Below are 57671 nucleotides of genomic sequence, written 5' to 3'. Positions count from 1 at the left end.
AGCGGTGAGTCCGGCGGCGAACACGGTCTTGCCGATATCGGTGTCCGTTCCGGTAACGACGATCGTCATTTCAAAGCCTCTTCCATGACCTCAGCCAGAGCCTTAATATCCGCGAGCGTCGCGTTGAGCGTCAACGATATCCGCAACCGCGACCCCCCCTCGGGCACGGTCGGCGGCCGAATCCCGCGCACGTCGAACCCTGCCGCCTGGATCGCGCCCGCGACGCGCATCGTCCGCGCCGCATCGCCCAGCACGAGCGGCAGGATCTGCGACCCCGTCGCCGCGACGCCGTAAGGGGCAAGCACGCGTTCCGCCGTCGCGATCAACGCCCAGAGGTTTTCCCGCCGCGCTGGTTCGTCCGCGACAATCCGCAGAGCCTCGCCGACCGCCAGCGCCATCAGCGGCGACGGCGCGGTCGAGAAGATGAACCCGCGCCCGCGGTTGACGATGAACTCGCGCATCACCGCCGGTCCGCACAGCAAAGCTCCCTCGCACCCCAGCGCCTTGCCGCAGGTGCGCAGGGTGATGACGTTCTCGCGTCCGTCGAGCGCTTCGGCGAGCCCGCGGCCCTCGGCGCCGAACACGCCGGTCGCGTGCGCCTCGTCGATCAGGAGGACGGCGTCGTGCCGATCGGCGATCTTGGCGAGTGCCGCGAGCGGGGCCTGGTCGCCGTCCATGCTGTAGAGGCTCTCGACCGCGATCCACACGCGCCCCGTCCCGCCCGACTCGCGCCACGCGGCGATCGCATCCTCGAACGCATCGGCATCGTTATGCGTCGCGGCGACGAAGGTCGCTCGCGTGAGACGCATGCCTTCGTGCGCACTTGCGTGGATCAGCGCGTCGTGGACGATCAGGTCGCCGCGCTGGGGTAGGGTCGCGAACAGGATCGTGTTGGCGACGTAGCCGCTCGCGAAGAACAGCGCCGCCTCGGTCCCGAAGAACCGCGCGGCCTCCGCTTCCAGCGCCTCGTGCTGGGGTGCGTTCCCGCGCAGCAACCGCGACCCGCCCGATCCTACCGGCACGCCGCGCTGCAACGCGTCGGTCATCGCCGCGCGAAGCCGGTCCGATCCGGCAAGTCCGAGATAGTCGTTCGAAGCGAAATCGACGCCCGTACGCGGCCGGAGCGATCGGTACCGGTCAGCGGCCGTCAGTCTGGCGAGGTCTCGTTCCTGTTCGGCAAACATCATCGCGCGGCCCTACCGCCATCGCACCACGAAGACGATAGCGCGGTTTACCCAGCGTTCCACGTCTCGATGAACGTCTTCGCTCGTGCGCCGACGTCCGCTGCGGTTATGCCGGGTGCGAACAGGGCCGAGCCTAGGCCGAAGCCAACGGCGCCGGCTTTGCGCCAGTCCGCCATCAGTTCCGGCACGATCCCGCCGACCGGCAGCACGCGCGTGTCCTTGGGGAGGATCGCGCGCATCGCCTTCAACACCGCGGGGCTCGCGGCTTCGGCGGGGAATAGCTTCAAGGCCGCCGCGCCTGCGTCGAGCGCGGCGAATGCCTCGGTGGGCGTGGCGATGCCGGGGAGCGCGACATAGCCGCGCTCCGCCGCTGCGGCGATCACGCGGACGTTCGCGTTGGGGGCGATAATCAGCGTGCCGCCCGCCGCGCCAACCGCCGCGACGTCCTCGACACGCAACACCGTGCCTGCGCCGACGACCGCACGTCCCTCGAACCGACGCGCCAGCCGGGCGATGCTGTTGAGCGGATCGGGCGAGTTCATCGGCACTTCGAGGATCGTGAAGCCCGCCTCGACCAGCGCATCGCCGATCGCCTCGACCTCATCGGGCTTCACGCCCCGGAGGATCGCGATCAGCGGGCATTTCGCGAAGGCGTCGTCGAAAGCTTGGCGGTTGGTCATGCTGCAAAATCCTGGATGCGGGTGATGCCAGCAACGAACGCGGCCTGGCTGTCTACATGGTGCGAGGTGCCGCCGAGTGCATCGATCGCGCTGGCATACAGCGCGCCGAGGGTTGCGTCGGCGAGGATGTGGACGGTCGCGCCTGCCTCTATCCGCGCGGCAGTGTCCGCACCGATCAGCAGCCCGCTCGCGAACGAGGCGGCGTGCGCATCGTCGGCAAGTCCGAGTACACCGCGCGCGCGGATCGCGAACAGGCTGGCGGCGAGATCGCGTTTCGCGCCCTCCGCAACCCCTTCCAGAAACGCCGTACCCGGCTCGACCGGATGACCGAGCTGCCGCGAAAGGACGCCGTGCGCGCGAAGCAACGCAAACAGCTCGCCAGTCATCGAGGTGGTGAACCGCGTGATCGCCCCACGCTCGACGGTCGCCCATTTGCAATGCGTGCCGGGCTGGCAAAGGAGCGCATCGGCAGGCACCAATTCGGCCGCCACCGCGCCGAGGAGCTGGACCTCCTCGCCGCGCATGACGTCGGCGTGCAGCCCGTCGCGGTACGAGAGGCCGGGCACGATCGCGGTCCGGCCGTCGATCCGGTCGAGCGCTGCGGCGATCTCGGCAAGTCCCACGGGCGCTGCGACATAGGGCACGCTACGCCACCCGATGTTCGATCCGACCATCCCGGCGAGCAGCATCGGCAGGTCGCCCAGGCGCGCGCGAATACCCGCGACCTCGGCCTCGTAATCACCCGCCGCGACGTTGGCCGCGCCGCGGTCGTCGCGCTCGGTCGCAGCGACTTTTCCGTTCTCGATCCGGAACGCCCGTCGATTGGTCGTGCCCCAGTCGACTGCAATGAATGCCCGCATAGTGTCCCTCGACGTAGTTACAGGCGTCGTTTCGCGCGTACGGCGCCCGCTGCGTTGCCAATTGTACGATGAATACGCCGCGGCTTCCATCGGATATCGTTTCGGTTCGCGGCAAGACGCGTGACACCAGCACCGCGTTGCGCCAAAACCCCGCCAATGGCGATCGATACGACAGACGGCGACGTTCTTCCCACCACCACGATCGTGGGGCGAAACCTGACTCACGGGATGCTCGATACGCTCGGTCGGGCAATCGTGACCGGACGGTACGAACAACGGCCGTTCCCGACCGAGGCGGAGATCGCCAAGACCCACGGCGTCAGCCGCTCGGTGACACGCGAGGCGGTCAAGATGCTGACCGCCAAGGGACTGGTCAGTGCCAGGCCGCGTCAAGGGACGGTGGTGCAGCCCGCCAGCGCCTGGAACCTGTTCGACACCGACGTGTTGCGCTGGACGCTGGAGCGCAAGTTCTCGGTCGAGTTGCTACGCCATTTCAACCAGTTGCGGATCGCGATCGAGCCGGAAGCAGCGGCGCTGGCGGCGCGTTTCGCCGATGCTTCAGATGATAGCGCGATCCGCAACGGCCTAGCGCAGATGGAGGCGGGCGAGGACGGGACGGCCGATCCGCTCGAGGCCGATATCGCGTTTCACATGGCGATCCTGCGGGCGTCCAAGAACCCGTTCTACGCGCAGTTCCAGTCGGTGGTCTCGACCGCGTTGCGGACGTCGATCCGCTTCACCAACCGGATCAAGGGCCGTTCCGCCAACATTCCCGATCACGCCGCGGTGGCCGACGCGATCACCGCCCGCGACCCCGCCGCGGCACGGATCGCGATGGCACGGATCATCGGCGACGTGCTGACGCTGATAGGCGACGAGTAAGCCCCGCCCGCGCGATCGCGGACCGAGCGAACGCGCGCGAACCTGATACGATAACTGAGAGGATTTCTAATGGCGACCGAGGCAGTGTCCGCGAGGCCGATACGGCTGGCGATCATCGGCGTGGGCAAGATCGCGCGCGACCAGCACCTGCCGGCGATCGCCAACGATCCACGGTTCGAACTCGTTGCCGCCGTCAGTCGCAACGCGGTGGTCGACGGCGTGGCCAATTATCATGACATTGCCGAGTTACTCGTGGCTGGACACGATTTGGACGCTGTCTCGATCTGTACGCCGCCGGTCGGTCGCTCCGCGATCGCGATGGCCGCGCTCGATGCCGGGCTAGACGTGATGATGGAAAAGCCCCCCGCCGCGACGTTGTCCGAGGTCGCGCGGATCGAGGCGCATGCGGTTGCCGCGGGCCGGTCGCTGTTCACCACCTGGCATTCGCGCGAAGCGGCCGGCGTCGCGCCGGCGCATGCGTGGCTCGCCGATCGCACGGTAGAACGCGTCACGATCGCCTGGCGGGAAGATATCCGGCGCTGGCACCCCGGGCAGGACTGGATCTTGGAAGCCGGCGGGTTCGGCGTGTTCGATCCCGGTATCAACGCGCTGTCGATCGCGACCGAGATCCTCCCCGGCGACTGGGTGGTGCATCGTGCGGACCTGCATGTGCCGGACGGCCGGATGTCGCCGCTGGCTGCCGATATCGATCTCACCTGTGGCGACATCCCCGTGACGGCGGCGTTCGACTTCCTGCATGAAGGCCCGCAGCAATGGGACATCGTCGTCGAGACCGACGGCGGTACGCTCAAGCTGAGCATGGGCGGCGCGATTCTGGAAGTCGACGGCGAGGTGACCAAGGCGCCAGACGCGGAATATCCCGGGCTCTATGCCAAGTTCGCGGCGCTTGTCGGCTCGCGCTCGAGCGATGTGGACGTTACGCCGCTGCGGCTCGTGGCGGACGCGTTCCTGGTCGGACGACGGACGATCGTTCCTGCCTTCGAATGGTGATCGAATACCCTGATCGAGGATAGTATCGCCGGAACGCACGCTGCCTGCATCACGTTCATCCTCGAAAGAAGGATGCGTATCGGTGCTTCAGATCAGTCAAGACGTCGAGAATACGGATGTTGCGCCAGCGATAGCGGCGAAGTCTAGCGCGGTGGCGCCGCTGGCGGCGGCGATCGTCGAGCGTTTGTCTGACGGGAACCTCGTCTACGTCGCGGCGGACGATCAGCGTGCGACGGAGATCGCGACCATCGCGGCGGCGCTCGCGCCCGATGCGCTGGTCGTCCATGTGCCGTCGAGTGACGCTCTGCCGGGCGACGATGCGCCGGCATCGCCTGCCAATGTCGGACGTCGGGTTGCAGCGTTGCGGCGGCTGCGCGCGGGGGCCGAGAGTGAGGCGGCGCCGATCCTGGTTGTCACGACTGCCGAGGCGACGGCGGTCCGCTATCCGCCGCCGCCAATGTTCGACGTCGCGCCACCGCGGCTGCAGGTCGGCGATCCGATCGACATCGAGGCGTTTGCCGCGATCGCCGAGGAGGTCGGCTACCTGACCGACGATCGAATCGACGAACCCGGCGAGATCGCGGTACGCGGTGGCGTGATCGACGTGTTCCCCGCGGACCGCGAGACTCCGGTCCGGATCGAGTTCGCCGATGGCCACATTACCGGGCTTCGCGATTACGATCCGGTGTCTCAGCTCGGCCTGGGCGACGTCGACGTCGTCGAGATCGGCCGCGCGACCGAGCCCGTGGTCGAGAAGGGCGTGTCGATCCTCGCGCACCTACCGGATGCAGCGATCGCGTTCGACCGGGATGCGGAGAAGCGGCGCGATCGGTTCCTTGCCATCGCCGCGGATGGATTGCCCCGGCGTCGTGCCTCCGCCGATCTGGTCCTCGAAAAGGTCTGGGCAACCGAGATCGCGAAACGTGAAACGGCCGCGTTCGACGTCGGCGACGAAATGCCCCCACGGTTCATCGAACGGCGCGATCCGGCGCGTGCGTTCGCCCGGTTCGCGAAGGACGCGCTCGCGGATGGGCGTCTGCTGGTCGTGGGATCGCCGCGCGACCTGCGGTTCCTCCAGCCCAGGCTCGAGCGAGCGGCGAAGATCACCTTCACGTCGGTCGATCACTGGACGGACGTCGTTTCGGCGAAGCCCGGCACGGCGATGTTGCTGGTCGCCCCGGTCGATCGCGGGTTCGTCGCGAGTGGGACCGCGGTCGTTGCCGGCGCGGACCTGCTCGGCGGGCGGGCGCGTGGGGACGAGATCGCAGGCGGCAGCGCGGGCATGCTGCCGGGACTGACCAGCGAGCTGCGATGCGGCGACGTGATCGTCCACGAGGAGTTCGGGATCGGCGTCGTCCGCGGGCTCGAGATGCTGCCGGGGACCGATGGTGACGCGATCATCCTCGAATATGCCAAGGAAGGCCGCCGCCTGGTGCCGGTGCGCGAGGCCGACCGGATATGGCGGTACGGCGCGGAGATCGAGGCGGTCACGCTCGATTCGCTCGACGGCGCGTCGTGGCAGAAGCGGCGTGGCGCGATCGATGCCGCGATTGCCGAGAGCGCGCGGGATCTGGCCGCCATCGCTGCCGAGCGCGACGCACGGACGACCGATCCGATCGAGCCCGACCGCGCCCGCTACGAGAAATTCGCCGCGGGCTTCGCGTTCACCGAGACGCCTGATCAGGCAAAGGCGATTTCGACGACGCTGGCGGACCTTGCGAGCGGCAAGCCGATGGACCGACTGATCATCGGCGACGTCGGCTACGGCAAGACCGAGGTCGCGTTGCGAGCCGCTGCTGCCGTTGCGCTGGCCGGGCGCCAGGTTGCGATCGCCGCGCCGACGACGGTGCTGGTCCGCCAGCATATCGAGACGTTCTCGAAGCGGTTCGAGGGGACCGGCGTGGCCGTTGCCGGCCTGTCGCGGCTGTCGAGCACGGCGGAGAAGGCAAGGGTTCGGGCGGGGCTTGCGGACGGATCGATCGGCGTCGTGATCGGCACGGGGGCGATCGCCGGCAAGGGCGTCGCATACAAGAATCTCGCGCTCGTCGTGATCGATGAAGAGCAAAGGTTCGGCGCGGCCGACAAGGCCAAGATGCACGCGCTGGGGGCGGGGCATGTCCTGACGTTGAGCGCGACGCCGATCCCGCGGACGCTGCAATCCGCGATGATCGGGTTGCAGGGCTTGTCGGTCATCGCGACGCCGCCGGCACGTCGCCAGCCGATCCGCACGTCGGTGGCGCAGTTCGACGACGCGACGGTGCGCGCGGCGCTGCGTCGGGAGCGGGCGCGCGGCGGACAAAGCTTCGTCGTGGTGCCGCGGATCGACGACATGGCGCCGCTTGCCGCCAAGCTGGCCAAGCTCGTGCCCGAACTCGGGCTGGTACAGGCGCACGGGAAAATGCCGGCGGGGGACATCGATGAGGCGATGGTGGCGTTCGCGGCGGGCGATGGCGACGTGCTGCTCGCGACCAACATCATCGAGGCCGGGCTCGACGTGCCGCGCGCGAACACGATGATCGTGCATCACGCGGACCGGTTCGGGTTGTCGCAGCTGCATCAGTTGCGCGGACGCGTCGGCCGCAGTGGACGGCGGGGGCAGGTGATGCTGCTGACCGACGGCGAGGCGACGATCGCGGAGGCGACGCTGAAGCGGTTGCGCACGCTCCAGGCGTTCGACCGCCTGGGCGCGGGCTTTGCGATCAGCGCGCGCGACCTCGATCTGCGGGGGGCGGGCGATCTGGTCGGCGAGGCGCAGGCCGGTCACATGAAGCTGATCGGGATCGACCTCTACCAGCATCTGTTCGGTCGCGCGTTGCGGCTGGCGCGGATCGACCGCGAGGGCGGTGCGCCGATCGACGACTGGGTTCCCGAGCTTCACCTCGAACTGGGCGGCAGCCTTCCCGAAGCGTGGATCCCTGAGATCGAGGTGCGGATGTCGCTCTATGGCCGGCTTGCACGGCTGGAGGACATCTCGGCGCTCGACCTGTTCGAGGTGGAGCTGGACGACCGGTTCGGCAAGGCGCCCGAGGCGGCACTGCGACTGTTGCAGGTGGCGCGTATCCGGATGATGGCGCGTGAGGCGGGCGTACGACAGATCGACGCAGGTCCCGCTGCGATCGCGTTCACGCCGCACGACCGGACTGCGGCGAAACCGCTCGACGATCTGGTCGAGAAGAACGGGCGCTGGATCGCCGCCGAGGGCATTGCCGACCCGATCGCGCGGGCAGGGCGGATCGAGGAACTGCTGGACGCGCTGATCGGCTAGGCGCGTTCGGTTACTCTGCGGCGGCGGCGAGCGGGAGGGGCAAGGCCTCGTCAGTGAGTGCCGCCAAGATCGCGCGTACGAGGTCGACGACGCGGGCGAAGCCGGCGCCGGGCGCGTGGAGCTTGCGATCGAGGTACAGCGTGCGATCCAGTTCGAACTGAACCGCGTGAACGTTTGCGGCCGGACACGCATGGCGTTCGAGGATATGGCCGCCCGCATAAGGCGCGTTGATCGCGGTCGAGAAACCGCGCGCGACGCACTCGGCTTCGATTCGCGCGACGAAGCGTGGCTCGGCGGAATGGCCGAACCGGTCGCCGATCACGATTCGCGATCCACCCGGCCCGAGCGGCGGCATCGAATGCACGTCGAGCAACACCGCCACGCCGAACCGGTCGTGCGCCGCCTTCAACGCCGACGCGAGCGCCGCATGGTACGGGCGGTGATCGTTGGCGATCCGCGCGGTGACGTCGGCATCGGTGAACCGCCGCGCCCAGAGATCGCCCGCCCCCGATGCGCGGCGTGGGACAAGACCGAGCCCGCTGCGCAGCTTGGCGGATTGCTGGGCGAGCGGCAGCGACGGCGCACCCTCGTCGAGCAGCGGATCGCGTTCGTCCTCGCGCCGATTGAGATCGATCCAGGCGCGCGCGCGCGTCTGGACGATCGTCGTCTGGTCGCTCCGTGCGGCACGCGCCACCGCATCGACCAGCCGGTCCTCGAGCGGCAGCAGCCCGGCAAGCGGCACGCGCAACGCCGTCTTGAGCGCGAGCGGATAGTCCCGGCCTGCGTGCGGGACGGACACCACCACCGGGCTCACGGGCGGCATTGCGCCTAGGCGCTCGAAGGAAGAAGACTGCATCGCACCACGCTAGGGCCAGCACCCGGCATGGGCAATCGACCTGGATATGTTAACCATTTTCAGGGTAGGGCGGCCGCGGAATGTGCGTGTGAAAACGGGACTTTAGATCAATGTTACGAATTCTGCTGGCCGAGGACGATCAGGTCATGCGCGAGTATCTGACTCGGGCGCTCGAACGCTCGGGCTATGCGGTGACCGCAGTCGACCGGGGGACGGCGGCGATTCCGTTGCTCGAAACCGAGACGTTCGATTTGCTGCTGACCGATATTGTCATGCCCGAGATGGATGGCATCGAACTGGCGCAGAAGGCCGGCGAGATGTGCGCGGACCTGCGCGTGATGTTCATCACCGGCTTTGCGGCGGTCACGTTGAAGGCCGGGCGGGCGATGCCGCAGGCCCGCGTGCTGTCCAAGCCGTTCCACCTGCGCGACCTGGTCGCCGAGGTCGATCGGCTGTTCGAGATGGATAATGTGACGGGTATGCATTGAGGGCTTGCACGCCGCGAAGAGCGCGGCTAGTGGAGCCCTCCGGCGGGCGTGTAGCTCAGTGGTAGAGCACTGTGTTGACATCGCAGGGGTCGCAAGTTCAATCCTTGCCACGCCCACCATAGAAAGCCTTGGAATCCTTCGGGTTTCCAAGGCTTTTTACGTTTTAGAAGCCCTTTAAAACCGCACCTTGCGCGCTCCTGACACACTGGTGACACAGGAGGGTCCCTTGGCGACCATAAGTAAGAGATCGAAAGGCTGGTTCGTCCAGATTCGCCGCAAAGGCTACGAACCGGAATTTAAGACGCTGCCGACAAAGGACGCTGCGGAACGATGGGCGCGGGAGCGTGAGGCACTTATTGATCAAGGAGGGCGGCCTGTCAGCCGCAAGGACCTCCGTACAACAACCTTAGGGGACCTCATCCGCCGTTATGTGAAGGAGGTAACCCCTTCGAAGCTTAGCGCCGATACCGAGCGTCTAAGGCTCAACAAGATGCTTAAAGCCCCCCTTTGTAGCATCACTCTAGTAGACCTCTCTTCCGCTCCTGTAGCAGCGTATAGGGATAAGCGGGCGTTAGAAGTCAAAGCAGGAACGGTGGCGCGGGAGTTATCCCTGCTGCATAACGTCGTTGAGGTCGCCCGCAGAGATTGGTCGGTCGGTCTTACGTCGAATGTGGTGGCACAGGTCCGCCGCCTACCGGTAAAGAATGCGAGGGACCGTCGCCTTCATCCGGGCGAGCTTAAGCGGTTAATCGATGCCTTACGGTCGACCCGTAACAAGCTGATCAAGCCTGCGGTTCTACTGGCCATAGAAACCGCAATGCGACGTGGGGAGTTGCTCAACCTAACGTGGGATGCAGTCGACCTTCAAAGCCGTACTGCTCATATACCCCATACTAAAACCGGCTATGCCCGGACCATACCGCTAACCGATCAGGCGCTAGCTATTTTAGCAGAACTGCCACGTAGCGACGACAAGGTTCTCCCCCTCTCTGCTATGGCCCTCCGGTTGGCATGGAACCGGGTAAGGGAACGTGCTGGTATGCCGGACCTCCATTTTCATGATCTTAGGCATGAAGCGATAAGTAGGTTCGCTGAAATGGCCCTTACTACTGTGGAGCTATCAGTAATTAGTGGTCACCGTGATCCTAGAATGCTGTTCCGTTACGCGCATCTTAGACCCGCTGACTTAGCAAGGAAGCTTACCGGACGTTCTTGGGAAGCCGAGATCGGTTAGCAACGGTGTGAGGATCGCGATTGTGAAGTTGAATTCCTTTGTCTTGATCCTTTCCGACCAACCTAAAAGTAAGATTCCACCCGTGAATATCGGACTTACAACGTACTTCTTATTTAGAAAGCAATTAATTAAACCTAATTCGCGGTATTAATAAACACACTTTCTACTACCGCCTTAAATATAGACTATACAAAAATAAACATGCCGCACGATTTTATCTTGACGTGGGCGGCGGTCAGCGCCAGATGGCGCCGCACCGCCAACTTGAAGATTGAAAAGTACATCTTCCCCTATATAGAGATACAGAGGTATGTTTACTTTACATAGCCGAATTAGCCATTCTCAATAGCTAATATCAGGTATCTTATAATGCATGTATTTAACGATGAACATGGTAAGCTCTATAATAGGGCTTATCAACTAACCCTAAGAAGGTTGGAGTTGTATGGATCAATGCTATCCAACCCTATTAGGTTCTCAATCTCCTCTCTAATTCTTGCTTTGGATAGCGGATTGAGAGGGACCCTTCCTCCTGCCTATTACCTTAGCTCCCTTCCTCCCGGCACTGGAAAAACGGAAGCAATCTCTTCCTTCATCGCGGCATGGAAGAATGAAGGCTTCAGTCCCGATAGCAGTATTATTCTTTGCTTCCAGAGTAAGGAAGAAATACGATCCATGATCGGCAGGCTGGCCCTCGATGATTCAGATTTCGCATGTTATACACGCGATGACGACCTCAACGCCCTTGGTCGCGGTAAGGACGATGCCCGCAACGCTCGCATCCTATTCACCACTCAACAGATGATAATTAGCCGAACCAAGACATATAAGTTTGGTTCGGTCCAAGACCTATTTTACATAGACGGTCCTCGACCCCTTCGTATTTGGGACGAGAGCATGACTCTTGCCCAATCCGTTACCGTACGTTGGACCGCAATCGTAGGTCTATATGAAGCTATCCAGCATTCTTACAGAACTCTTGCCGACATTCTTTGCGGTTTGATCGAACAAGGGGAGACAATGGACGAAAGCGTCGTTCGGGTTCCTAGGGGCATAAAAGACGCCGCTAAAGAGCTTATCAATGCCGCCCGCCTTGACCCTCACCTTCTTGCCCCTGATCGGCGACGGACGCTTGACGGGCTGCTTGCACTAGAGGGGCGCTCGGCTTGGCGGGTTGCTGGCGACTATGGGGCACGCGCGCTTGTAGGGGCTACCAGGGCCCTACCAGATGACTTTGCTCCCGTTATCATAACGGACGCCTCTGGCGCGGTACGTGGCACCTACGAAGCTATGGAACGGGGTATTGGAGGGCTAGTTCGCCTGCCCTACTTCCCGAACGATTACAGCAAGGTTCGTATCCACCTATGGACAAGGGCAGCAGGCAGGAAGGCGTTGGGGGTGCCCGCGAACCGTGACAGGATATTCAGAACGATAGCCAAGCTGATCGCGACCAAGCCGGAGGAAGAATGGCTTGTAATCGGTCCAAAGACCGTAGGGTCGCTTAGTACCGAAGTGGAGCTAGCGCAGTACCTTCCAAACGGCGTGTCCGTATCCTTCCTGAATTGGGGGCGTCACCACGGAACGAACCGGTACCGAAACGTTAAGAACGTTGTAGTCGTAGGCACATATACATACCCGAAGGAAGCTTACACCGCATTGGAAATCGCCGCTTCGGGCGTGCCTATAGAAGATATGGACGCCTTCCGCTGGGAAGAAATGCGAGAAGCCGAGATCGCCCATAACATGTTGCAAGGAATGCTAAGAGGTAATGCTAGGAATAGCGATCATGGCGTAGCGCATGATTGTGACATTTACCTCATAGCGCCCGCATCGCCTGACATGGAAAGAGTGCTTTCGACTGTCTTTCCTGCTGCCGTTTTCGATGAATGGGGCGAGGTCAGAAGGGACGGACTTACCGGGCAGGCGGGCAGACTACTCGACGCCTTGAAGGCCCATTTCGCCGACCCTCTGGCGCCCAAGCTGCCAAAGCAGGCGGCACGGATCGCTGCTGAAATCGGTAATACGAAACAGGGTCTTGCCAACGTGCTCGCGCGCAGTGAAGTGAAGCGTGCTTTGGAAGAGGCAGGCATAGTTACCAAGACACGTCATTTCGAGCGTCGCTTGTGACGGCATCGCGAGTCAAGGCTGCACAGCGAATAGCTCGTTAGAAGGGGCAGCCGGCCGCCAGGCAACGTGCATTGACAACGATCTTACAATAGAGCGCACACATCCTCTATAGCATCATGATGTATAGTTCCCAAATGGCGCCCTGATCATTCTATCAACCGTTCGATCAGTTGATTTGCTTAAGAATGTTATACTTTGCTCCTTTCCAAATACATCCCTATAAATCGCCTTTCCATAAACCCAGAACCTTAAATTGCCCTGCCTAATTCCTGCACACTCTATATCTAATAACCTGATAGGTCTAGCGTGACTGGTTGAGTCGCCTGACCCTAGAACAGCTTTACTTCCCGCGAAAACATGATTGTCCAAGTTGAAAGTATCCGATGGCATATCGCTCGGTAAGACAATGGTTTGAATAAAGACCGACAGCTCGCTGGCTGGCGTCGACCCCTTATTAGAGAACTCCCACTGCAACTTGAAATCGTTGCCGTTCAACGGTTCAACAGCTTTGATAGAAACAGAAAGATAGGCACGAAGTTCGATGTAAGCCATGCGCTGTGACAGTTCGTTTGCATCGCTCGCCACTTTCAGCGCCGCTCCGTTGAGGCGTAGCGTGTGGATGAGGGCGATCAGTCCTGCTACGCTTACTACTGCTTGAACGCCCGAAAGCATGGTTGCCCAAAACGCCCATAATGCGGAGTTCTCCGTTGCTGCTAACGCCCGAGCCTCGCTTTCAGGCTTCCCACATGGCGCGGGGTTGCGGGTACGATATTCCGCAAAATACGGGATACCAGCTAAAGGCGTTGGGATAGGTCGACTGTACCCGTCTCGACAGCTTATTACCTTATACGCGGTCGGCGCTAATACCCAAGCCGTTAGCCCGCTTGTAGTGACGACCAGTCCTAATATTCCAGTAGCTATGTAACCGAGCTTTGCCGTCATGCATTGCAGTTACCTCAAAGGGTGTTGGACACGCTATCATTAGTTGCGACGAACCCATTGCACGGTAGGCGATCCTACGGGCGCCGCCGACGAAATTCAATTTGAAGCGGCAGCCGGGCCCCAGCCAGCGCGCACTGGGGCGGGAGGCAGGCAACCTACCTCTCCCACCCCTTGGCGTCGTACAGGTCTTAATCGGACCGATACGCTGCAAGCAACGGCCCTACATGTGCGAGGGTAAGCCTGCTAAGTGCCTGTGAGCTTACGGATAATCCGGGTATCAGCCTGTGAATGGACGGGTTTGGCGAATGGACCAAGTCTCTAGGACTTCGGCCTGTTCAATATGCCGTTACGGCACCACCGAGGCCTCATCACCCCTACCCGATTGTGCTGCCTTCATATCGCCTCTCAAAGAGGCTGAGCTGCCCCCTTCTGAGCGGTCCATCGACTATGAGAGTCTGGATCAAGGAAGGGACGACGAATGCCTGCGAAAAAGCACAAGCCGGAAGAGATCATCGGGAAGCTGCGTGAAGTTGAAATCGTCCTGGGCCAGGGCGGGACGACCGCCGAGGCGTGTCGGCGGATCGCGGTCAGCGAGCAAACCTATTACCGCTGGCGCAAGGAATATGGTGGGCTGAAGACGGATCAGGCTCGTCGGATGAAGGATCTGGAGAAGGAGAACCTGCGGCTGCGGCGTGCGATCTCCGACCTGACACTGGACAAGCTGATCCTGCAGGAGGCGGCACGGGGAAACTTCTAAGCCCCGCGCGGCGCCGACGCTGCATTGACCAAGTGAAAGAGGTGCTGGACGTATCCGAGCGACGGGTGTGTCGCGTGCTCGGGCAGCATCGGTCGACGCAGCGCAAGGTGCCGTGTGGGGCAGATGACGAACAGGCGCTGACTGAGGACATCGTTGCGCTGGCCGGGCAGTATGGACGCTACGGTTACCGCCGGGTGACCGCACTGCTGCATGCCGCGGGGTGGTCGGTGAATCATAAGCGTGTCGAACGCATCTGGCGGCGTGAGGGGCTGAAGGTACCACAGAAGCAACCCAAGCGTGGCCGGCTGTGGTTAAACGACGGCTCGTGCATCCGGCTGCGGCCGGAGTATCCGGGGCATGTCTGGGCGTACGACTTTGTCGAAGCGCGAACGCACGACGGGCGCAAGTTCCGGATCCTCACGATCATCGACGAGGCCAGCAGGGAGTGCCTGGCGCTGACCGTCGCACGTCAGTTGAAACACGAAGACGTGCTGGCGGCGCTTGCCGAGCTGTTCATCGCGCGAGGTCCGCCAGCGCATATCAGGTCGGACAATGGCAGCGAGTTCATCGCTACCGCGGTCCAGAAATGGCTCGGCCAAGTCGGCGTGAAGACGCTGTACATCGCGCCGGGCTCGCCATGGGAAAACGGCTATAACGAGAGCTTCAACGGTTCGCTTCGCGACGAGCTACTCAACGGCGAGATCTTCTACAGCCTCGCCGAGGCAAGGGTGCTGATCGAGGCGTGGCGGCGTCACTATAACACCGTCCGACCACACAGCAGCCTGGGCTATCGACCTCCGGCGCCAGCAGCAGCGACCCCGCCATTGCCGGCCTCCGGCTCCGCTTCGCTCCACCTACGCCCGGCAATGGCGGCGGAGGCGACGATGCACTAACTATCTACCCGGACCACCCGGTGGGGGCTGCTCAAGGCAAGAAGCCTTTGTCTAAGGTCGAATGTTATAGTTTTTCTATGAGTCACACAATCGACAGTCTGACGGTCGGGAAGGAACTTGATACAGTAGTTCGATTTGTCATCTTCCCCCGTTGCCTTCATAACAGAAGCTATCAAATTTAAGCTCCCTGCACTCCAAAACGACGCATTATCACTCAATGTTCTTCTAAGTTGATAAGACTGCTTAAGTCTCTCTTTCGTCGTATTTCGTAGTACGTTGTGTAGGCTGCGATGCAGCTCCAGGGGTATGTCGCTACGTGTTAATTCTTGGGCAGAAGAGCGTATAGCTAGTCCGCTGCTAATGAAGTCAGATATCGCCGCATCAATTAGTCTATATTGCTGTAGTTGCTCCGTATACTCTGCAACTTGAAAAGGCGTTAAACGCTGCTCATTCATCATGACTATTTGCCGATAGGAAAGAAAGGCGCTTAGCGCGGCAGCTAGCCCGCCAATCATCGAAGCTATAGCGACGACAAGCTCCAACGAGCCACGGGTGGCTTTCACAGGCCTCTGCCGTGCCAAGGCTCGCGCTCGGGCAGCAGCAAGGACGCGGACGTTTGGAGGGCCATTCATCGGGTAACTAGTAAGAGTGCCAAACTCCACTCACAAGACAAGGTGCCTGGTTCCTTTCAAGGAAGGCGAGGGAGCCGATCGCCGGGCATGTACAAGAAGAAAAGTATGACGGGCGCTCACCACGAATGCAGCGCTACGTAGACCTCATCGCGCGATGGGGTGCGGAGGGCATCAGGGAGAGCAGTACCTCTTCACCGTTGCCTTGGAGAGGCCAAACTGCACGGCAGTGGCAGCGATGCTGGCACCATTTGCCTTACGCCAAGCGACAACCGCTACGCGATCACCCGCAACAGGGCGACCAAGGCTAACCTTCCCTCTGTGGGTTCGCCCCGTTACAGCTAAGGCGGCCTTTGCCGCCGTTCTACCGGCGTCACAGCGCTCTTTTATCCGTTGCCGCTCCATATCTGCGATCTGTGCAAGAACCGCTACGACAAGCTCCCCTACGCCTCTGCCGATCGGACCAAGCCCGCGGACGTCCACCGTCACACCCTTATCTAGAAGGTGACGGATAGTGCGTTGGATATCGAGCGCATCGCGACCAAGCCTGTCGATCGCATAAATAGCAACGCAATCGCGCTCACGGACGTAGGACAGGAGGGCCGCGAAGCCGGGACGATCCGCAGCGAGAACCGCGCCCGATACTCCCTCATCAACGAATTCCTTATCAGAAGCGCCAAGGGCCTGTCGTTGGGCTTCAACGCTCTGGTCGTCCGAAGAACAGCGCAGGTAGGAAATCCGGGTCATGATGTGCTCCGAGTCGCTCATAAGATATGCGTCTTTATGAGCTAGTAGGCTCATAGAGTCGAGTCTATCTTATGAGCCAGCAAGATAGCGGAATAAGACCATGGCTCAAAGCGTACACCTTAAGAGCTACAAAGCTGGGGTAGGAAGTACCGTTAGGACTTCTAGGTACTAAGCATTGCGAAATTCTGGACACCCTTTAGTAACGGGCCTCCCAACGGACGTGAAGCGGCAGCACTCCGGCTAGCCGCGCGAACTACGAAAGGAATTATACGAAGGATGAATAATGACTACATATACCTACACTCGAAAAGATGCGATCGATGCTAAGTGTCGAGACTGTAATTACGATGAATACTCGGCTGGAACATTCAAGGAGCAGACCGCAGCGTGCGTCTGCGCGAACTGCCCCCTCCACAGCTTCCGTCCGATGCCAAGACAATGTCGTGTCGGCGGCCTTCCTGACCCCGTCGCTATCGCTGTCATACGAGCGAAGCTTGAAAGGATAGATCGTGAGCAATCACGCCGCTAACCTCTAGACACCCAATCTCCAGTTTGATCGCAAAATCCCGTCAAACGACGCGCCAGAGACGCGAAAGGGCCGGTTCCGCAGGAATGGGCCCCGTCGCGCCGACCGAGCATGGAGCGTTCTAAATGACATAGTTCGGGCGATTGGCCCCGGTCGCCCTCGCATAGTCAGGTGGACGATCGTCCGGCTCGGTGTGCGCTGCCGTCAACCTCCCCCAAGCGTTCAGAAGGCTGCCGATCGGATGAGCTTGGGAGATCGGTGCTAGGCGAGATATACCCTACGAGCGTCACCGAGAATACGGAGCAAGAGATGCCGATAGAGCTAACAGAAGCTACGAACGTGCAGACCGGTAGTCAGGCGGCTAGCGAAGCTGGCGCTCCCACTCCAACGCAAGCCGCGCTCGGGCAGGTACTTGAAGAATTCGACGTGCAACCAGTCCTGTTTATAGGAGCGGGCCTAGCGAGGCGCTATCTAGGCGCGCCTGACTGGGAAGGCGCGCTAAGGCACGCACTTGAAGCTATGGCGGGTGACGCTCCTGCTTACTCGTACTTCGTGCAGAAGTACGGGGATGATATGGTATCAATCGGAACAGCAATTGGTGACCTGCTGTTCGAATGGGCGTGGACGAAAGGAAAAGGGCATTTCGACGCCGCCTTATACGAAGTCGAAGACCGATACTGAGCAGCCCCCACCGGGTGGTCCGGGTAGATAGTTAGTGCATCGTCGCCTCCGCCGCCATTGCCGGGCGTAGGTGGAGCGAAGCGGAGCCGGAGGCCGGCAATGGCGGGGTCGCTGCTGCTGGCGCCGGAGGTCGATAGCCCAGGCTGCTGTGTGGTCGGACGGTGTTATAGTGACGCCGCCACGCCTCGATCAGCACCCTTGCCTCGGCGAGGCTGTAGAAGATCTCGCCGTTGAGTAGCTCGTCGCGAAGCGAACCGTTGAAGCTCTCGTTATAGCCGTTTTCCCATGGCGAGCCCGGCGCGATGTACAGCGTCTTCACGCCGACTTGGCCGAGCCATTTCTGGACCGCGGTAGCGATGAACTCGCTGCCATTGTCCGACCTGATATGCGCTGGCGGACCTCGCGCGATGAACAGCTCGGCAAGCGCCGCCAGCACGTCTTCGTGTTTCAACTGACGTGCGACGGTCAGCGCCAGGCACTCCCTGCTGGCCTCGTCGATGATCGTGAGGATCCGGAACTTGCGCCCGTCGTGCGTTCGCGCTTCGACAAAGTCGTACGCCCAGACATGCCCCGGATACTCCGGCCGCAGCCGGATGCACGAGCCGTCGTTTAACCACAGCCGGCCACGCTTGGGTTGCTTCTGTGGTACCTTCAGCCCCTCACGCCGCCAGATGCGTTCGACACGCTTATGATTCACCGACCACCCCGCGGCATGCAGCAGTGCGGTCACCCGGCGGTAACCGTAGCGTCCATACTGCCCGGCCAGCGCAACGATGTCCTCAGTCAGCGCCTGTTCGTCATCTGCCCCACACGGCACCTTGCGCTGCGTCGACCGATGCTGCCCGAGCACGCGACACACCCGTCGCTCGGATACGTCCAGCACCTCTTTCACTTGGTCAATGCAGCGTCGGCGCCGCGCGGGGCTTAGAAGTTTCCCCGTGCCGCCTCCTGCAGGATCAGCTTGTCCAGTGTCAGGTCGGAGATCGCACGCCGCAGCCGCAGGTTCTCCTTCTCCAGATCCTTCATCCGACGAGCCTGATCCGTCTTCAGCCCACCATATTCCTTGCGCCAGCGGTAATAGGTTTGCTCGCTGACCGCGATCCGCCGACACGCCTCGGCGGTCGTCCCGCCCTGGCCCAGGACGATTTCAACTTCACGCAGCTTCCCGATGATCTCTTCCGGCTTGTGCTTTTTCGCAGGCATTCGTCGTCCCTTCCTTGATCCAGACTCTCATAGTCGATGGACCGCTCAGAAGGGGGCAGCTCAATACATATTCCTTAAGATTATCGTCGCTTCTCATATAAGCAGCCTCGGCCTGCCGGAAGCCGATACCATGACTCCTGACATGCAGGAAGAGATAGAAGCGCTTCGCTCTATCAGGCCACACGCGATCATAACAACTAATTATGACAACATGTTAGAGGATGTATTCAAGGGTTACGAACCGATCGTCGGAAAAGGTGTACTGCGTTATGACCTGAACTCGTTCGGTGAGATATTCCATATACACGGTATAGCAGGTGACGCTTCTAGTTTGATACTTACCGAACCAGACTATAAGAATTGGGAGCAGCAAAGCCGGTACTTCGCCGCAAAGCTGCTGACTTACTTCGTCGAGCACCCGGTATTCATCTTTGGCTACGGCTTGGGCGATCCTAACGTTCGAAGCCTATTGCAAGACATTGGGCGAATTACAGCAGACGATGACGGGTTGATTAGCAACGTTATTCAAATTGTCTGGCACGCGGAGAAGAAGTCTTATTCGGAGCAATCCGAGTTTGTGATCGACGATGATAGCTCTGGCAAGCAGTACAGGCTTCGCATCTTCAATGTAACATCGATGAAGGATGTGTTCGATGTACTTTCAGCTAGGCATGAGCTAAAGCAAGTAAATCCGGCAATGCTTAGAGCTTTATCTGCGAGACTAATGAAGCTAACCCGACGTGACATACCCGGCGGCACCATCGAGGTAGATTACGCGACTCTAGAGAAGGTGGCAAGTGATGATAGCTACCTTCCTGCAATGCTCGGACTAACCTTTGCCGACTCTGATAACAAAACTCATCCTTTTACCATCAGTCAAGTAGCAGACGAGATGAAGCTAAAAGGATGGAACGATGTCGACAAGATAATAAAGAAGATTAAGCTCGAAACAGGTATCAACCTACGCTCTTCGGATAACCGCTACCATGAGAGGATAAAAACCGGCAAGAACGAAGCATCTGCGGTCCGTAAATGGTCACATGAGGCGCTGGACCTTTTCAAGTCAGTCCTTGAAGGTAAAGCGTACAAGGTAACCGAGTAGAAGGGCATAATCGCGAAAGCTGTAGGACCATGTGCTAACGCAGCCAAGCAAGCGAAGCTCGAAAGCATCGACCGCAAATAACCTTACAGTTGACCTACTGCCGCCCGCGTGTCGTTTGACCGTAAAACTTGGCTAAACGACACGCCATAGACGCGCTAAGGGCCTGCATGGTTGTACGGGGTCAACGGATGCCTATAGAGCGTTTGGCGCGTGAAATGCTGCATTCTGGCGTCGCGCAAGTGGGCGGCACGAGAAGCCGATTTATTGGTTTAAAGTTCTCCCCGCCGCGCTAGCTCTTCTAGGATTACTGGGACAGCGTCATCAAGGGCGTTGCCAAATTGATCAAATTGGTCTTCTAGCTGGCCATCCGTAAGAAGGGCGCGTTCACTTACTCGCCACGCTCGTACCTGCCGCTCGGGATGGCCGGGTGCGATGCGCGGTACACACGCGACGATAGCGTCTGATCCTTCAAAGCCTTCCTGCGTAAGGATGGATCGATGAATCAAAGTGGCGAGTAACTGCCGTTGATAGTCCGAGAACGGAAAGGATGCCCATCCTATTACGAAAACTGGCGTTAGTTTCCCGTCCTCTAAAAAGATGAACGTCGGCTTCACAGGGACTACCATGCCGCGTCCGATCGGATACCGAGCTTCCAAGCCGTGAAATACCTGGATGCCCTTGATATTAGAGGCATCCAGCCAAGGAAGAAGCGCCTCAATGATCTCTTTGCCAAGCCGACTAACGTAAGGGTTAGGTATCAGAGCGACTGCCCGTTCGACGTCCGCCTTGGACATCCCGTACGTCACATAGTCAGCGATCACCCCGTATATCTTTGTCAGAGCGTGGCGTGGCTTACCCAAAACAAACCGTGTGATCCGTCGCGAGGTTTCGTCACGGCGACGATCATTTAGCCGTACCCAGTTAGGGAGGGACGGAGGTCTACGGACTTGCGCGATACGCTGTTCAGCGGACTTCATCGACCTTACCTCGCGTTGGAACGACTCGAAAGTATTTGATCAGGAGTGATTTCCATACCTGGATTCGCATGGCCTTGATACCACCACACACGATGCCACGCTCCGCCTTCGATATGCGATCGATGCCTAAGGCTTGCGGCGCTTAAAGGCATCAGCGGTGCAAGAACTGTCTTAAGCACCGATGCATCGGCGGGACTTATGCTTACAGTCGACGTTTCGACTTGCATCGTCGCCGGCGAGAAGAAACTTGCTCGACTTCGAATTGGTCTGTCACCATTATCTTTGAAAGCTTGGTAAACTTCTCGGAATACTGGACCGTGTTCCCACGCCTCTATCTTGGCGTTCGTGATCAAGACGCCAGATCGGGCAAGGCTTTCTTCGTACGCGAAGTAAAGAAGCTTATTGAGAGCCATGTTAGTGATCGGCAGACCTAGCTCATCAGCATAGTCCAATATCCAATTGGCGAGTCCCCGCACGCTGTAACCGCGTTGATCGGACTTTGCGGACGGTGGAACGCTCATGCCAACCTTATGCAACGTGAACAAAGCGCAAACAAGCGCTCGATCATCGGCACGGGACGGCGCTGGCAATCTGGACCCTCCGTCCTAAACAGGGCCTGTTTTAGACAGCTACAGCGCCCAAATGCTCCGGCAACGTCATTTTGCCCTGCGGCGTAAGCGATTGCTGCTGTATGGTCCTTCTAACACCCGAGTTGGGGGGGGGGCTTCCGTTTTTGTGACACAACAGCAACACATTGAACGCTTGCCCGGCACAATCGAAGTGCGATAAACGTGATCTAGGAACGCATTAAGTTGCGGTCTTAAAAGGCTTTTTATGTGGCGATGTGGTGCTCGCACTGTGTTGACATCGCAGGGGTCGCAAGTTCAATCCTTGCCACGCCCACCATTGAAAACCCCGCTAGTCCCATGGACTAGCGGGGTTTTTATTTGCCTAGAGTGCAAGCGGGGTCCCCGGAGGCACCCTCGCCTCAGGCGGGTATCTGGTCGATCGTAGCGGTGTTTTCGGCCTTGATGCCGTTCTCGCCGTGCCGCAGCTTCGACAGCGCCTGATAGACCTGTAGGCGCGCACGCATCACCGAGCCGAGCGGGCGATGCGCCGCGAGTGCGTGCGCGGGGCGGAACGTCATCACATCGTCGAAATACCGGACGCGGGCGGCGCTATAGGCTCCCTGTCGCGGGATGCGGATCGTTCCGACCGTCAGGTAACGGCTGTCCTCCTCGGGCCAGTCGACCGACGTATCCTCGATCGGCTGCGTCTCGGCGTTCGCCCAGAGCTGCACGCGCAGTTCGAAGACCGCATCATGTTCGCCGAAATAGCCGACGGCGGCGTGACGGAAACCGTCCTCATCCTGCTTTGCGTCGAGTTCCCAGTCCTTCAGCGCGGCCTGTTCGGGCGAGGCGGGGAAGGCACCGAGCTTCGCGACGTAATCGCCGTAACGGATCGGGCATTGGCTGAAATACGGTTCGGCGAGCGGATGGCTGAACGGGTGGCCGAAAAAGTCCGCCTTGGGGCTCTCGGTGCCGACCGCGTGCAGCGCCTTGTTCACGTTGCGCGCGAGGCTCGACACCGCGCTCTTGAAGCCCTCCGGCAAGGGCACTGCCACACCGATCTTCTTGGCGTCGCTCAGGAACCCCTGCGCAGTGCCGGACGGAAACGTCGTGCCCGTCGCGAACACGAAATCCTGCGTGTCGGCATCGTGGCCCGACAATTTTTCGCCCGGTACGTCGAAGACTTTGATCGCCATGCCGCGGTGCGTCGAGACGCGGTCGCCGAGCGTCTCGCCGGGTCCCTGCGCGAAGCGGATCGCGACGGGGTGCGTGCCGGGCGTCGCGAACACGCCCTGCGCGAGTTCGGGAGGCAGGCCGGGCGCGATCGTCAGTTCGCCGATCACGCACGCCGAACTCTTCGCGTGGCTCGCGCGGACCGCATGGCCCTCGCGTTTCTCGACGGTTTCGGTCTGCTGCGACATGCCCTGGATGATGCCGTCGATCGATTCCTGCTCGTCGGGCTGGGTCGTCTCGATGTCGTCGCTGTAGCGGAGATAGGTCATGTCGGGCCTCACTTTCCGGGTGCGAACGAGAACAGCTCGGTCTTGAGCGACGCGGGCGCACCGGGCTTGAACCAGTTGGTGTCCTGGATGTGGCTTGCGGTGACGTAGATGCGGCCGTCCGGACCTTCCGAGAACGTGTCGGGCCAGCGCAGGCGGGCGTCGGTCAGCACCGGCTCGACATGATCGCCGACCAGCCGAGTGATGCCGTTGTTGACCGGCGACGTCAGGTAGAGCGTCCCCGCCTTGCTCATCCACAGGCCGTCAGCGACGTGGGTCTGCGCGACCGTCTTCACGCCCGCGGCCCGCGTTGCCTCGCTGACGCCTTCGCGCAGCAGGGCTGTGTCGATCGAGTAGAGCGTCTTGCCGGTGAGCGCCTGGTAATAGAGCGTCTTGCCGTCGTTCGAGATCGCGATGCCGTCCGCGGCGAACGCCGGCTGGCGACCGTCGGGACGGACGAGCGGCTTGCCGTCGGTCATCACCTTCACGGTCTTGTCGATCTGCGTCGAGCCGTGGCCGTCGAGCGCGCGGAAGCCCTTGCCGGTTTCGAGATCGATGACGATGATCGCGCCGCGCGTCCCGGAATCGGTGATGTAGCCGGTCTTGCCGTCGGGCGAGAAGCGGATGTCATTGAGGTAGGTGCCCTGCAACGCGACGTCGAGCGGCACCTTGATGACCTTGGTCACGCGGTTGGTGGCGAGGTCGACCTTCACTAGCTTGGGCGCGCCCTCGAGGATCTTCTCGTTACCGGGCGCGCCGGGATCGAGCACCCAGAGGTTGCCGTGGCCGTCGGGTACGATCGACTGCACGCAGACGAAGTAGTCGCCGACCGGCATCTCGTTCGACTTCGCGTTGCGCCAGCTGTTCCACTTGGCGTCCGGATAGGCCTTGAGCGAGCCGTCCTTCATCACTTCGGCGACCGAGATCGGCGCGTCGTCGGTCCAGCGGGGGAAGTTGACGAAGCGACGGCCGTCGGCGGTGACGGCGACGCCGGTCGCTTGGTGATCGAACTGCGCGACCTGGGTAAGCGGACGGCCGCTGATCTGCGATGCGGTCTGCGCGCTGGCGACGCCGATCGCCGCGGCGGCGACGACGGCGATCGCGGCAGCGCCGGCGAGGAAGGGCTTGGTCTTGGACATAATAAGGCTCCGGTCGGTGGTGTCGGACAGGTCGGCAGGATTGCCGGTGAAAAGCTGGATGAGATGGCGCGCGACCGCGTCGGGGGCTTCGCGCTGGATGAAATGGCCGACGCCATTGAGCGTCACGAACGCGAACGGCCCGGTGAACTTGGCCGGTACCGTGGTGCTCGCCGATGGCGGGTTCACGCCGTCGACCGCGCCCTGGAAATACATCGTCGGCAGCGAGAGCGTCTTGGTCGCCTTCACCTTGTCCTCGAGCCACTGGCTGCGCGGATCGGGCTCGGCCTCGTTCCAGCGCGCGCGGTAGCTGTGCAGCGTGACGTCGGCCCAGTCGGGGTTCTCGAACGAGCGTGCGACGCGCGCGAAGGTCGCCTCGTCGAACCAGCCGGGGGGCGACCAGTTGACCCAGTGGATGTGCGCGAAGCCCTTGTGGTCGTCGCGCACGGCCTGCGCACCGCGCGCGGTCGCCATGAACCAGTGATACCATTGACGCTGCGCCTGCTCGAATGGCGGCGTCGGCATGCCACCGAGCCGGGGCGGGGTCGCGAGCATCGCCATCCGCTCGACGCGGTCCGGCCAGCCGACCGCGAGCGCCTCCGCGGTGTTCGAGCCCCAATCGTGCCCGGCGACCATGAATCTCTCGATCCCGAGCCCGTCCATCAGCGCGATCATGTCCATCGCCAGGATTGCGCTGTTGCCGGTGCGCGGTGCATCGCGCACGAACCGCGTTTCGCCGAAGCCGCGCAAGGTCGGCACGATGGTCCGCAACCCGGCCGCGTTGAGCGTGGGGACGACGTCGTCCCAGGTCGATGCGTCGTCGGGCCAGCCGTGGATCAGCAGGACCGGCTGACCGTCGCGCGGCCCGGTATCGGCATAGGTGATTGCGAGATCGTCGGTGGTCTGGATCGGCATGATGGTCCTCGTCGGATCGGGGCGTCGGGCTCGTGGTGGAAGCTCATGGTGGAGCGGGCCGACGCGAAAGGGTCCTGGTATCGAAACAGTCTCGGGAGGCTGCTGTTCCGGCTGCTAAGCCAATGATTCGCAAAGGTGATCGGGCGGCGCGACGTGGTGGGCCGATTTGAGATCCGCGCGTTGTGGACGGCAGAACTTCAGGAGCGAAATGATGGATTCACGACGTATGGCCGGTGCGGTCGCAGGTGGCCTGGTGGCCGGGCTGGGCATTACTGCGCTGCTGATGGCGGGCGAGCGCAAGAGCGGCGAACCATCCGAGATCGTCACGCTCGAACGCAAGACCGCGGAGAAGCTGGGCATCGACATGCCGGCCGCTGATGCCTTGCCGTCGTCGCGCGAGCAGGCGGTCACGCAGGGCGGTCACCTGTTGCTGTCCGCGGCGGCGGGTGCGGTATATGCCGCGACCGTCGACGAGGAGGCGTCGGTCGTTGGATCGGGCCTGGTGTTCGGCGCGGCGTTCTATGCGGCGATGCACTGGATCACGGGGCCGTTGCTCGGCGTGAAGCCGCCGGAGTGGCAGGCCGATGCGAAGACGATCGGCATGCACAGCGTGAACCATGCGGTGTTCGGGCTGATCACGGCGTTGGGCGCGAAGCTCGCGACCCGGCGCTGAAATCGAGTATTAGAAAACCGTGACGGTGTGCGCCCGTGCGGCACACCGTCACGCGTCACCGTCAGCCTGCCGCGTCGACCTGCGGCAGGTAGGCGGCATACCCGTTGGCCTCCATCTCGGCGCGCGGGACGAACCGCAGCGACGCCGAGTTGATGCAGTAGCGCAGGCCGCCCTTGTCCTGCGGGCCATCCTCGAACACGTGGCCGAGATGGCTGTCGGCACCCGCCGAACGGATCTCTGTGCGGACCATGCCGTGGCTGCGATCGTGGAGCTCAGCGACGTGCTCGGGCGTGATTGGCTTGGTGAAGCTCGGCCAGCCGCAATGCGAATCGAACTTGTCGGCGGACGCGAAAAGCGGCTCGCCCGAGACGATATCGACGTACAGACCGGGTTCGCGCGTGTTGAGATACTCGCCGGTGCCGGGCCGCTCGGTGCCGCTCTGCTGCGTGACGTGGAACTGCTCGGGAGTGAGCTTGGCGATCGCCTCGTCGGTTTTCTTGTAGTCGGTCATGGTGATCCTCTCGCGCTCAGGAGAGCGCCGGTTGGCCGTTCGAGGCGGACAGGCCGCCGTCGACCGGCAGGTTGACCCCGGTTATATAGTGCGCGTCGGCGCTAGCCAAAAACGCGATGGCGCCGGCGATGTCTTCGGGCTGTGCGCCGCGTGCCATCGGGATGCGCTCCTCGAACTTCGCGATCAGGTCGGGCTGGTCCTTCATGCCCGCGGTCAGCGCGGTGTAGGTCAGCGACGGGTTGACCGCATTGACGCGGACGCCGTGCTTCGCCTCGTCCATCGCGAGCGCGCGGGTAAAGTTGGTCACCGCACCCTTGGCGGCGCAGTAGAAGCTGTGGTTCCAGTCGCCGCCGAGGCCCGATACGGACGAGACGTTGACGATGCAGCCCTTGTTCGCGCGCAACGTGGCGATCGCGGCACGGCTCATGTGGACGACGCCGTAGAGGTCGGTTTCGATGACCTTGGTGAATTCGGAGAGGTCGCCTTCGTCGAGCTTGCCGAGATGGTCCACGCCGGCGTCGTTGACGAGCACGTCGATGCGGCCGAACTTGTCGACCGCGCGCGCCACCAGCGCCTCGCAGGCGGCCATGTCGGAAACGTCGGTTTCGAACGTTTCGACGGTCGTGCCATCGAGGCTGGCGGCGACCTTCGCGAGGCCGTCCGTGTCCTTGTCGCCTAGTACGAGCGTCGCACCTTCCGCGGCGAAACGACGCGCGGCGCCTTCGCCGATGCCGGAGGCGGCGCCGGTGATCACTATGATCTTGTCATCGAATCTCATCGATCGGTGTCCTGAAGCGTTGGGAGATACCGCGATGAACGACCGACATGCGTCCGGGTTTCCGTGCTGAATCAAAGGGATCGCCCGTCGGTTCAAACGGCGGACCCCGGTTGAGCTTGCGCGCGTTGATGCGGTCGAACCTGCTTTTCCGGAGATCACCATGCTCGCATCCTTCCTGATGGGCCTCGTCGGTGGCCAGCGCGCGATGACGCCGCTCGCCGCGGTCGCCATCGCCGCCGCTCGCGACGAACTGCCCGCCGACAATGGTGCGCCGAAGCTGCTGTCGCATCCCGTCGTCGCGGCGGGTGCGCTGGCACTCGCGATCGGCGAGATGGCGGGTGACAAGCAGAAGAGCGCGCCCGACCGGATCGTCGCGATCGGGCTGGCCGCGCGGTTCGTCACGTCGGCGATCGCGGGGGCTTCGCTCGTCCCGCGGCGGCAGCGGTGGATCGGCGCCGCGGTGGGTGGACTGACCGCGGTCGCAGCGTCCTATCCCGGCTGGCGCGCGCGGATGGCGGCAATGTCGCGATACGGCCAGACGCCGACGGGGTTCGTCGAGGATGCAGCGGTTCTGGCGGGTGCGGCGGCGATTGCGCGCAACGCGGCAAAGCTAGGCGCGGCCTGACGTCGGACGTGTATTCCGGGCGGGCGGAAAAGCTGCCATGCGGCGGCGATGATCCGTATCTCACTCTCTACGCTCGCCTTAGTGCTAATTTCGTCCGGGAGCGCGGTCGCGCAGACGACCGTCGCGCCTGCCGACCAGCCGGCTGATATCGTCGTCACCGGGCGCGGGCTTGCCGATGCGCCCGGCGATCGTGTGTACGACATCGTCACGATCGATCGCGACCGGATTCAGGCGAATGCGAGCAATCGCCTGGAGAGCGTGCTGGCCGACGTCGCGGGGCTTCAGCAGTTTCGCCGGTCGGACTCGCGCAGCGCCAACCCGACCAGCCAGGGGATTTCGCTCCGCGGGATCGGCGGGAATGCCTCCAGTCGCGCGCTGCTGATCTTCGACGGCGTGCCGCAGGCGGATCCGTTCGGCGGCTGGGTCGCGTTTCCGGCCTATGCGACGGGACGGCTCGGGCGCATCCGCGTGACGCGCGGCGGCGGTAGCGGGTATCAGGGGCCAGGGGCGCTGGCGGGGACGGTCGAGCTCGAGAGTGCGACGCCGGACCGGGCGGGGCCTTTCCAGGGCAGTGTCGCGTATGGCAGCCGGGATTCGGTCGATGCGCAGGGGTCGGCCGCACTGGTACGCGGGTCGGGGTTTGCCACCCTGTCCGGCGCTTACGCGCGGGGGGATGGCTTCACGCCGACCGTCGAGGAGAGCCGGGGGATCGTCGATCGCGCCGCGCCGTACGAGCAGGCGTCGGGGGCGCTGCGGACCGTCGTCGGGATCGGCGCGAAGACCGAATTGCAGATGAATGCGAGCGCGTTCACCGATCGACGCGACCGGGGGAGCGACTTTACCGACAACAAGAGCGAAGGCGCGGATGCGAGCGTCCGGCTGGTCGGGCGCGGGCGCTGGGGGTATTCGGCGCTGGCGTATCTGCAGACGCGGGCGTTCGCGAGCAGCTTCAACAGTATCAATGCCGCGCGGTCGACCGCGATCCAATCGCTGAACCAGTATAATACGCCGGCTACCGGGCTCGGCGGACGGATCGAGATCGCTCCGCCGCTGGGCGAGAGCATCACGCTGCGTCTGGGCGCGGATGTTCGCGATGTCAGCGGGAAGACTCAGGAGCTGTATACGTTCGTCAACGCGGCGCCGACGCGGCGGCGCGAGGCTGGCGGGAGTACGACGACGACCGGCGTGTTCGCCGATGGGAGCCTCGTCGCGGGCGACTTCACTTTCAGTCTTGGCGGACGGGTCGACTGGTGGTCGATCGATGGCGGCTATCTGTCAGAGCGGCCGCTGGCGGGCGGCGCAGCGCTGACCAACCTGCGCTATGCGGATCGCGATGGCAGCGAGACGACCGGCCGGGCGGGCGTGGCGTATCAGCCGGTCGAGGCGATCACGTTGCGCGCGGCCGGGTATCGCGGGTGGCGATTGCCGACGCTCAATGAACTGTATCGACCATTCCGCGTCGGCAACGATGCGACCGCGGCGAATGCGCTGCTGTCGCCGGAGCGGCTGACGGGGGTCGAGGGCGGGGTAACGCTGACGCCTGCGCCGGGCGTGAGCATTGCCGCGACGTATTTCTACAACCGGCTCAAGGACGCCATCGCCAACGTCACGACGACCAATCCGCCGCAGGTGTTGCCGGGTGTCGCCACCTACCGCGTCCGTCAGAACCTCGACGCGATCCGCGCGCATGGGTTCGAGCTGGATGCGTCGTATCGACCGGGGCCGTTTGGCGTGCAGGCATCTTGGTCGCACACGAACTCGAAGGTCGAGGGTTCGGGGATCACCGCCGCGCTGGACGGCTTGCGACCGGCGCAGACGCCGCGTGACCAGGTGTCGGGGACGGTCGACTGGCGGCGCGATGCGGCGGCGGTGTCGCTGACCGTGCGGCATATCGGGCGGCAGTATGACGACGACCAGAACACGCGGGTGCTCGATCCGGCGACCACGCTGGATGCGTATGCCGCGCTCCCGATCATGCGCTCGCTGATGGCCGAGGTGCGCGGGGAAAATTTGTTCAACGAGCGCGTTGAGGCAGGAATCAGCGGCGCGAACGTCGTCGAGCGCGCTACGCCGCGGACGATCTGGGTCGGGTTGCGCTATGGGCTTCGGTAAGAGTCAATCCGCCCGCAGCCAGGGCAAGAAAGACAGCATGTTTCCCCGCGAAGGCGGGGACCCAGTCTGGGCTCCCGCCTTCGCGGGAGAACAAGGTTGAGGAGCGTGCCGTTTGGTACGAGTCACCACCCCGGCGAAGGCCGGGGCCCAATTGGAAAGGTGGCAATAACGAGCCACCGCGCTCCGTTATCGACGTCTCCCAATTGGGCCCCGGCCTTCGCCGGGGTGGTGCGATGGACCGTGAGCCTGCTGGCCCATCAGCAGGCTCCGCGTTGACCCGTGATTGGGGCGCGACTAATGCCACCACCGTGAAGGGTTCCCGGCGACGGGATCAAAGGGAAGTCGGTGCGCGGATATGTCCGCAAGACCGGCGCTGTACCCGCAACTGTGACCGGATAGCGGCCACCCCGATGATGCCACTGGGTTTCGACCTGGGAAGGCGGAGTGGGCGCGGCGACCCGGAAGCCAGGAGACCTGCCTCTCACGGTCGATCCACTGCGCGGGCGGGTGTCCGGCGCGGACGAGTGCTCCGGTCATGCCGGGTTTCCTCGAGCGAGAGACGTCTGGCCGCCCGGCGAATGGTCGCTGGCGGTTCCGTTTAGGACGCAGCCGATGACGAAATTCTTCCTTCTCCTGAGCGCCGCGGCGATCGCATCGCCCGCCTATGCGCAGGACATTCCCGACCCCGACGCTCCCGAAGTCGTCGTCACCGCAACCCGCGCCGCACAACCGCTGAGCGAGATCGGCCAGGCCGTGACCGTGATCGACCGCGCCGAGATCGAGCGCCGGCAGACGGTCGTCGTGTCCGACCTGCTCGCGACCACGCCGGGCGTCACCGTCACGCGCAACGGCACGGTCGGCGCGCTGACCAGCGTCCGCATCCGTGGCGCCGAGGCGGACCAGACGCTCGTCGTGATCGACGGCGTGCGCGTCAACGATCCGTCGTCGACCGGCGGCGGCTTCAACTTCGGCAACCTCCTGTCGAGCTCGGTCGAGCGGATCGAAATATTGCGCGGCCCGAACTCGGTGCCTTGGGGTAGCCAGGCGATCGGCGGCGTCGTCAACATCATCACCGCCGCGCCGACCGAAGGCGTGCAGGCGCGCGCCAACGCCGAATATGGCTATGCCGACAGCGTGTTCGCGAGCGCGGGCGTGTCGGGCAAGTCGGGTCCGGTATCCGGATCGCTGACCGGCGGCTATCTGCGCACCGACGGCATTTCGTCGGCGGCCAGCGGCACCGAGCGCGACGGCTACCGCCAATATGGCGCGACCGGGCGGGTCGGCGTCGAGTTCGCGCCGGGCATCGGCCTCGACCTGCGCGGCTATTTCGCCGACAGTCGCGTCGCGATCGATGGCTTCCCGGCCCCTGACTATGTACTCGCCGACACTGCCGAATATTCGAAGACTCGCGAGGCGTACGGCTATGCCGGGTTGCATGCCAACTTCGCCGATGGTCGGTTCAACAACCGCGTCGCGTTCACGATCGCTGACATCAACCGCGACAATTACGACCCGAGCTTCGGCAGCGATCCGTCGTTCATCGGTCGCGGCCGCAGCGAGCGTTATGAATACCAAGGCGACTTCCGCCCGCTCGACCAGGTCCGAATCGTCGCAGGCGTGGAGCGCGAGAACAGCCGCTTCAACGACGGCTTCACGTTCGCGGACACCGGCATCACTAGCGTGTACGGCCAGCTGATCGTCAAGCCGCTCGATATCCTCACGATCACCGGCGGCGTCCGCAACGACGATCACGACGATTTCGGCAGCCACACGACGTTCGGGGCGAACGCAGCGCTCGCACTACGCACCGGCACCACCGTCCGCGCGAGCTACGGGGAAGGCTTCAAGGCGCCGACCTTGTACCAGCTCTTCTCCGACTACGGGAATCGCGACCTCGATCCGGAGACCGCACGCAATTTCGACGTCGGTGTCGAGCAAGCCTTCCTCGACAACCGCGCCCGCGTCGGGGTGACCTATTTCAATCGTCGCACGCGCAACCAGATCGACTTCCGCGATTGCAGCCCGGCCGAATTGACGACACCCGGTTCGATCTGCGCCAATCGCCCGTTCGGCGTCTACGACAACGTCGCGCGCGCCGAAGCGGACGGCGTCGAGTTTACGCTCGCGCTGCGTCCGGTCGACGCGCTGACGCTGACCGCCAACTACAGCTATATCGACATCGAGAACCGCTCGATCGGGGACAATTTCGGCAATGTTCTCGCACGCCGCCCCAAGCAGACCGCAAGCGTCGATGCCGATTACCGGTTCGCATTCGGGCTGTCGGTCGGCGGCACCGTGACGATGGTCGGCGACAGCTTCGACGACGCCGCCAACACCACGCGCCTCGACGGCTATGCGCTGGCTGGCGTGCGGGCGGAACTGCCGATCGGCGAGCGGTTCGCGGTCTATGGCCGCGTCGATAACCTGACCGACTCGCGGTACGAGACGATCGCAGGCTACGGCAATTACGGCCGCGCGGCCTATGGCGGCGTGCGGTTGCGCCTGAAGTGAGGCGCGGGGCGATCCTCCTCGCGCTCCTGCTGGGGGGCTGCGCAAAACCCCCCGGCGCGGGAGTAGGTGGGGGGATCGTCTCGACCAATCCGTGCGTGGATTCGGTACTGGTCCGCATCCTGCCGCCCGCACGGATCGCCGCGATCAGCCATTATTCGAAGGATCCCTCCGCGACCTCGATCCCGATCGCCGTCGCGCGCCGGTTTCGGGGGATCGCCGGGACCGCGGAGGAGGTGATCGCGCTCCACCCAGATCTGGTCATCGCCAGCACCTACACGCCGCCCGCGACTCAGGCGGCGTACGCGCGCGCCGGTCTGAAGACGCTGCTGGTCGGCATCCCCGACTCGATCGCGGAGAGCCAGGCGCAGGTCACGCAGATCGCCGACGCCGCCGGCGCACCGATGGGCGGCGCGCGGATCAATGCCGAGATCGACCGCGCGGTGGCGCGCTGGAGCCGCAAGGATGGGCCAAAGGATGACATGCCGTCGAGCGCGTTGCTCTATATCAGCGGCGATCTCGCGACCGGGGGGAGCACGTTGCTGAACGACATGATGACGCGCGTCGGCTTCCGCAACGCCGCTGCGACCTATGGCCTGACGCACACCGGCACGCTGTCCGCCGAGACGATCGTGACGCAGCCACCTGCCGTCGTGATCGCTTCCGAGCGCGAAAGCCGCGGTACCGCGCTGCGCCACCGCCTGCTGCCGCGCACACCGCAAGCCGTCTTCCCGCGCGCCCTGATCAATTGCGGCGGCCCGACGATCCCGCCCGCGCTCGAACGCCTCGCCGCGATCCGGGCGAGCGTGTCGTGACCCGCAGGCTCAAGCTCGTCGCGCTGGTCCTGCTGGTGATCGTCCTGTTCGCCCTGTCGCTAGGTTGCGGGAAAGTCTGGGTGCCGGCCTCCGCCTGGTTCTCCAGCGACCCGCGCTGGTGGATCATCCTCGAGCTCCGCCTCCCGCGTGCAGTCCTCGGGCTCGCGCTCGGCGCCACGCTCGGACTGTCGGGCGCAGTCCTGCAAGGCTATCTCCGCAACCCGCTCGCCGATCCCGCCGTCGTCGGCGTGTCGTCGGTCGCAGCCCTCGCAGCGGTTGCGGCGATCGTGTTCGGGCTCGGCTCCGGCCCCGCAATCTTCGTCGCGGCGATGTTGGGCGCAGGCGGCGCGGTCGCCCTGCTCGCCGCGCTGACGTGGCGGTCGCCGAGCGCGATCACCTTCATCCTCGCGGGCACGGTGTTGTCGAGCCTCGCCGGCGCACTGACCGCGTTCCTGATCTCGATCGCGCCGAACCCCTATGCGGTCGCCGAGGTGATCGACTGGATCATGGGTGCGCTGACCGATCGCGGCTGGGACGACATCAAGCTAGCGTTGCCGCCGATGGTGGTCGGCGCGGTATTGCTCCTGCTCACCGGCCGCTCGCTCGACGCGCTGGCGCTGGGCGAGGCGGCGGCGCGGTCGCTCGGGACACGGATGGGCCGCGTCCGGTTGCTGGTGGTGCTCGGCACCGGCCTCGTCGTCGGTGCGGGCGTCGCGGTGACGGGCGTGATCGGCTTCATCGGGCTCGTCGTGCCGCATCTGCTCCGACCGATCTTCGGCCACCGCCCGAGCGCCTTGCTGCTGCCCTCCGCGCTCGGCGGCGCTGCACTCGTGCTCGCCGCCGACAGCCTGGTCCGCCTCGCACCCGGCGCGGGCGAAATCCGGCTCGGCGTCGCGATGGCGATGATCGGCGCGCCGTTCTTCCTTGGGTTGCTGGTCAGGGAACGAGGTCGCGCATGGATCTGATCATCGAGTCGCTGGGCGTAAAGCTCGGCAAGCGCACCGTCCTGAGCGACGTGTCCGCGCACCTCCGCCCCGGTCGAGTCACCGCGATCCTCGGCCCCAACGGCGCCGGCAAGAGCACGTTCGTCAAGGCCGCCGCCGCGCTCGTCGACCGCAGCACCGGCGACGTCAGGCTCGACGCACAGGACGTCGCGACGATGGACCCACGCGCACGAGCCCGCGCGATGGGCTATCTCCCGCAGGACGCAACGGTCCACTGGAACATCGTCGCGCGCGACGTCGTAGTGCTCGGCCGCCTGCCGCATCTCGGCGCGCATGCTGCTCCATCGCTCGAAGATCATGCCGCCGTCGACCGCGCGATGCACGATACCGAGACGCAACATCTCGCCGATCGCCCGGTCGGCGAACTCTCCGGCGGCGAGCGTGCGCGAGTCCTGCTCGCGCGAGTGCTGGCGGGCGAACCGCGCTGGTTGCTCGCCGACGAGCCGCTCGCCAGCCTCGATCCGTCGCACCAGATCGACCTGCTCGCCCGCCTGCGCGGCTATGCGCTGGGCGGGGCAGGCGTAGCGATCGTCCTCCACGACCTCGTCCAGGCGCAACGCGCGGCCGACGACGCGCTGCTGCTCGCCGATGGCCGCGTCGTCGCGTTCGGTCCTGTCGAAGAGGTGATGACTCCCGAGACACTCGGCCACGTGTTCGGGGTCCGGGTGGCGCCGCTGGACGACGGCAATCGCCGCCTGCTCGTCCCGGTCGGCCGCATCGACATCGGCTAGGGCGAGCGACGCGGGAGCCGGTCCGGTGCAGACGAGGTGAAAGATCATCGACGTGCGGAGCCCGGTTCACTATCCCGCGCCGGGTGATCGACATTCCCGCCCCGCTCCGCCTGCGCCTCGACGGCGACGCCCTCGTCCAGAACTGGCGCACGCTCGGCCGCATGAGCGGCACCGCGGCATGCGGCGCCGCGGTAAAGGCGAACGGGTATGGCCTAGGCGCGATCGAAGTCGCACGCCGCCTCGCCGATGCCGGCTGCCGCGACTTCTTCGTCTCCAACTGGCAGGAAGCCGCCGAACTCGCACCGCTCGGCCTGACGGTCTCGGTCCTCCACGGCGTCCGCGAAGAGGATATGCCAGCCGCCGCGGCCGGCTTCGCCCGCCCGGTCCTCAACACCCCCACCCAGGTCGCGCGCTGGAAAGCGGTCGGCGGCGGCGCCTGCGACGTCATGGTCGACACCGGCATGAACCGCCTCGGCGTGTCGGCGGACGACATCGCGGGGGGGCTACTCGACGGCGTCCAGATCGAAACGCTGATGAGCCACCTAGCTTGCGCGGATGAGGATTCGCCGATGAACGCGGTACAGCGCGACCGCTTCGCGGCATTGGCGGGAACTACGACGGCAAAGCGGATGAGCCTGGCCAACTCAGGAGGCATCGCGCTTGGAAAACAATATGCGTTTGACCTGACACGGCCCGGCCTTGCTCTGTATGGCGGCATCCCACGGCCCGAATTAAGCGATCTGATCCTGCAAGTGGTCAGGCCCGAAGCCCAGCTACTACAACGGCGTCGCGTTCCTACGGGTGAGAGCGTCGGTTACAATGCGCAATGGTCCGCGCCTGTCGATACCTACGTGGGGATCGTCAACCTCGGCTATGCGGACGGCTATTGGCGGGGGTTTTCCAATGCCGGGACAGCGTCATCTGTCGCGGGCGACGATCAGCCGGTTCTCGGGCGCGTTTCGATGGATTTGGTGGCGATCGCGCTGGCGGGGGACGAGGTTGAGGGGGACTGGGTGTCGTTCGACTATCGTCTTCCGGCGGCGGCGGCGGCCTCAGGCATGAGTCAGTACGAGTTGCTGACAGGCCTGGGCAGCCGGTTCGTCAGGCTGTGGAACTGAGCGGTCATGCCGCGATTTCGGGGCCGGTCCAGATACTGAACGGTCGCGCGCGAATCCATCGCGTGGCGAGCCACTTGACCCCGGCGGTGACGGGCTCTCCCGCATGTTGCGTCGCGGGGTCGATGGAGCCATCCGCGCGAACATTGTCGAATATGATCGCATCGCCGGTGTGCGGCGTCACCCTGAGTGCGTTGTTCACGAAATAGGTCGCGCCGCCGGCGAAGCCGTCGTTCAGATAGACGAGGACAGTCCGGATGCGCTGGTTGCCTGTGGCCGGCAATGCATCGACATGCGGGCGGAATTGCTGGCCGGGCTGGTAGCGCAATACCGATAACGCTTCGCCTTGCCGCCAGTCTGTCCCGGTGACGGCCGCGAGGCGACGGTTAAGCGCCTGGACGACCAGGGTCTCGCGGGTCGGGCCGATGACGGCGCCGTCGGATGTGCGGACCGGGTTGGCGACGTTACGCCCCGTCCGCGGATCAGCGACCGTTGCGGGTTGGAGCATATCGGCCGCACACTGGGCGATATGGAGGCACTCCGCCTGCGTGAAGAGCCGAGGGATATGCCGAACTTCGGGGTCTGTGCCAATGGTCTGTGCGGGCTGAGAGACGATCGGGAAGCCGTCGTCCGTCAGTGGCATCTTGTCGAGCAAGGTCCGGTGCCGCGCTGCGTTCTCATCTGTTTCGGCAGCCTCGTTCAGCAAGGTACGTGCGCGGGACCAGTCCGCCGGTGCACCACTACCGTTCCCAGTGAGTGCAATCTCGACGAGCGCAGCATCGGGACTGCCCATCGATGTCGCCTGTCGAAGGATTGCGCGTGCTTTTGGTAGGTCGCGCGGTATCGGAGACCCTGAGAGTGTCCATACTGCAAGCCTGAACATGGCGTCGACGTTCCCCGATCGCGCTTGCTGCTCAATCAGCTCGACCGCGTCGCCGATGCGCCCCCTGGCCAGCAACAGATCGGCTTGCGCAACGGGATCGTGGATCATTTGTCACCCATTAAAAAGGGGGTCGGTGGAAACCACCGACCCCCCAATATCGCACGTCTGGTTCGTTTGGAACCGGATCAGAAACGAGCGGTCACGCCCGCATAAAAACGACGACCGACATTGTCGTAAATCCCGCTGCCTGCGCCGATACCGGTCGCGCCCAGCGGAGGGAGACGGTCGGTGAGGTTGTCGACGCCGATGTAGAAGTTCGACCGCTCGCCGATGTCCACGCCGACCTTCATGCCGATGTACAGGACATCCGGATAGAAGGACTGGCTGAAATCGTCGAGATTCTGCGGTGCGCGACCCTGGAATGGCTCCTGGTTCTCGATCGCACCGACCGACTGCTTCGCCAGATAGCGGAACTGCGTGTCCAGGGTGAACTGCCCGAAATCGACACCCAGGTTGACGTTGACCGCATCCTTGGGCTGCCCGAGTTCGCCATTCAGATTGTCGCCGAAATCAGGCTGGACCGGGTTCAGGAAGTTCGTGTTCTCGAACGAGTGGGTATAGATCACTTGGCCGGACACCCGGGTCGATCCGAAGCTGCGCGTGTAGGCGAGGTTCGTATCGATACCGCGAACCTTCAGGCTGGCGAAGTTGAACGGCAACTGCAGAAGGCTTCCCTCGATGATCCGGAAGGCCTGTTCGCCGTTCGGGCCAGTCGCACCTGCAGCAACGCGCGTGAAGCTGTTGCAGAACTGGTTATCCGTGATCGACGGTGCGTCGTAGCAGGTATTGGCGATCGCCTGAGCAGAAGGCGCCGCGATGACCCGGTTGACCTGGATATTATAGTAGTCGACCGACAGGGTGAGGCCCGGTGCAAAGCGCGGCTGGATAACCCCGCCATATGTGTACGAATCCGACTTTTCGGCCTGCAGTTGAGAATTGCCGCCGCTCAGTGTCTCAAGTGACTGCGAGTAAATGTAGTTATAACCGGTTGGTACGCCCGCTGCAGCGCAGTTTGCTGCACGGAACTGCGTACCACGGCCGAGATTGTCCGCAGAGCACGGATCGGCAAAGCCCGGGGCGAAATTCTGACCTGCTGGCGAGAACTGCTCGGAAAGGTTTGGTGCGCGTACTGCACGACCATAGTTCGCGCGGAAGCGGATATCCGGGATTGGCGAATATTCGCCATTGAAGTTGTACGTATAAACGGTTCCTGCCGAACCCTTATAGTCGGAAACACGACCGGCTGCGGATAGCGTCAGGTTATTGATCAGGAAGATGTCCTTGAGCAACGGCAGGCGGATTTCGCCGAATGCTTCCTTCACTTCGAACGACGGTGGATTGTACGCTGCAAGAGCATTGTAGAACGTGTAGCCCGCCTCGACCAGCGGATCAGCCTGGAACTTGTTGGTTTCACGACGATACTCACCACCGATCGAGAAACCTATCGCGCCGCCGGGAAGATTAAAGAACTTGGATGTATCACCGGCGATGGTACCGAGAATGTCCAACTGGGTGATCTTGCCGAACGACTGCGTGTCGCGCAGCACATAGTTTCGTGCGGCATCCGAGATGCTGCCCGTGCCGAACGGATTGAGCGGCTGACATGCTGCGATGTTGGCATTGAGAATTGCCTGTCCTGCGACCGTGGGCAGGCCGGTCTCCGGATCAATTCCAGCACCAACTTGTTGAGCGCTCGACAATCCTCGCGCTGCATTATTCTGCGAACCGCAGACAATCTGGCCTGCGGCGTTACGCTGCGCGTCGAGAGCAAGGCTTAGGCGCTGGACGTCGACATTGCCGAGAACGTTCGTCTTTTCCCGGAACTCGCCATAGTTCGCCGACAGTTCGTAGTTGAACGTGTCGCTGAAGTCGCCACGAACGCCGCCCACGAAACGATAGGTCTCGCGACGCGCATCCTCACGACGCGAGCCGAGATCGGTCAGGTTCTTGCGCAGGATGAACCGCTGCGAGCCGGCATTGATTGCCGCGATCTGGTTCGCCTGGACCTGGGCGGCGGTCAACGTGGCGGTCGGCGCAAATGCGGTGCCGGTCGTGATGTTGATGCCGTTGGTCGCCGACTGCAACGCCTGGGACGTCAGCGTTGCTCGCGAAGTGGCGTCGAGGAACGGGTTGTCGAAGCGCGGGCGCTCGTACAGCGCATCGATCGTGCTGCCAGTGAAGAACGCTGGGCCCGAACCGCCAAGGCTGACAGAATCAACGCGGACATACTTGGCTTCGAAGAACGGCACGAAGGCCGTCGACACGTCGAAATGACCGATGATGTTGGCCGAATACCGATCGATCTGCGGGAGAAGCTGGATAAGCACGCCCTCACGGCGCGTGTTCCCGTTGCCGCCAAGGAACGACCCGGCCGGTGCGCCCGAGGGAGTCGTCGCGTTGCCGCCGGCGATGCCTACCCGCGTGCCGGTCTGGCGCGCGAGAGCGCCGCCGGGCTGAAACAGGTAATTGACGGTATAAGCGCGACCCAAGGGATCCCGAGTGCCAGGAGCGGCCGAAGTCGCCCCAATACCGGCACCTGCGAACGTCACCAGGCCGCCGTCCGAAATCGATCCACTGCGAACGTCACGGAAGAATGTCGCGTCCGGCACGCCGTCGAAGTTCAGGTTGCCGTTCAGGCCTGCGCCGGCGGCGTCGATGTTCGTCGTGATGAAAGCATCATTCTGGCGATAGCTCTTGCGGCTTGAAGCAAACAGCGCCTGCGAGCGAGCGTATTCCAGGTTGACCGCGATATTGCCGCGACCGTCGGCGAAATTCTTGCCGCCCGTCAGGCTGACGAAGTAGCTGCCTGCATCCTTCTCGTCGCTGACGCCGCCCTGAGCGCGGATCTGCAGGCCTTCGAAATTGCTCTTGAGGCGGAAGTTGACGACGCCCGCAAGCGCGTCCGATCCGTACACGGCCGAATTACCACCGGTAACGACGTCGACGGCTTCGAGCAGGTCGGTCGGGATCGTGTTGACGTCGACGGATACGGCGTTGTTCAGGATGTCCGAGCCGACGTGGCGACGTCCGTTGACCAGCACGAGAGTACGTGAAGTTCCCAGGCCACGAAGATCGAGGAGGTTGAGGCCGCCGGTGCCAAGAAAGCGGGTCGAGTTCGATTGGCTGAACGAACTCTGGAGCTGCGGCAAGTCATTCAGCACGTCGCCGATCGAGGTACGGGCCGTCTGGGTGAGTTCAGCAGCGGAGATCGTCGTGACTGGAACGACCGACGTGGCATTTGGCGAGCGGATGCGCGAGCCGGTAACGAGGATCTCCTCACCGCCTCCAGCGGGCTTCCCATCGGCCTGAGTAGCACTGGTCGTCTGGGCAGGTTCCTGCGCCATGGAGTCGCCGGCGACGGGCGCTGGTTCGTTGGTTGTCTGCGCAAACGCACCGTGCGGTAGAAGTGCCAGTGCGCCTACGACCGCCGTAGCGCCAAGGAAGCGATTGAATTTCATGTTTTTTGCCCCGTTTTCTTTGATGGGGCATTGAAACTTGTTCGCGTCGTATGCGCAAGGTTCTGTTCATAATGACGATGTCGGCCGCACCCTTTTACTGCGTCGTGTGACAAAACCGTCACATTCCGTCGTTATGCAAACTTGGCGTCACATATCGTTACCGTTCCAGACACATAGCGATGCCCATGCCGCCGCCGATGCAAAGCGTGGCGAGTCCCTTCTTCGAATCGCGCTTCTGCATCTCGTAGATCAGCGTCGTCAGGACGCGGGCGCCGCTGGCGCCGATCGGGTGGCCGATCGCGATGGCGCCGCCGTTGACGTTGACCTTCGATGCGTCCCAGCCGAGTTCCTTGCCGACCGACAGTGCCTGCGCGGCAAAGGCTTCGTTGGCTTCGATCAGGTCGAGGTCCGCGAGTGTCCAGCCGGCCTTCTCCAGCGCGCGCCGGGTGGCGGGGACGGGGCCGATACCCATGATCGACGGGTCGACGCCGGCCGAGGCCCAGCTCTTGATCGTTGCGAGGATGGTCGAGCCGCGGCGTTCGGCTTCGTCGCGGCGCATCATGACAAGCGCGGCGGCGCCGTCGTTCAGGCCGCTGGCGTTGGCAGCGGTGACGGTGCCGTCTTTCTTGAAGGCAGGCTTCACGCCCGAGACGCTCTCGATCGTCGCACCGGCGCGGATGTATTCGTCGTCGGCGACCACGGTGTCGCCCTTGCGGCCCTTGATCGTGACGGGAGCGATCTCGTCCTTGAAGCGGCCCGAACCGCGCGCCGCCTCGGCCTTGTTCTGCGAGGCGACCGAGAACGCGTCCTGCTCGCCGCGCGTGACCTGGTATTGCTCGGCGAGGTTCTCGGCGGTGATACCCATGTGATAGCCGTTGAAGACGTCGGTCAGGCCGTCGCTGACCATCGTGTCGACGAGGCTGAGATTGCCCATCTTCTGGCCGCCGCGGATCGATTGCGCGTGGGCGGAAAGCGACATCGATTCCTGGCCGCCCGCGACGACGATGGTGGCATCGCCGGTCTGGATCGCTTGGGCGGCGAGTGCGACGGCGCGGAGGCCCGAGCCGCAGACCTGGTTGACGCCCCAGGCGGGAATCTCCTTCGGGACACCTGCCGCCATCGAGGCCTGGCGGGCGGGGTTCTGGCCTTGGGCCGCGGTGAGGACTTGGCCGAGGATCACTTCGGAGACGTCTTCGCCAGCCACGCCCGCCTGTTCAAGCGCGGCTTCGATCGCGATGCGGCCGAGTTCATGCGCGGGTACGCTCGCGAACGCGCCGAGGAAGCTGCCGACGGGGGTGCGCTTCGCGGCGGTGATGACGACGTCGTTCGGGTTCTGGTCGGTCATGTCGGGATCCTCTATGGTTGGACCCCATGTAGGTCAGCCGAGCGCGGCGATCCAGTTGGCGAGCGGTTCCCATAGGCGCGAGCGAGCGGAACGGCCGACGATCATGCCGACATGGCCTGCGCCAAGATCGCGGCGGTCGGCGAGGCCGATCGCGGTGGCGGCGGGGACGATGCGATCGCTTAGCGATACGAACTCGACCGTGGGGCAGGTGAGCGCCAGCGGGTCGACCGGGGTGCCGGCGATGACCCAGCCGCCTTTGCCGGGCAGGTCGTTGGCGATGCAGTCCTCGAACAGCGACGCGGCGGCGGCATAGGGGAGGGGCGCGCCTGCGTTGGCCCAGTCCTCGAGCCGGACGAATGCGCGGGCCGCGTCGCTGTCTGGGGCGAGGTCCGCGAAGGCTTCGTATTTGGCGATCGTGCGCGCAGGGTCGAGTTGCCAGAAGCCGGCCTGGAGCACTTCCATCGGGAGCAGGCCGAGCATCGCGGCGGCGGGCTGGACCGCGGCCCAGGTCGCGGAGAGCGTGGGACGGCCTTCGCCATAACCAGCGAAGTGCCACGGGGCGGCGATCGTCGCCACACCGGCGGTGGGCGTGATCGCAGCGGCGCCCAGCGCGAGCGTGCCGCCGAGGCAATAGCCGACCAGTACCGGCGGCTCGGGCAGTGCGCGCAACAGCGGAACCAGCAACCGCTCGACATGCGCCGCCAGATCGAGGTCGCGGTCCTCGATGCCGGGTGATCCCCAGTCGACCAGGCAAACGTGGAATCCTTGCTTGGCGATCCATTGCACCAGCGAAGACTCGGGCGAATGATCGAGGATGTCGGGCGGGTTTATCAACGATGGGATGAACACGACGGGACGCCCTTCGCCGCCGTAATCGCGCAGCGCGACCCGGCCTGCGCGGTGGATCGCAGGCCGCGGAACGGGGCGTTCCTCTCGCGGTGCGCTCTGATAAGCGCGCAATCCCGCTAGCGCGCGGGCCATGCGTTCCGGCGATGCTGCAGTCTCGTTGCGCAGCACGGAAAGGAACAAGGGTAAGGGCCTCGGACCTTGTTGCGGTGCGTCATCAAAGACTGTAGCCTCCGTTTCAAACATAAGACGGGGGATCCATGAAGAAGCAAAAGGCTGCCGACGGAATCGTCATTATCAAGAAGTACGCAAACCGGCGGCTCTATAACACCGAGTCGTCATCCTACATCACGCTCGATCATCTCGCGACGATGACTCGCGAGGGACGCGACTTCAAGGTGGTCGATGCGAAGACCGACGAGGACATCACGCACAACGTCCTCACGCAGATCATCATGGAGGAGGAGAGCCGCGGCGAGACGATGATGCCGGTGAACTTCCTGCGCCAGCTGATCTCGATGTATGGCGACTCGATGCAGACGATGGTGCCGGGGTATCTCGAGGCGTCGATGGACAGCTTCCGCCGCAATCACGACCAGTTCAAGTCCGCCGTCGAGGGCGCGTTCGCGAATTCGCCGTTCGCCGACATCGCCAAGCGCAACCTCGAAATGTTCGACGCCGCAACACAGGCGATGACGCCGCCCGCACCTGCGCCTGCACCCGCCGCCAGCAAGGACGACGAGATCGCCGCGCTGCGCAACGAACTCGCCAAGTTGCAGGAAAAGGTCGAGAAGCTCGGCTGAACGATGGCCCAGGTTTTGTGGAGTGTGAGCGGCGGACTGGCCGTACTGGCCGTCGCCGCCGGGCTGGGCGAACGTAGACGGCGACGTCGGCGCGATCCGGATTCGGTGGGCTGGGTCGACTGGCCGACCGTCCAGATGCTGGCGCTGATCGGACTTGCGGTGACGATCGGCCTCGCGTTCAAGACCTGAGGTAACCGCGCCTCGTCATCGGGTAGCGTCGGTACGCAGGCGATAGACGCTCTGCGGCAACCCGCCGATCTTCACCGAGCCGACCAGTCGATACCGCGTGGCGATCGCGCGCAGTACCAGCGCCTGGGTCGCGAGGTTCGTGGTGGGCTTGGGCGCGCGTACGACGATCACGCCGGGCCGGGCTGCGAGCAGACGCGCGACTTCCACGACCGGATCGATCCCCGTGCCGTGCGATTCGGCCGTCTGGCCAAGATGGCTGCGGAAGATATAGGGCGTCGGCAGGCAGGACCGGGTCAGGAAATAGAGGATCGGCTCGCTGCCATAGGCGAACATGCAGCCGCGGGGTTGCTGGCCGATCATCTGGACGAGCTGCGCGATCTGGTGCGCATTGCCGCGCCGTCCGATGCGGATGCTGGTCATGACGGTCGCCGCCAGCGCGCCGAACACCAGCACGGCGGCAAGGCGGAAGATGGTCGTGCGGATCGTCGGGCCGCTCAGCCCCGTGCCGGCGGCGACCGACAGCGGCAGCGCGAGGGGCAGCAGGTAGAGCAGCTCGAACGTGTGCATGATGAGGATCGCGATCACCGCCGCCGCGAGCCATCCGAGCGCGAAGCTTCCCGTCCGACGGCCCCGCCATGCAAGCCAGGCGAGCGGCAGGCTCATGCTCACGCCGCCCAGCAGCTTCAGCAGGTTTGAGCTGAGCGTGTCGTCGTCCTGCTGACCGAAGATCGACAGGAAATTGGCGAAGACGAAGGCGTCGCCGTGGCCGGCCGCGGCATAGACTATCCAGGCAAGCGCGGTCGGGAACAAAGCTGCGCCGATCCACAAGGCGGCATCGGCCGCCAGGCGACCGATCGACCGCCCCTCGCGATACGCGGCCCACACCAGCGTCAGGCCGAAGAAGATCCCCTCGAACATCGCGGTGTATTTGATCTGCATCGCCAGGCCGATCAGCAGCATCGCCCCGGCACCGCGCAAGGAGATATGCCGGTGGCCGCGGGTCGTATCGAGTACCATCAGCGCGGCAGCCGCCATCAAGGCATTGCCCCATATTGCCGACTGCCCGCCCGCACCGTCGAACACGATGATCCAGACGAGATAGATCAGCGCCGCGCCGACGCTCGCCACCGGGTTCGCGTCATCGGAGGACAGGCGGCTGACGATCCGCGCGACCAGGAATGCCGTGGCGGTGGCGACGAGCGTCGCGGCAAGCTGGTACATCAGCACGCCATCGCCGCCGACGCTGCGGATGCTGGCGAAGATCAGGAACAGGCCGACCGGCTTGCGATCGAAGATGTCGACGAATGGCCATGCGCCGTGCAGCAGGCGATCGCCGACCAGCAGGTAGAATTGCTCGTCGCTATGGATCACCGGATTGCCGAAGAACGGACTACGGAGGGCGAAGGCGACGAGGAGCAGCAAGATTGCCTGCCCCGATCGGTGACGCAGGCTAAACATGGGCAGTCCTAATAAAAATGCGTCAATTCGAGCTTGCGTATGGTGCCGTCGCACAGTCCGAGCGTCACGACCCGGCCGGGCATGCCCGCCGTCCATGATGCGATCGGGCTCGTCGAATAGCCGGTGGTCACGGGCGTGCCGTCGATCGTGCAGATCAGGTCGCCGTCCTTCCAGCCCGATGCCGCCGCCGGGCCGCCGCGCATCACGTGAAGGACTTTCAGTCGGTCCTTTTCGATGCCGATGAGCAGGCCACTGGTCGAACGCGGCGGCGGCAGGTCGGCCTTGGGACCTCGGCTGAGCACCATCCGCCGTGCGCCGGGATCGAGCAGGACGCGGTAATTCTGGAGGAAGCCGGAGCCGATCCGCCCGGCGGTGCCGATCGCCTGCGAGAAGCCGTCTGCGGGTTCGATCCGAACCTCGGCCTCGCGCGCGATCATCTCGCCGACGCCAATCTCGGGAACGATCGCAAGGCCGCTGACTGCCGGGCCGGCGAGCCCGAACGCGATCGCGCTGGTGGTGCGCAACGCCTTCAGATCCGCCGCCTGCCATCCCGCCGCAGTGACGGTGATCGACGAGCCGTCGCCGGTATCGACCACGATCGGCGCGAGGCGCCGGCCGCCCAGCGTGAGCGCGCTTTCATACACGCTGCGTTCGGCGGAGACGCGCAGCGGTGCGTTCTCGCCCTTGAACGGCAGGCGGCCGGAGCGGAGCAGGCGGAAGCGCTTGGCGGCGTAATCGATGTCGAGCGCATGGCCGGCGAGCATGTCGGCACCGACCAGCAGGTCGACCGCGGAGGCGCTGCCGGTAGCGATCGCGGGCAGGTCGGCGACGGTCACGCCGCCACCGGTCCGCGCAAGGCCACCGAGCGCGACCGAGCGCGTCGGCATCCAGCCGAGTGCGACCGACCCGCCGATCGCGGTCGCGCTGCCACCCGCGACCAGCTTGGCGGGATCGACCGCGGGGGAGGTCTTGGCGAGCAGCGTGAAGCTGACGCCGGTGTCGAGGATCGCGGTCACGTCGCGGCCGTCGAGCTGCATCTTGAAGCGGATCTGGTTGCCGGGGGTGAGGTCGAACGGGATCCAGCGGGCTTCGGCGTCCGCCGCGAGATCGTACACGCCGCGGTCGCGCGCGGCGGGGGAGGTCGCGGATGCCGGAGCGGATTTAGAGGGCTCGCGCGCTGATACGAAGAGGACCCCGATCAGCGGGACGAGGGTGAGCAGGGCACGACGCATGTGGCGCTGTCCCCTAGCGGGTCGGTGGACGGGTACAAGCGGGGGCTTCGCCAGGGCGGGGCGGAGACGGGGTGGATAGCGATGCGGCGTGCTTGCCTGCGAGCAGTATCCTCTTGGCACGGCGCGCTTTATCTTGATCCAGTCAAATTTGGCCTGGCAAAACAATAATTGTTCTCCCGCGAACGCGGGGGGCCAGGGTCACAGGCGGAGGCGTTCGTAACACCTGTGCTCCCGCGTTCGCGAGGAAATGGTAGGAGGGGCGTGCAGTGGCTTGAACGGTCTTGCAATCAGCCCGGCGAACTAGCGTGCCGAGACCAGCCCAACGAACAGTTCGGGATGCACTCAACGCGCAAACAGAACACCACCCCGGCGGAGGCCGGGGCCCAGTTGGGGGACGGTGATGACAGCGGACGGCGCTAAGTTATGACCACCTTTCCAACTGGACCTCGGCCTCTGCCGGGGTGGCATTGGGTGGTAGGCGACGCGAGAATCAGACCTACAGGCACGCCTCCAGATATGCCTGGTCGAACCCGAACTGCTTCGCCTTCTCCAGCGTATACGGCCGCAACCCCATCGAGCGGTATTCACCCAGGATCTTCCCGTCCGCCGACTCGTCCATATACTCGAACTTGAACAGCTCCTGCGTGACGATCACCGGGCCCTCCATGCCGATCACCTCGGTGATGTTGGTCACCCGGCGCGAGCCGTCGCGCAGGCGCTTCACCTGGATGATCAGCTCGACCGAGTCGGCGATCTGGCGCGAGATGGCTTCCTTCGGCACCTTGATGTCGGACATCATCACCATGTTCTCCATACGCGCGAGCGCCTCGCGCGGGGAGTTGGCGTGGAGCGTGCACATCGAGCCGTCGTGACCGGTATTCATGGCGGCGAGCATGTCGAAACACTCGCTGCCACGAATTTCGCCCAGGATGATCCGGTCCGGCCGCATACGCAGTGCGTTCTTGACGAGATCGCGGATCGAGATCTCGCCCTGGCCCTCCAGATTGGCAGGCCGCGTTTCGAGCGGGAGCCAGTGCGGCTGTTGCAGGCGAAGCTCGGCGGCGTCCTCGATCGTCAGCACGCGCTCGCCGGGGTCGATCATCTTCGACAGCGCGTTGAGCATCGTCGTCTTGCCCGAGCCGGTACCGCCCGAGATGACCACGTTGAACCGCGAGGCGCCGGCGATCTTCAGCGCGGTCGCCATTTTCGGCGACATCGATCCGAACCCCGCCATCATGTCGAGCGTGATCGGTTTCGCCGAAAACTTACGAATCGAGATCGCCGTGCCGCGCAAGCTCAGCGGCGGTACGATCACGTTGACGCGCGAGCCGTCCTTGAGACGCGCATCGGCGAGCGGCGAGGTCTGGTCGACGCGACGGCCGACCGAATTGACGATGCGCTGTGCGATCTGGAACAGATGCTCCTCGTCGCGGAACTGGATCGGCGCGAGTTCGAGCTTGCCCTTGCGCTCGACATAGGTCTGGTCGGGGCCGTTCACCATGATGTCGGTGATGTTCGGGTCCGCCAGCAGTTCCTCGAGCGGCCCGAGCCCGAGCAGCTCGTCGACCAGCACCTTCTCCAGCGCGAACTGCTCGCGGCGGTTGAGCGTCAGCTTCAGCTCGGCGAGCACTTCGCCGATGATCGGGCGGAATTCTTCGGCGAGTTCGTCCTTGCCGAGCGTCGCCGCCGCCTCCGGATCGACGCGTTCGAGCAGGCGTGGAAGGACCTGTTCCTTGATCTTGTGGATCGACTGTTCGAAGCCCTCGACCTTGCTGTTGCCGGCCTCGCCACTCGCGTTCTGACGATCGGACAGTCGCTGCATCGCGTCGATCTGCGTCGCGGGCATCATGCCGAAGCCATCGGTCTCGCCCGGCATCGGCAAGGACTCGATCGGCGGGAATTGCGACCCGCCTTCAGGCTCAGACCGCGGCGCGGGTCCGCTGCCCTGCATCGGCCGTGCGACGCCGAATGCTGGCCGGGCCGACTGCCCCCCTCCGCTCATGCCAATACGACGCCCGAATGCGCTCATGCCCAAATCCCTGGATGATTACCCAGTGGGTTACGGGCCAAGGCTTGATAATTCGCTAACCAAACCGGAATGGTGGATGTCGCGCGGTGAGCGCGAAGGGTTGATCGCGGTCAAGAACTCCCCGAAGGCTGGTGCATGATCCGCCTGCTGCTTCTTCTCGCGCTGACCTTCGGGTTGGCGAGCTCCGCGTCTGCGGACGACATCGCCGCCACCGGGCGCGGCGTCGTGCGCGTCGTGACCATCGCGGTGGTCGACGACCAGGTGGTCGGCTTCGGCCACGGCAGCGGCTTCGCGATCGCGCCCAACCGGATCGTCACCAACGCGCATGTCGTCGATCTCGCCGAGCGCTATCCCGACAACGTCGTCGTCGGCATCGTCCCTACGGAGGGCAGCAAATCCTACCAGGGCAAGGTGATCGCGTACGACTCACAGCGCGACCTGGCGCTGATCGAGTTCACCGGCGCGCGCCTACCGCCGAGCGCGCTGTATACCGGGCCGATGACCGAGGGTGATCCGGTCGTGTCGCTCGGCTTTCCGGGGAACGTCGACCTCGCCACCGCTCGGTCGGCGGCGGATTATATTCGGCCGATGACGCCGGTGCGGTCGGAGGGGGTGCTCTCCGGCCGGCGCGTGCTGAGCAGTGTTGAGGTTCTGCTCCACACCGCCAGTATCGCCCGCGGCAATTCAGGCGGGCCTTTGCTCGATCGATGCGGGCGGGTGATCGGGGTGAACTCGGCGATCACGCGCGGCGAGGAGGGCGATTCGACGTTCGGGTTCGCGATTGCGGATACCGAACTGGCGGGCTTCCTCCACGATGCGAAACAACCTTACGCGTCGATCGGGACGGGGTGCACCTCGATCGAGGATCGCTTGCGGCAGGACGCGGATGCGGATGCGCGGGCAACCGCCGATGCGGCGTCCGCCAAGCGCGATGCTGCGACGCAGGATGCGATGACTCGCGAGGTCGCGCTGGAGAAGGCGCGGACCGAGGCCGGGCGGGCACGGGAGAACGTCATGGCGCTTGCCGGGCTGCTGCTGGTGGCGGGGGCGCTGGTGATCGGGAGCGCGGGGCTGCTCGAATCGCGTGGGCAGAGACGGCAGGCGGTTTGGGCGCTGGGTATCGGCGGGTTAAGCGTGCTGGTCGCGATCGTCGTGTTCGTGCTGCGGCCTTCGGGCGAGGTCGACGTGCCGCTGTCGGCGCTGCCGAAGACGCGGATTTCGACGCCCGATGCCGCGCTTGGCAAGCTGATATGCACGCTGATCCCGGAGCGTAGCCGGATCACGATCTCGTCGAGCGAGGACGTGCCGATCGACTGGGGTGCGAAGGGGTGTGTGAACGGCAAGACGCAATATGTCGGCGCGAATGGTCGATGGGACCGCGTGCTGGTGCCCGATGCCGAGCAGACCGTGTCCGTGCTGTCGTTCGATCCGGCGACGCGGGTGTATTCGAACACGCGCTATCTGATGTCGGCGGCGGGAATGGAGGCGGCGCGGACCGCGCGCGGCGTCGTGCCGAACGTGTGCAACATGGACGATGCGGCGCTGGCGCGGCTTGCGGGCCAGCAGGCGGCGGTCCGCGCGGTATTGCCGCCGCTCCCGAACGAGAAGTTGGTCTATTCCTGCAAGTCGGCGCGCTGAGCTTCCGCGGCTAACAGTGCGCGCTTGCGGTCGAGGCCGTACGCATAGCCGCCGAGTGCGCCACCGATGCGCTGCGCACGGTGGCAGGGGATGACGATCGAGACCGGGTTTTGGCCGCACGCGGTGCCGGCGGCGCGGACCGCGGCGGGGCGGCCGGCGAGCGCGGCGAGTTCGCTGTAGGTGCGGGTTTCACCGATCGGGATGGTGCGTAGGGCTTGCCAGATCGCTTCTTGGAACGCGGTGCCTCGGACGTCGAGCGGGAGGTCTTGATCGCGGTCGGGGGATTCCACGGCCGCGACGACGTGTGCTGCCAGGTCCGCGAGGGCTTCGTCGCCCGGCTCGATCGTTGCGTTTGGGAAGCGGCGGCGGAGTTCGTCGGCGTCTTCGTCGAACGATACGCGACACAGGCCCTTGTCGGTCGCGGCGACGAACAGGGCGCCCAAGCTCGTGTCGGCGACCGTCCAGCGAATCATGACGCCTTCGCCGCCGCGCGCCCAGGTGCTGGGGGGCATGCCGAGCCGCTTGGCGTCGGCTTCGTAGAACCGGCTGGGGGCGGAATAGCCGGCGTCGTAGATCGCTTCGGTCACGGTCGAGTCCTCCGATAAAGCGTCGCGCGCCCGCCCGGTGCGCAAAGCGCGGGCGTAGGCCGCAGGGGTGACGCCGGTGGCGCGCTTGAACAGGCGGTGGAAGTGGTGCGGGGCGTAGCCAACTCTGGCGGCGACCTCGTCGAGCGAGAGACGGTCTTCAGCGGTTTCGAGCAGCGCGACCGCGGCGGCGACGGCGATGCGGTCGCGGCCGACTTCGTCCGGGGTGCAGCGCAGACACGCGCGAAAACCGGCGGCGCGAGCGCTCGGCGGATCGGGGTGGAAAGTGACGTTCTCGCGCTTGGGGTGGCGCGCGGGACAGCTTGGCTTGCAGTAGATGCCGGTGGTCTTCACGCCGACGACGAACCGGCCGTCCCACGCGCGGTCGCGGGCTTCGAACGCTGTCCAGGCGGCTTCGGTGTCGGGGGCGATGCTCATTGGATCGGTATAGCCGGTCGCGACGCGCGCGCATCCCGTGGCTTGCGCTCAAAGCGGAGCCAATCGGCGGTCCGGCCGTTCTTCCGTGCATACCCCCCTAACGAAAGATGTCTCATGGCCTCCGACACGCCCGTCTGGTTCATTTCCGGCTGCTCGACCGGTTTCGGTCGCGAACTCGCCAAGCTCGTGCTCGCGCGCGGTTGGCGGGCGGTGGTTACCGCGCGGGACGCCGACCGCGTCGCCGATCTGGCGGAGGGTGCGGAGGAACGTGCGCTCGCGCTGTCGCTCGACGTGACGGAGCAGGCGCAGATCGACGATGCGGTCGCGCAGGCCAAGGCCAAGTTCGGTCGAATCGACGTGCTCGTGAACAATGCGGGCTACGGCTATCAGGCGTCGGTCGAGGAGGGCGTCGAGTCCGAGATCCGCGCGCAGTTCGATGCGAACGTGTTCGGGCTGTTCGCGCTGACTCGCGCGGTGCTGCCGGTGATGCGTGCGCAGAAGAGCGGCAACATCATCAACATTACGTCGGTCGCGGGTCAGGTCGGGTTCCCGGGCTCGGGTTATTACGCCGCGTCGAAGCATGCAGTCGAGGGCTGGTCGGATGCGTTGCTGGCCGAGGTAAAGCCGCTTGGGATCGACGTGACCTGCGTCGAGCCGGGGCCGTTCCGCACGGATTGGGCCGGGCGTTCGCTGAAGCAGACGCCGGTGAACATCGCGGACTATGCGGATACGGCGGGGAAGCGGCTTGACGGTACGCGGGAGGTTAGTGGGACGCAGGCGGGTGACCCGGTGCGGGCCGGCGAGGCGATGATCGCGCTGACGGAGAATGCGAACCCGCCGCGGCACTTGGTGCTGGGGGCTTGGGGATATGACGCGGTGACGAAGAAACTGGCGGAGCGGCTGAAGGAGATCGAGGCGCACAAGGCGGATAGCCTTGGGGCGGATTTTCCAGCGGAGTAATCTCGGAGGAGCGAGGGAGCATTGTTTCCCCGCGAAGGCGGGGACCCAGACTGGGCTCCCGCCTTCGCGGGAGAACAAGGAGGTAGGGGCTGCGTTTACGTTTGTAGCGCCAGTTTGCGCGCGGCCTTCTACCATAGCCACCACCCCGGCGAAGGCCGGGGCCCAGTTGGAAAGGTGGCAATAACGAAGGGGTGTCCTCCGTTAGCGACGTCCCCCAACTGGGCCCCGGCCTTCGCCGGGGTGGCGCCAAACTGGGAGGGCAGTGATCACCCGCCGTTGGCGCGGAACAGTTCAAGCGTCCGCTGCTTGGCAAGATCCGCACTCGGCTCGTGATAATCCTTCCGCCGGTCCGAGTTGAACCCGTGGCCTGCCTCATAGACGTACACCGTCGCGTTCGGCCAATCCTTGGCGATCACCTGCTCGACGCCCTCGATCGGGATACCGTGGTCGTGGCGACCGAAGTGGAGGATCACCGGCACCTTCGGTTCCTCGTCCGCCGCCGCCGGGATCATGCTGCCGTAATAGCCGCTCGCCGCCGCGACACCGTGCAGCTTGGTCGAGGCGAACCACGCGACCGAGCCGCCATAGCAATAGCCGACCACGAACACCGGCCCGGCGGGGGCGAGCGTGTCGATGCAGGTCTGGACGTCCTTCAGCGACAGGTCGAACGGGTGGAGTTGCCGCGCAAGCTCGACGCCGCGGGCGAGGCCGTCGCCCGAATAGTCTGCCTCGAAACCGGGATGCTCGCGGTCGAACAGGGCGGGGGCCAGGACCTCGTAACCGTCGGCGGCGTATTCGTCGCAGAGGTCGCGGATGTGGTCGGTTACGCCGAAGATCTCCTGCACCAGTACAAGGCCGCCGCGACGCTCGCCGGTCGGCTGTGCGTGATAGACCGCGACACTGGCGCCGTCGGACATCGTCATCGTTTCCATCGTGCCGGTCATTCTCTCGTCCTCGTCGATTGGTCGTAACGTCTGCCCAATACCGTCATTCCCGCGGAGGCGGGAACCCATAGTGGCAGGCCGTGCGGTGAAAGCGCTGGGCCCGGAGGATAGGGATCCCCGCCTGCGCGGGGATGGCGGGGAGGGGCGGAATCGTAACCTTCCAACCTTCGATCAATGACAAAACAGTCACAAACCCGTGCCCACGACCGTCCCGCCGGGTTGCCAATCCGACAACCCGATGCTAACCGCGCCGCGTCCCAGGAGAGGTGCTTTCGCGCCCTCTCGTCCTTTGGGTCGGTTATTCGTTGCAGGCGAGGATAGAGGTTCCGTGGAGACATCCGGCGGTATTCAAGCGAGCTTAGGCGGGCGTTACGCGCTGGCCCTGTTCGAACTCGCGCGTGACGCGAAGACGATCGACGCGGTCGAGTCGAGCCTGGCGAACGTGCGAGACGCGCTCGCGCAGTCGGAGGACTTCCGCACGCTGACGTCCAGCCCGATGGTGTCGCGTGGCGCTGCCGTGAAGGCGGTCTCCGCGGTTGCCGACGAACTCGGCGTCGATGCGACCACCAAGAGCTTCCTCGGCGTACTCGCCGAGAACCACCGGCTGGGCGCACTGCCGAAGATCATCAAGGCATTCCGGACACTTGCCGCGCAGCATCGCGGCGAGATCGCCGCCGAGGTGACGTCCGCGCATCCGCTGACCGACGAGCAGGTGATCGAGCTGAAGCATCAGCTCCGCCAGCGCGTCGGCCGTGAAGTTTCCGTCGACCTCAGCGTCGACCCATCGTTGCTGGGTGGACTCGTCGTCCGCGTCGGCAGCCAGATGATCGATTCGTCGATCAAGACGCGTCTCAACACTCTCGCGCACGCGATGAAGGGCTAAGCTAATGGATATCCGCGCCGCAGAAATCTCGAAGATCATCAAGGATCAGATCGCCAATTTCGGCACCGAGGCCCAGGTCAGCGAGACCGGCCAGGTGCTGAGCGTCGGCGACGGCATCGCGCGCATCTTCGGCCTCGACAACGTCCAGGCCGGCGAGATGGTCGAATTCTCGAACGGCGTGCAGGGCATGGCGCTCAACCTCGAGGCCGATAACGTCGGCGTCGTGATCTTCGGGAGCGATTCCGAGATCAAGGAAGGCGACATCGTCAAGCGCACCGGCACGATCGTCGACGTGCCGATCGGCAAGGAGCTGCTCGGCCGCGTGGTCGACGGCCTCGGCAACCCGATTGACGGCAAGGGCCCGATCCACACCACCGAGCGCAGCCGCGTCGAGGTCAAGGCACCGGGCATCATCCCGCGCCAGTCGGTCAGCGAGCCGGTCCAGACCGGGCTCAAGGCGATCGACGCACTCGTGCCCGTCGGCCGCGGCCAGCGCGAGCTGATCATCGGCGATCGCCAGACCGGCAAGTCCGCCGTCGCGATCGATGCTTTCATCAACCAGAAGATCCCCAACGCGGGCGACGACGAGTCGAATAAGCTGTATTGCGTCTATGTCGCGATCGGGCAGAAGCGGTCGACCGTCGCTCAGCTGGTCAAGACGCTCGAAGAGAACGGCGCGATGGAATACACCATCGTCATCGCCGCGACCGCGTCGGACCCCGCACCGCTCCAGTATCTCGCGCCTTACACCGGTGTCGCGATGGGCGAGTATTTCCGCGATCGCGGCATGCACGCGCTGATCTGCTACGACGATCTGTCGAAGCAGGCGGTCGCGTATCGCCAGATGTCGCTGCTGCTGCGTCGTCCTCCCGGCCGTGAAGCCTATCCGGGCGACGTGTTCTATCTCCACAGCCGTCTGCTCGAGCGTGCGGCGAAGATGTCGGACGCGAACGGCGGCGGCTCGCTGACCGCGCTGCCGATCATCGAGACGCAGGCGGGCGACGTTTCGGCGTACATCCCGACCAACGTGATCTCGATCACCGACGGCCAGATCTTCCTCGAGACCGACCTGTTCTTCTCGGGCGTGCGTCCGGCGATCAACGTGGGGCTTTCGGTGTCGCGCGTCGGTTCGGCCGCTCAGACCAAGGCGATGAAGAAGGTGTCGGGCTCGATCAAGCTCGAGCTGGCGCAGTACCGCGAGATGGCGGCATTCGCGCAGTTCGGGTCGGATCTCGATGCGTCGACGCAGAAGCTGCTCAACCGCGGCGCGCGTCTGACCGAGTTGCTGAAGCAGGCCCAGTTCTCGCCGCTGCCATTCGAAGAGCAGACGGTGTCGATCTTCGCTGGCACCAGCGGCTATCTCGACAAGGTGCCGGTTGCCGACGTGACCCGCTACGAGCAGGCGCTGCTGGCGGACATGCGCGCGAACCACGCCGACGTGCTGAAGCTGATCCGCGATACCCGCGACTTGGGTAACGAGGCGAAGGACAAGCTGAAGGCAGCGCTCGAAGCGTTCGCGAAGACGTTTGCATAAATAACTTGTGTCCCCGCGAAGGCGGGGACCCAGACTGGGCCCCCGCCTTCGCGGGGGAACAAGGGAACGAGAATGGCGAGCCTTAAGGCCCTCAAGATCCGCATCGGCTCGGTGAAGTCGACGCAGAAGATCACCAAGGCGATGAAGATGGTCGCGGCTGCGAAACTGCGCCGTGCGCAGGACGCGGCGGTCGCCGGGCGTCCGTATGCCGAGCGCCTCGAAGCGGTGATGGCGAGCCTCGCGGGGCGCGTCGGTATCGCGCCGGGCGCGTCGCCGCTGCTCGCGGGCACCGGCAAGGACCAGGTCCACCTGATCGTCATCGCGACGTCGGAGCGTGGCCTGGCCGGTGCGTTCAACACCAACATCGTCCGCGCGGCACGTCGCAAGGCCGAGGAGCTGATCGCGGCGGGCAAGACCGTGAAGTTCTATGTCGCCGGCAAGAAGGGGCGCGTGATCAAGCGCTTCTTCCCGAACGACATCCTCGCCGATCACGAGATGGGCCAGATCAAGCGGCTCGCGTTCAGCGATGCGCAGGAAATCTCCGAAGACCTGATCAAGCGCTTCGGCGAGGGCCAGTTCGATGTCGCGCACCTGTTCTACGCGAAGTTCGTGTCGGCGCTGGTACAGGTGCCGACCGGCATCCAGATCATCCCGATTCCGCTCTCGGCGATCCCCGGTGCGGAAGCCAAGCCGGGCGCGCCCGCCGAAGCCGTGGTCGAGTATGAGCCCGACGAGGAAGCGATCCTCGCCGATCTCCTGCCGCGCAACGTCGCGATCCAGATTTTCCGCGCGCTGCTCGAAAACGCGGCGTCGGAGCAGGGCTCGCGCATGAACGCGATGGACAACGCCACGCGCAACGCCGGCGACATGATCACGCGCCTCTCGATCCAGTATAACCGTACCCGCCAAGCCGCGATCACGACCGAGCTGGTCGAAATCATCTCGGGCGCCGAAGCGCTCAAGTAAGTCCAAGGAAGCAGACAATGGCAACCGCCCCAGAGACCCTCGGAACCACGCTCGCCCCCAAGGCCACCAACAACACCGGCCGCATCTCGCAGGTCATCGGTGCGGTCGTCGACGTGCATTTCCCCGACAATTTGCCCGCCATTCTGTCGGCGCTCGAAACCGACAATAACGGCAACCGGCTCGTGCTCGAGGTCGCGCAGCATCTCGGCGAGAACACCGTTCGCACGATCGCGATGGACGCCACCGAGGGCCTGACCCGCGGCCAGACCGTCACCGACACCGGCTCGCAGATCCGCGTGCCGGTCGGCCCGAAGACGCTCGGCCGCATCCTCAACGTCATCGGCGAGCCGATCGACGAGCGTGGCCCGGTCGGCGCAGAGACGACCGCCCCGATCCACGCCTCGGCACCGCTGTTCGTCGACCAGTCGACCGAGAGCGCGATCCTGGTCACCGGCATCAAGGTCATCGACCTGCTCGCACCCTATGCGAAGGGCGGCAAGATCGGCCTGTTCGGCGGCGCCGGCGTCGGCAAGACCGTGCTGATCCAGGAGCTGATCAACAACATCGCCAAGGGCCATGGCGGCACCTCGGTGTTCGCCGGCGTCGGCGAGCGTACCCGCGAGGGCAACGATCTGTACCACGAGTTCCTCGACGCAGGCGTCATCGCCAAGGATGCCGACGGCAATCCGCAGTCGGAGGGCTCGAAGGTCGCGCTGGTGTTCGGCCAGATGAACGAGCCGCCAGGCGCACGCGCTCGCGTCGCGCTGTCGGGCCTGACGATCGCCGAGTATTTCCGCGACGTCGAAGGCCAGGACGTGCTGTTCTTCGTCGATAACATCTTCCGCTTCACGCAGGCGGGCGCAGAGGTTTCGGCACTGCTCGGCCGCATCCCGTCGGCAGTGGGCTATCAGCCGACGCTGTCGACCGACATGGGCGCGCTGCAGGAGCGCATCACGTCGACCAACAAGGGCTCGATCACCTCGGTGCAGGCCGTGTACGTGCCGGCCGACGATCTTACCGATCCGGCACCGGCGACGTCGTTCGCGCATCTCGATGCCACGACCAACCTCAACCGTGCGATCTCGGAGCTGGGCATTTACCCGGCAGTCGATCCACTCGACTCGACCTCGCGTCTGCTCGAGCCACGCGTCGTCGGCCAGGAGCATTACGACACTGCGCGTGCGGTCCAGTCGACGCTGCAGAAGTACAAGTCGCTGCAGGACATCATCGCGATTCTCGGCATGGACGAACTGAGCGAAGAGGATAAGCTCACCGTGCAGCGTGCGCGGAAGATCCAGAAGTTCCTGAGCCAGCCGTTCCATGTCGCCGAGGTCTTCACCGGCATCAGCGGCAAGTTCGTCCAGCTCGAGGACACCGTCCGGTCGT

At 64.1% G+C, this 57671-nt stretch carries 48 protein-coding genes, 1 tRNA gene and 1 riboswitch (2 of these 50 cut by a window edge); of the genes, 26 read left to right on the top strand and 23 right to left on the bottom strand.

Annotated elements, in window-relative coordinates:
* The 4 genes in view from bioD to AC1MH0_RS07455 are tightly spaced (at most 44 nt apart) and all read right to left on the bottom strand, a layout consistent with a single transcriptional unit that may run on beyond the window.
* Positions 1–69: the 5' end (the start) of a dethiobiotin synthase gene (gene bioD, locus AC1MH0_RS07470; protein WP_480965359.1), read on the bottom strand. The gene continues 549 nt to the left of window position 1, outside the view; only the first 69 of its 618 coding nucleotides appear in the window; it begins with the start codon at positions 67–69; its stop codon lies off the left edge, out of view.
* The gene (locus tag AC1MH0_RS07465; protein WP_480965358.1) at positions 66–1187 is read right to left on the bottom strand and encodes an 8-amino-7-oxononanoate synthase; all 1122 of its coding nucleotides are present in this window, start codon (positions 1185–1187) and stop codon (positions 66–68) included. The genes bioD and AC1MH0_RS07465 overlap by 4 nt, the downstream gene beginning before the upstream one ends.
* A gap of 44 nt (positions 1188–1231) precedes the next feature.
* Positions 1232–1864: a 2-dehydro-3-deoxy-6-phosphogalactonate aldolase gene (locus AC1MH0_RS07460; protein ID WP_480965357.1), complete on the bottom strand. Its 633-nt coding sequence runs from the start codon at positions 1862–1864 to the stop codon at positions 1232–1234.
* Complete coding sequence (locus tag AC1MH0_RS07455) at positions 1861–2724, bottom strand: 2-dehydro-3-deoxygalactonokinase (RefSeq protein WP_480965356.1); 864 nt, start codon at positions 2722–2724, stop codon at positions 1861–1863. Before AC1MH0_RS07455 ends, AC1MH0_RS07460 begins: the two co-directional genes overlap by 4 nt.
* Before the next feature lie 156 nt (positions 2725–2880).
* Here AC1MH0_RS07455 and AC1MH0_RS07450 point away from each other — a divergent pair, with 156 nt between their 5' ends.
* From AC1MH0_RS07450 to AC1MH0_RS07440, 3 genes are all read left to right on the top strand, one after another.
* Entirely contained in the window at positions 2881–3606 is a 726-nt protein-coding gene (locus AC1MH0_RS07450; protein ID WP_480965355.1) for a FadR/GntR family transcriptional regulator, read from the top strand.
* Positions 3607–3675: 69 nt separating this feature from the next.
* Positions 3676–4617: a Gfo/Idh/MocA family protein gene (locus AC1MH0_RS07445; RefSeq protein WP_480965354.1), complete on the top strand. Its 942-nt coding sequence runs from the start codon at positions 3676–3678 to the stop codon at positions 4615–4617.
* 82 nt (positions 4618–4699) lie between these two features.
* Positions 4700–7882, top strand: coding sequence for a TRCF domain-containing protein (locus AC1MH0_RS07440; RefSeq protein ID WP_480965353.1), 3183 nt, complete (start codon positions 4700–4702; stop codon positions 7880–7882).
* Between the two features lie 10 nt (positions 7883–7892).
* Here AC1MH0_RS07440 and AC1MH0_RS07435 read toward each other — a convergent pair whose 3' ends face one another.
* Positions 7893–8738 carry an N-formylglutamate amidohydrolase gene (locus AC1MH0_RS07435; RefSeq protein WP_480965352.1) on the bottom strand — a complete coding sequence of 282 codons (846 nt, stop codon included), beginning with the start codon at positions 8736–8738 and terminating at the stop codon, positions 7893–7895.
* A 110-nt stretch (positions 8739–8848) separates the two neighbouring features.
* Between AC1MH0_RS07435 and cpdR the strand changes: the two genes are divergently transcribed.
* The 4 genes from cpdR (at position 8849) to AC1MH0_RS07415 (ending at position 12587) form a co-directional block, all read left to right on the top strand.
* The gene (gene cpdR / locus AC1MH0_RS07430; RefSeq protein ID WP_056065257.1) at positions 8849–9226 is read left to right on the top strand and encodes a cell cycle two-component system response regulator CpdR; all 378 of its coding nucleotides are present in this window, start codon (positions 8849–8851) and stop codon (positions 9224–9226) included.
* A 44-nt stretch (positions 9227–9270) separates the two neighbouring features.
* Positions 9271–9345, top strand: a tRNA-Val gene (locus AC1MH0_RS07425).
* A gap of 107 nt (positions 9346–9452) precedes the next feature.
* A complete protein-coding gene (locus AC1MH0_RS07420) occupies positions 9453–10460 on the top strand; it encodes a tyrosine-type recombinase/integrase (RefSeq protein ID WP_480965351.1) in 1008 nt (335 codons plus the stop codon).
* A 513-nt stretch (positions 10461–10973) separates the two neighbouring features.
* Complete coding sequence (locus tag AC1MH0_RS07415; RefSeq protein WP_480965350.1) at positions 10974–12587, top strand: hypothetical protein; 1614 nt, start codon at positions 10974–10976, stop codon at positions 12585–12587.
* A 114-nt stretch (positions 12588–12701) separates the two neighbouring features.
* Here AC1MH0_RS07415 and AC1MH0_RS07410 read toward each other — a convergent pair whose 3' ends face one another.
* The gene (locus AC1MH0_RS07410; RefSeq protein WP_480965349.1) at positions 12702–13529 is read right to left on the bottom strand and encodes a hypothetical protein; all 828 of its coding nucleotides are present in this window, start codon (positions 13527–13529) and stop codon (positions 12702–12704) included.
* A 478-nt stretch (positions 13530–14007) separates the two neighbouring features.
* Here AC1MH0_RS07410 and AC1MH0_RS07405 point away from each other — a divergent pair.
* Positions 14008–15179 (top strand): IS3 family transposase gene (locus tag AC1MH0_RS07405; RefSeq protein ID WP_133021543.1). Its coding sequence is split into 2 segments (ribosomal slippage): positions 14008–14272 and positions 14272–15179, totalling 1173 coding nucleotides; the frame shifts between segments, so codons are not numbered across the junction.
* A gap of 803 nt (positions 15180–15982) precedes the next feature.
* Here AC1MH0_RS07405 and AC1MH0_RS07400 read toward each other — a convergent pair.
* A complete protein-coding gene (locus AC1MH0_RS07400) occupies positions 15983–16555 on the bottom strand; it encodes a recombinase family protein (RefSeq protein WP_480965348.1) in 573 nt (190 codons plus the stop codon).
* 835 nt (positions 16556–17390) lie between these two features.
* Here AC1MH0_RS07400 and AC1MH0_RS07395 point away from each other — a divergent pair.
* Positions 17391–17762 (top strand): hypothetical protein, encoded by a 372-nt coding sequence (locus tag AC1MH0_RS07395; RefSeq protein ID WP_480965347.1) that lies wholly within the window; start codon positions 17391–17393, stop codon positions 17760–17762.
* A 31-nt stretch (positions 17763–17793) separates the two neighbouring features.
* On the opposite strand, the gene AC1MH0_RS07390 is transcribed toward AC1MH0_RS07395, so the two are convergent.
* A protein-coding gene (locus tag AC1MH0_RS07390; protein ID WP_133021543.1) for an IS3 family transposase occupies positions 17794–18965 on the bottom strand; the annotation gives its coding sequence in 2 pieces (ribosomal slippage) (positions 17794–18701 and positions 18701–18965; 1173 coding nt in all).
* Positions 18966–19095: 130 nt separating this feature from the next.
* Here AC1MH0_RS07390 and AC1MH0_RS07385 point away from each other — a divergent pair.
* A complete protein-coding gene (locus tag AC1MH0_RS07385; RefSeq protein WP_480965697.1) occupies positions 19096–20067 on the top strand; it encodes an SIR2 family NAD-dependent protein deacylase in 972 nt (323 codons plus the stop codon).
* A gap of 269 nt (positions 20068–20336) precedes the next feature.
* Here the strand turns inward: AC1MH0_RS07385 and AC1MH0_RS07380 are convergent, their stop codons facing one another.
* From AC1MH0_RS07380 to AC1MH0_RS07365, 4 genes are all read right to left on the bottom strand, one after another.
* A complete protein-coding gene (locus tag AC1MH0_RS07380) occupies positions 20337–20888 on the bottom strand; it encodes a hypothetical protein (RefSeq protein WP_480965346.1) in 552 nt (183 codons plus the stop codon).
* Positions 20889–21049: 161 nt separating this feature from the next.
* A complete protein-coding gene (locus tag AC1MH0_RS07375) occupies positions 21050–21565 on the bottom strand; it encodes a Panacea domain-containing protein (protein WP_480965345.1) in 516 nt (171 codons plus the stop codon).
* Between the two features lie 467 nt (positions 21566–22032).
* Positions 22033–23115, bottom strand: a complete 1083-nt coding sequence (locus AC1MH0_RS07370) for a catalase family protein (RefSeq protein ID WP_480965344.1) — start codon at positions 23113–23115, stop codon at positions 22033–22035.
* Between the two features lie 8 nt (positions 23116–23123).
* Entirely contained in the window at positions 23124–25163 is a 2040-nt protein-coding gene (locus tag AC1MH0_RS07365) for an L-dopachrome tautomerase-related protein (protein WP_480965343.1), read from the bottom strand.
* Positions 25164–25374: 211 nt separating this feature from the next.
* Here AC1MH0_RS07365 and AC1MH0_RS07360 point away from each other — a divergent pair, with 211 nt between their 5' ends.
* On the top strand, positions 25375–25836 hold the full coding sequence (locus AC1MH0_RS07360) for a hypothetical protein (protein WP_480965342.1): 462 nt from the start codon (positions 25375–25377) through the stop codon (positions 25834–25836).
* Positions 25837–25897: 61 nt separating this feature from the next.
* Here AC1MH0_RS07360 and msrB read toward each other — a convergent pair whose 3' ends face one another.
* Positions 25898–26347, bottom strand: coding sequence for a peptide-methionine (R)-S-oxide reductase MsrB (gene msrB, locus AC1MH0_RS07355; protein ID WP_107961427.1), 450 nt, complete (start codon positions 26345–26347; stop codon positions 25898–25900).
* Between the two features lie 16 nt (positions 26348–26363).
* Positions 26364–27125 carry a meso-2,3-butanediol dehydrogenase gene (gene budC / locus AC1MH0_RS07350; protein ID WP_480965341.1) on the bottom strand — a complete coding sequence of 254 codons (762 nt, stop codon included), beginning with the start codon at positions 27123–27125 and terminating at the stop codon, positions 26364–26366.
* A gap of 160 nt (positions 27126–27285) precedes the next feature.
* Here budC and AC1MH0_RS07345 point away from each other — a divergent pair, with 160 nt between their 5' ends.
* From AC1MH0_RS07345 to alr, 7 genes are all read left to right on the top strand, one after another.
* Positions 27286–27750 (top strand): DUF4126 domain-containing protein, encoded by a 465-nt coding sequence (locus AC1MH0_RS07345; RefSeq protein ID WP_480965340.1) that lies wholly within the window; start codon positions 27286–27288, stop codon positions 27748–27750.
* Positions 27751–27798: 48 nt separating this feature from the next.
* Complete coding sequence (locus AC1MH0_RS07340) at positions 27799–29862, top strand: TonB-dependent receptor (protein ID WP_480965339.1); 2064 nt, start codon at positions 27799–27801, stop codon at positions 29860–29862.
* 296 nt (positions 29863–30158) lie between these two features.
* A riboswitch (cobalamin riboswitch) is annotated at positions 30159–30358 on the top strand.
* 116 nt (positions 30359–30474) lie between these two features.
* The gene (locus AC1MH0_RS07335; protein WP_480965338.1) at positions 30475–32373 is read left to right on the top strand and encodes a TonB-dependent receptor plug domain-containing protein; all 1899 of its coding nucleotides are present in this window, start codon (positions 30475–30477) and stop codon (positions 32371–32373) included.
* Positions 32374–32468: 95 nt separating this feature from the next.
* On the top strand, positions 32469–33185 hold the full coding sequence (locus AC1MH0_RS07330; protein ID WP_480965337.1) for an ABC transporter substrate-binding protein: 717 nt from the start codon (positions 32469–32471) through the stop codon (positions 33183–33185).
* Positions 33182–34150 carry a FecCD family ABC transporter permease gene (locus AC1MH0_RS07325; protein ID WP_480965336.1) on the top strand — a complete coding sequence of 323 codons (969 nt, stop codon included), beginning with the start codon at positions 33182–33184 and terminating at the stop codon, positions 34148–34150. Before AC1MH0_RS07330 ends, AC1MH0_RS07325 begins: the two co-directional genes overlap by 4 nt.
* A complete protein-coding gene (locus AC1MH0_RS07320; protein ID WP_480965335.1) occupies positions 34141–34920 on the top strand; it encodes an ABC transporter ATP-binding protein in 780 nt (259 codons plus the stop codon). The genes AC1MH0_RS07325 and AC1MH0_RS07320 overlap by 10 nt, the downstream gene beginning before the upstream one ends.
* 92 nt (positions 34921–35012) lie before the next feature.
* Positions 35013–36038, top strand: a complete 1026-nt coding sequence (gene alr / locus AC1MH0_RS07315) for an alanine racemase (RefSeq protein ID WP_480965696.1) — start codon at positions 35013–35015, stop codon at positions 36036–36038.
* 4 nt (positions 36039–36042) lie between these two features.
* On the opposite strand, the gene AC1MH0_RS07310 is transcribed toward alr, so the two are convergent.
* The 4 genes from AC1MH0_RS07310 to AC1MH0_RS07295 all read right to left on the bottom strand — a co-directional run bounded on the left by AC1MH0_RS07310 (position 36043) and on the right by AC1MH0_RS07295 (position 42762).
* Positions 36043–37026, bottom strand: a complete 984-nt coding sequence (locus AC1MH0_RS07310) for a 2OG-Fe(II) oxygenase (protein WP_480965334.1) — start codon at positions 37024–37026, stop codon at positions 36043–36045.
* Positions 37027–37103: 77 nt separating this feature from the next.
* Positions 37104–40436, bottom strand: a complete 3333-nt coding sequence (locus tag AC1MH0_RS07305) for a TonB-dependent receptor domain-containing protein (protein WP_480965333.1) — start codon at positions 40434–40436, stop codon at positions 37104–37106.
* Positions 40437–40593: 157 nt separating this feature from the next.
* A complete protein-coding gene (locus AC1MH0_RS07300) occupies positions 40594–41781 on the bottom strand; it encodes an acetyl-CoA C-acetyltransferase (RefSeq protein WP_480965332.1) in 1188 nt (395 codons plus the stop codon).
* A gap of 33 nt (positions 41782–41814) precedes the next feature.
* On the bottom strand, positions 41815–42762 hold the full coding sequence (locus AC1MH0_RS07295) for an alpha/beta fold hydrolase (RefSeq protein ID WP_480965331.1): 948 nt from the start codon (positions 42760–42762) through the stop codon (positions 41815–41817).
* A 125-nt stretch (positions 42763–42887) separates the two neighbouring features.
* Here AC1MH0_RS07295 and phaR point away from each other — a divergent pair, with 125 nt between their 5' ends.
* The gene (phaR, locus tag AC1MH0_RS07290) at positions 42888–43430 is read left to right on the top strand and encodes a polyhydroxyalkanoate synthesis repressor PhaR (protein WP_056065197.1); all 543 of its coding nucleotides are present in this window, start codon (positions 42888–42890) and stop codon (positions 43428–43430) included.
* A 3-nt stretch (positions 43431–43433) separates the two neighbouring features.
* Positions 43434–43619, top strand: a complete 186-nt coding sequence (locus tag AC1MH0_RS07285; RefSeq protein WP_480965330.1) for a hypothetical protein — start codon at positions 43434–43436, stop codon at positions 43617–43619.
* Between the two features lie 15 nt (positions 43620–43634).
* Here AC1MH0_RS07285 and AC1MH0_RS07280 read toward each other — a convergent pair whose 3' ends face one another.
* From AC1MH0_RS07280 to AC1MH0_RS07270, 3 genes are all read right to left on the bottom strand, one after another.
* The gene (locus AC1MH0_RS07280; protein WP_480965329.1) at positions 43635–45077 is read right to left on the bottom strand and encodes a hypothetical protein; all 1443 of its coding nucleotides are present in this window, start codon (positions 45075–45077) and stop codon (positions 43635–43637) included.
* An 8-nt stretch (positions 45078–45085) separates the two neighbouring features.
* The gene (locus AC1MH0_RS07275; RefSeq protein ID WP_480965328.1) at positions 45086–46309 is read right to left on the bottom strand and encodes a hypothetical protein; all 1224 of its coding nucleotides are present in this window, start codon (positions 46307–46309) and stop codon (positions 45086–45088) included.
* A gap of 496 nt (positions 46310–46805) precedes the next feature.
* Positions 46806–48338 carry a TadA family conjugal transfer-associated ATPase gene (locus tag AC1MH0_RS07270; protein ID WP_480965327.1) on the bottom strand — a complete coding sequence of 511 codons (1533 nt, stop codon included), beginning with the start codon at positions 48336–48338 and terminating at the stop codon, positions 46806–46808.
* Positions 48339–48473: 135 nt separating this feature from the next.
* On the opposite strand from AC1MH0_RS07270, the gene AC1MH0_RS07265 reads away from it, so the two are divergent.
* Complete coding sequence (locus AC1MH0_RS07265) at positions 48474–49976, top strand: S1C family serine protease (protein ID WP_480965326.1); 1503 nt, start codon at positions 48474–48476, stop codon at positions 49974–49976.
* Here AC1MH0_RS07265 and ada read toward each other — a convergent pair.
* Complete coding sequence (gene ada / locus AC1MH0_RS07260) at positions 49952–50998, bottom strand: bifunctional DNA-binding transcriptional regulator/O6-methylguanine-DNA methyltransferase Ada (RefSeq protein ID WP_480965325.1); 1047 nt, start codon at positions 50996–50998, stop codon at positions 49952–49954. The two genes, AC1MH0_RS07265 and ada, sit on opposite strands and share 25 nt — an antisense overlap.
* A 114-nt stretch (positions 50999–51112) precedes the next feature.
* Here ada and AC1MH0_RS07255 point away from each other — a divergent pair, with 114 nt between their 5' ends.
* Entirely contained in the window at positions 51113–51958 is an 846-nt protein-coding gene (locus AC1MH0_RS07255; RefSeq protein WP_480965324.1) for an oxidoreductase, read from the top strand.
* Positions 51959–52224: 266 nt separating this feature from the next.
* On the opposite strand, the gene AC1MH0_RS07250 is transcribed toward AC1MH0_RS07255, so the two are convergent.
* Positions 52225–52902, bottom strand: a complete 678-nt coding sequence (locus AC1MH0_RS07250; protein WP_480965323.1) for a dienelactone hydrolase family protein — start codon at positions 52900–52902, stop codon at positions 52225–52227.
* Between the two features lie 328 nt (positions 52903–53230).
* Between AC1MH0_RS07250 and AC1MH0_RS07245 the strand changes: the two genes are divergently transcribed.
* The 4 genes from AC1MH0_RS07245 to atpD form a co-directional block, all read left to right on the top strand.
* Positions 53231–53785, top strand: a complete 555-nt coding sequence (locus AC1MH0_RS07245) for a F0F1 ATP synthase subunit delta (RefSeq protein ID WP_121905252.1) — start codon at positions 53231–53233, stop codon at positions 53783–53785.
* 4 nt (positions 53786–53789) lie between these two features.
* Positions 53790–55319: a F0F1 ATP synthase subunit alpha gene (atpA, locus tag AC1MH0_RS07240; protein ID WP_480965322.1), complete on the top strand. Its 1530-nt coding sequence runs from the start codon at positions 53790–53792 to the stop codon at positions 55317–55319.
* A 72-nt stretch (positions 55320–55391) separates the two neighbouring features.
* Entirely contained in the window at positions 55392–56285 is an 894-nt protein-coding gene (locus AC1MH0_RS07235) for a F0F1 ATP synthase subunit gamma (protein ID WP_056065178.1), read from the top strand.
* Between the two features lie 17 nt (positions 56286–56302).
* A protein-coding gene (gene atpD / locus AC1MH0_RS07230) for a F0F1 ATP synthase subunit beta (protein WP_056488474.1) crosses the window boundary here: on the top strand, positions 56303–57671 show its 5' portion. 113 nt of this gene lie beyond the right edge of the window; the window shows 1369 of its 1482 coding nt (coding positions 1–1369); the start codon lies at positions 56303–56305; its stop codon lies beyond the right edge, outside the window.

It is taken from the genome of Sphingomonas sp. AP28, from assembly GCF_056680455.1.
The sequence above is the reverse complement of the archived record's forward strand: the minus strand, read 5'-3'. Positions and strand labels throughout refer to the sequence as shown.

What these genes read in the sequence shown, in the direction of transcription:
- AC1MH0_RS07465 (WP_480965358.1), bottom strand. Translation starts at nt 1,187, where the DNA reads ATGATGTTTGCCGAACAGGAACGAGACCTCGCCAGACTGACGGCCGCT.
- AC1MH0_RS07460 (WP_480965357.1), bottom strand. Translation starts at nt 1,864, where the DNA reads ATGACCAACCGCCAAGCTTTCGACGACGCCTTCGCGAAATGCCCGCTG.
- AC1MH0_RS07455 (WP_480965356.1), bottom strand. Translation starts at nt 2,724, where the DNA reads ATGCGGGCATTCATTGCAGTCGACTGGGGCACGACCAATCGACGGGCG.
- AC1MH0_RS07450 (WP_480965355.1), top strand. Translation starts at nt 2,881, where the DNA reads ATGGCGATCGATACGACAGACGGCGACGTTCTTCCCACCACCACGATC.
- AC1MH0_RS07445 (WP_480965354.1), top strand. Translation starts at nt 3,676, where the DNA reads ATGGCGACCGAGGCAGTGTCCGCGAGGCCGATACGGCTGGCGATCATC.
- AC1MH0_RS07435 (WP_480965352.1), bottom strand. Translation starts at nt 8,738, where the DNA reads ATGCAGTCTTCTTCCTTCGAGCGCCTAGGCGCAATGCCGCCCGTGAGC.
- cpdR (WP_056065257.1), top strand. Translation starts at nt 8,849, where the DNA reads ATGTTACGAATTCTGCTGGCCGAGGACGATCAGGTCATGCGCGAGTAT.
- AC1MH0_RS07410 (WP_480965349.1), bottom strand. Translation starts at nt 13,529, where the DNA reads ATGACGGCAAAGCTCGGTTACATAGCTACTGGAATATTAGGACTGGTC.
- AC1MH0_RS07400 (WP_480965348.1), bottom strand. Translation starts at nt 16,555, where the DNA reads ATGACCCGGATTTCCTACCTGCGCTGTTCTTCGGACGACCAGAGCGTT.
- AC1MH0_RS07395 (WP_480965347.1), top strand. Translation starts at nt 17,391, where the DNA reads ATGCCGATAGAGCTAACAGAAGCTACGAACGTGCAGACCGGTAGTCAG.
- AC1MH0_RS07385 (WP_480965697.1), top strand. Translation starts at nt 19,096, where the DNA reads ATGACTCCTGACATGCAGGAAGAGATAGAAGCGCTTCGCTCTATCAGG.
- AC1MH0_RS07375 (WP_480965345.1), bottom strand. Translation starts at nt 21,565, where the DNA reads ATGAGCGTTCCACCGTCCGCAAAGTCCGATCAACGCGGTTACAGCGTG.
- AC1MH0_RS07370 (WP_480965344.1), bottom strand. Translation starts at nt 23,115, where the DNA reads ATGACCTATCTCCGCTACAGCGACGACATCGAGACGACCCAGCCCGAC.
- AC1MH0_RS07365 (WP_480965343.1), bottom strand. Translation starts at nt 25,163, where the DNA reads ATGCCGATCCAGACCACCGACGATCTCGCAATCACCTATGCCGATACC.
- AC1MH0_RS07360 (WP_480965342.1), top strand. Translation starts at nt 25,375, where the DNA reads ATGGATTCACGACGTATGGCCGGTGCGGTCGCAGGTGGCCTGGTGGCC.
- msrB (WP_107961427.1), bottom strand. Translation starts at nt 26,347, where the DNA reads ATGACCGACTACAAGAAAACCGACGAGGCGATCGCCAAGCTCACTCCC.
- budC (WP_480965341.1), bottom strand. Translation starts at nt 27,125, where the DNA reads ATGAGATTCGATGACAAGATCATAGTGATCACCGGCGCCGCCTCCGGC.
- AC1MH0_RS07345 (WP_480965340.1), top strand. Translation starts at nt 27,286, where the DNA reads ATGCTCGCATCCTTCCTGATGGGCCTCGTCGGTGGCCAGCGCGCGATG.
- AC1MH0_RS07340 (WP_480965339.1), top strand. Translation starts at nt 27,799, where the DNA reads ATGATCCGTATCTCACTCTCTACGCTCGCCTTAGTGCTAATTTCGTCC.
- AC1MH0_RS07335 (WP_480965338.1), top strand. Translation starts at nt 30,475, where the DNA reads ATGACGAAATTCTTCCTTCTCCTGAGCGCCGCGGCGATCGCATCGCCC.
- AC1MH0_RS07320 (WP_480965335.1), top strand. Translation starts at nt 34,141, where the DNA reads ATGGATCTGATCATCGAGTCGCTGGGCGTAAAGCTCGGCAAGCGCACC.
- AC1MH0_RS07310 (WP_480965334.1), bottom strand. Translation starts at nt 37,026, where the DNA reads ATGATCCACGATCCCGTTGCGCAAGCCGATCTGTTGCTGGCCAGGGGG.
- AC1MH0_RS07305 (WP_480965333.1), bottom strand. Translation starts at nt 40,436, where the DNA reads ATGAAATTCAATCGCTTCCTTGGCGCTACGGCGGTCGTAGGCGCACTG.
- AC1MH0_RS07300 (WP_480965332.1), bottom strand. Translation starts at nt 41,781, where the DNA reads ATGACCGACCAGAACCCGAACGACGTCGTCATCACCGCCGCGAAGCGC.
- AC1MH0_RS07295 (WP_480965331.1), bottom strand. Translation starts at nt 42,762, where the DNA reads ATGGCCCGCGCGCTAGCGGGATTGCGCGCTTATCAGAGCGCACCGCGA.
- phaR (WP_056065197.1), top strand. Translation starts at nt 42,888, where the DNA reads ATGAAGAAGCAAAAGGCTGCCGACGGAATCGTCATTATCAAGAAGTAC.
- AC1MH0_RS07285 (WP_480965330.1), top strand. Translation starts at nt 43,434, where the DNA reads ATGGCCCAGGTTTTGTGGAGTGTGAGCGGCGGACTGGCCGTACTGGCC.
- AC1MH0_RS07280 (WP_480965329.1), bottom strand. Translation starts at nt 45,077, where the DNA reads ATGTTTAGCCTGCGTCACCGATCGGGGCAGGCAATCTTGCTGCTCCTC.
- AC1MH0_RS07275 (WP_480965328.1), bottom strand. Translation starts at nt 46,309, where the DNA reads ATGCGTCGTGCCCTGCTCACCCTCGTCCCGCTGATCGGGGTCCTCTTC.
- AC1MH0_RS07270 (WP_480965327.1), bottom strand. Translation starts at nt 48,338, where the DNA reads ATGAGCGCATTCGGGCGTCGTATTGGCATGAGCGGAGGGGGGCAGTCG.
- AC1MH0_RS07265 (WP_480965326.1), top strand. Translation starts at nt 48,474, where the DNA reads ATGATCCGCCTGCTGCTTCTTCTCGCGCTGACCTTCGGGTTGGCGAGC.
- ada (WP_480965325.1), bottom strand. Translation starts at nt 50,998, where the DNA reads ATGAGCATCGCCCCCGACACCGAAGCCGCCTGGACAGCGTTCGAAGCC.
- AC1MH0_RS07255 (WP_480965324.1), top strand. Translation starts at nt 51,113, where the DNA reads ATGGCCTCCGACACGCCCGTCTGGTTCATTTCCGGCTGCTCGACCGGT.
- AC1MH0_RS07250 (WP_480965323.1), bottom strand. Translation starts at nt 52,902, where the DNA reads ATGACCGGCACGATGGAAACGATGACGATGTCCGACGGCGCCAGTGTC.
- atpA (WP_480965322.1), top strand. Translation starts at nt 53,790, where the DNA reads ATGGATATCCGCGCCGCAGAAATCTCGAAGATCATCAAGGATCAGATC.
- AC1MH0_RS07235 (WP_056065178.1), top strand. Translation starts at nt 55,392, where the DNA reads ATGGCGAGCCTTAAGGCCCTCAAGATCCGCATCGGCTCGGTGAAGTCG.